Annotated in this window: 50 protein-coding genes, 4 tRNA genes and 3 rRNA genes (2 of these 57 only partly in view); 23 read left to right on the forward strand and 34 right to left on the reverse strand. The window is 33.9% G+C overall.

All coding sequences use genetic code 11. The annotated features are described in order from the left end of the window. Positions 1-56, forward strand: partial view of an EamA family transporter gene (locus HYN56_RS18475; protein WP_109193523.1) — the end only. It extends 790 nt beyond the left edge of the window; the window shows 56 of its 846 coding nt (coding positions 791-846); its start codon lies off the left edge, out of view; its stop codon occupies positions 54-56. A 54-nt stretch (positions 57-110) separates the two neighbouring features. On the opposite strand, the gene HYN56_RS18480 is transcribed toward HYN56_RS18475, so the two are convergent. Further along, positions 111-665, reverse strand: a complete 555-nt coding sequence (locus HYN56_RS18480) for a fasciclin domain-containing protein (protein WP_109193524.1) — start codon at positions 663-665, stop codon at positions 111-113. Positions 666-877: 212 nt separating this feature from the next. Here HYN56_RS18480 and HYN56_RS18485 point away from each other — a divergent pair, with 212 nt between their 5' ends. Further along, complete coding sequence (locus HYN56_RS18485) at positions 878-1,417, forward strand: ExbD/TolR family protein (RefSeq protein ID WP_109193525.1); 540 nt, start codon at positions 878-880, stop codon at positions 1,415-1,417. Between the two features lie 13 nt (positions 1,418-1,430). Continuing rightward, positions 1,431-1,961 (forward strand): ExbD/TolR family protein, encoded by a 531-nt coding sequence (locus HYN56_RS18490; RefSeq protein WP_109193526.1) that lies wholly within the window; start codon positions 1,431-1,433, stop codon positions 1,959-1,961. Between the two features lie 131 nt (positions 1,962-2,092). On the opposite strand, the gene rpsA is transcribed toward HYN56_RS18490, so the two are convergent. The 8 genes from rpsA to HYN56_RS18530 all read right to left on the reverse strand — a co-directional run bounded on the left by rpsA (position 2,093) and on the right by HYN56_RS18530 (position 11,920). Beyond that, positions 2,093-3,868 carry a 30S ribosomal protein S1 gene (gene rpsA / locus HYN56_RS18495; protein WP_109193527.1) on the reverse strand — a complete coding sequence of 592 codons (1,776 nt, stop codon included), beginning with the start codon at positions 3,866-3,868 and terminating at the stop codon, positions 2,093-2,095. A gap of 407 nt (positions 3,869-4,275) precedes the next feature. Continuing rightward, positions 4,276-4,602 (reverse strand): helix-turn-helix domain-containing protein, encoded by a 327-nt coding sequence (locus HYN56_RS18500; protein ID WP_109193528.1) that lies wholly within the window; start codon positions 4,600-4,602, stop codon positions 4,276-4,278. A 2-nt stretch (positions 4,603-4,604) separates the two neighbouring features. Continuing rightward, the gene (locus tag HYN56_RS18505) at positions 4,605-4,943 is read right to left on the reverse strand and encodes a type II toxin-antitoxin system RelE/ParE family toxin (RefSeq protein WP_109193529.1); all 339 of its coding nucleotides are present in this window, start codon (positions 4,941-4,943) and stop codon (positions 4,605-4,607) included. Between the two features lie 121 nt (positions 4,944-5,064). Continuing rightward, positions 5,065-6,441, reverse strand: coding sequence for a nucleoside permease (locus HYN56_RS18510; protein WP_109193530.1), 1,377 nt, complete (start codon positions 6,439-6,441; stop codon positions 5,065-5,067). A gap of 67 nt (positions 6,442-6,508) precedes the next feature. Further along, positions 6,509-7,201 (reverse strand): (d)CMP kinase, encoded by a 693-nt coding sequence (gene cmk, locus HYN56_RS18515; RefSeq protein WP_109193531.1) that lies wholly within the window; start codon positions 7,199-7,201, stop codon positions 6,509-6,511. A 277-nt stretch (positions 7,202-7,478) separates the two neighbouring features. Further along, positions 7,479-8,498, reverse strand: coding sequence for a type IX secretion system protein PorQ (gene porQ, locus HYN56_RS18520; RefSeq protein ID WP_109193532.1), 1,020 nt, complete (start codon positions 8,496-8,498; stop codon positions 7,479-7,481). Positions 8,499-8,669: 171 nt separating this feature from the next. Then, entirely contained in the window at positions 8,670-11,123 is a 2,454-nt protein-coding gene (gene lon / locus HYN56_RS18525) for an endopeptidase La (protein WP_109193533.1), read from the reverse strand. A gap of 200 nt (positions 11,124-11,323) precedes the next feature. Next, positions 11,324-11,920 carry a hypothetical protein gene (locus tag HYN56_RS18530; protein WP_109193534.1) on the reverse strand — a complete coding sequence of 199 codons (597 nt, stop codon included), beginning with the start codon at positions 11,918-11,920 and terminating at the stop codon, positions 11,324-11,326. A gap of 242 nt (positions 11,921-12,162) precedes the next feature. Between HYN56_RS18530 and HYN56_RS18535 the strand changes: the two genes are divergently transcribed. The 4 genes from HYN56_RS18535 to HYN56_RS18550 are packed head-to-tail and all read left to right on the forward strand — an operon-like array spanning position 12,163 to position 15,070. After that, a complete protein-coding gene (locus HYN56_RS18535) occupies positions 12,163-12,717 on the forward strand; it encodes an RNA polymerase sigma factor (protein WP_109193535.1) in 555 nt (184 codons plus the stop codon). A gap of 14 nt (positions 12,718-12,731) precedes the next feature. Further along, positions 12,732-13,271 (forward strand): anti-sigma factor, encoded by a 540-nt coding sequence (locus HYN56_RS18540; protein ID WP_109193536.1) that lies wholly within the window; start codon positions 12,732-12,734, stop codon positions 13,269-13,271. Then, positions 13,255-14,313 (forward strand): DUF4097 family beta strand repeat-containing protein, encoded by a 1,059-nt coding sequence (locus tag HYN56_RS18545; protein ID WP_109193537.1) that lies wholly within the window; start codon positions 13,255-13,257, stop codon positions 14,311-14,313. The genes HYN56_RS18540 and HYN56_RS18545 overlap by 17 nt, the downstream gene beginning before the upstream one ends. A gap of 19 nt (positions 14,314-14,332) precedes the next feature. Then, on the forward strand, positions 14,333-15,070 hold the full coding sequence (locus tag HYN56_RS18550; RefSeq protein WP_109193538.1) for a head GIN domain-containing protein: 738 nt from the start codon (positions 14,333-14,335) through the stop codon (positions 15,068-15,070). Between the two features lie 89 nt (positions 15,071-15,159). On the opposite strand, the gene HYN56_RS18555 is transcribed toward HYN56_RS18550, so the two are convergent. From HYN56_RS18555 to HYN56_RS18580, 6 genes are all read right to left on the reverse strand, one after another. Beyond that, positions 15,160-16,464 (reverse strand): MFS transporter, encoded by a 1,305-nt coding sequence (locus HYN56_RS18555; RefSeq protein ID WP_109193539.1) that lies wholly within the window; start codon positions 16,462-16,464, stop codon positions 15,160-15,162. 160 nt (positions 16,465-16,624) lie between these two features. After that, entirely contained in the window at positions 16,625-17,434 is an 810-nt protein-coding gene (locus HYN56_RS18560; protein ID WP_109193540.1) for a M48 family metallopeptidase, read from the reverse strand. 83 nt (positions 17,435-17,517) lie between these two features. Then, complete coding sequence (locus tag HYN56_RS18565) at positions 17,518-19,917, reverse strand: glycoside hydrolase family 31 protein (protein ID WP_109193541.1); 2,400 nt, start codon at positions 19,915-19,917, stop codon at positions 17,518-17,520. 203 nt (positions 19,918-20,120) lie between these two features. Then, positions 20,121-22,025 carry a 1,4-alpha-glucan branching protein GlgB gene (gene glgB, locus HYN56_RS18570; protein ID WP_109193542.1) on the reverse strand — a complete coding sequence of 635 codons (1,905 nt, stop codon included), beginning with the start codon at positions 22,023-22,025 and terminating at the stop codon, positions 20,121-20,123. Positions 22,026-22,086: 61 nt separating this feature from the next. After that, positions 22,087-23,367, reverse strand: a complete 1,281-nt coding sequence (locus HYN56_RS18575) for a glucose-1-phosphate adenylyltransferase (RefSeq protein WP_109193543.1) — start codon at positions 23,365-23,367, stop codon at positions 22,087-22,089. Next, on the reverse strand, positions 23,357-24,784 hold the full coding sequence (locus HYN56_RS18580) for a glycogen synthase (RefSeq protein ID WP_109193544.1): 1,428 nt from the start codon (positions 24,782-24,784) through the stop codon (positions 23,357-23,359). Before HYN56_RS18580 ends, HYN56_RS18575 begins: the two co-directional genes overlap by 11 nt. A 117-nt stretch (positions 24,785-24,901) precedes the next feature. Here HYN56_RS18580 and HYN56_RS18585 point away from each other — a divergent pair, with 117 nt between their 5' ends. Further along, the gene (locus HYN56_RS18585; RefSeq protein ID WP_109193545.1) at positions 24,902-25,768 is read left to right on the forward strand and encodes an alpha/beta fold hydrolase; all 867 of its coding nucleotides are present in this window, start codon (positions 24,902-24,904) and stop codon (positions 25,766-25,768) included. Between the two features lie 47 nt (positions 25,769-25,815). Then, complete coding sequence (locus tag HYN56_RS18590; protein WP_109193546.1) at positions 25,816-26,454, forward strand: endonuclease III domain-containing protein; 639 nt, start codon at positions 25,816-25,818, stop codon at positions 26,452-26,454. Positions 26,455-26,469: 15 nt separating this feature from the next. Here the strand turns inward: HYN56_RS18590 and HYN56_RS18595 are convergent, their stop codons facing one another. The 10 genes from HYN56_RS18595 to HYN56_RS18645 form a co-directional block, all read right to left on the reverse strand. Beyond that, positions 26,470-26,904 carry a nuclear transport factor 2 family protein gene (locus HYN56_RS18595; protein ID WP_109193547.1) on the reverse strand — a complete coding sequence of 145 codons (435 nt, stop codon included), beginning with the start codon at positions 26,902-26,904 and terminating at the stop codon, positions 26,470-26,472. Between the two features lie 16 nt (positions 26,905-26,920). Next, the gene (locus HYN56_RS18600; protein ID WP_109193548.1) at positions 26,921-27,373 is read right to left on the reverse strand and encodes a DUF1569 domain-containing protein; all 453 of its coding nucleotides are present in this window, start codon (positions 27,371-27,373) and stop codon (positions 26,921-26,923) included. Positions 27,374-27,480: 107 nt separating this feature from the next. Further along, a tRNA-Leu gene (locus HYN56_RS18605) sits at positions 27,481-27,566 on the reverse strand. A 6-nt stretch (positions 27,567-27,572) separates the two neighbouring features. Next, positions 27,573-27,645, reverse strand: a tRNA-Phe gene (locus tag HYN56_RS18610). Between the two features lie 69 nt (positions 27,646-27,714). Next, a 5S ribosomal RNA gene (gene rrf, locus HYN56_RS18615) occupies positions 27,715-27,824 on the reverse strand. Between the two features lie 187 nt (positions 27,825-28,011). Then, positions 28,012-30,892, reverse strand: a 23S ribosomal RNA gene (locus HYN56_RS18620). Between the two features lie 135 nt (positions 30,893-31,027). Further along, positions 31,028-31,101: transfer RNA gene (locus tag HYN56_RS18625), tRNA-Ala, on the reverse strand. 92 nt (positions 31,102-31,193) lie between these two features. Next, a tRNA-Ile gene (locus HYN56_RS18630) sits at positions 31,194-31,267 on the reverse strand. Positions 31,268-31,393: 126 nt separating this feature from the next. After that, positions 31,394-32,907: ribosomal RNA gene (locus tag HYN56_RS18635) — 16S ribosomal RNA — on the reverse strand. The 16S, 23S and 5S rRNA genes sit together here with 4 tRNA genes alongside, the layout of an rRNA operon. 965 nt (positions 32,908-33,872) lie before the next feature. Further along, complete coding sequence (locus HYN56_RS18645; protein ID WP_109193550.1) at positions 33,873-34,556, reverse strand: DUF4294 domain-containing protein; 684 nt, start codon at positions 34,554-34,556, stop codon at positions 33,873-33,875. 81 nt (positions 34,557-34,637) lie between these two features. On the opposite strand from HYN56_RS18645, the gene HYN56_RS18650 reads away from it, so the two are divergent. From HYN56_RS18650 to HYN56_RS18675, 6 genes are all read left to right on the forward strand, one after another. Beyond that, positions 34,638-35,726: a M42 family metallopeptidase gene (locus HYN56_RS18650; protein ID WP_109193551.1), complete on the forward strand. Its 1,089-nt coding sequence runs from the start codon at positions 34,638-34,640 to the stop codon at positions 35,724-35,726. A 64-nt stretch (positions 35,727-35,790) separates the two neighbouring features. Then, positions 35,791-36,471, forward strand: coding sequence for a response regulator transcription factor (locus HYN56_RS18655; RefSeq protein WP_109193552.1), 681 nt, complete (start codon positions 35,791-35,793; stop codon positions 36,469-36,471). Then, positions 36,468-37,829: a HAMP domain-containing sensor histidine kinase gene (locus tag HYN56_RS18660; protein ID WP_109193553.1), complete on the forward strand. Its 1,362-nt coding sequence runs from the start codon at positions 36,468-36,470 to the stop codon at positions 37,827-37,829. Before HYN56_RS18655 ends, HYN56_RS18660 begins: the two co-directional genes overlap by 4 nt. Before the next feature lie 83 nt (positions 37,830-37,912). Further along, positions 37,913-39,160 (forward strand): TolC family protein, encoded by a 1,248-nt coding sequence (locus HYN56_RS18665; RefSeq protein WP_109193554.1) that lies wholly within the window; start codon positions 37,913-37,915, stop codon positions 39,158-39,160. A gap of 12 nt (positions 39,161-39,172) precedes the next feature. Further along, complete coding sequence (locus tag HYN56_RS18670) at positions 39,173-40,258, forward strand: efflux RND transporter periplasmic adaptor subunit (RefSeq protein ID WP_109193555.1); 1,086 nt, start codon at positions 39,173-39,175, stop codon at positions 40,256-40,258. 3 nt (positions 40,259-40,261) lie between these two features. Then, a complete protein-coding gene (locus HYN56_RS18675; RefSeq protein ID WP_109193556.1) occupies positions 40,262-43,360 on the forward strand; it encodes an efflux RND transporter permease subunit in 3,099 nt (1,032 codons plus the stop codon). Positions 43,361-43,522: 162 nt separating this feature from the next. Here the strand turns inward: HYN56_RS18675 and HYN56_RS18680 are convergent, their stop codons facing one another. After that, entirely contained in the window at positions 43,523-43,903 is a 381-nt protein-coding gene (locus HYN56_RS18680) for an ankyrin repeat domain-containing protein (protein ID WP_109193557.1), read from the reverse strand. Positions 43,904-44,256: 353 nt separating this feature from the next. Here HYN56_RS18680 and HYN56_RS18685 point away from each other — a divergent pair, with 353 nt between their 5' ends. Continuing rightward, entirely contained in the window at positions 44,257-44,796 is a 540-nt protein-coding gene (locus HYN56_RS18685; protein WP_109193558.1) for an SRPBCC family protein, read from the forward strand. An 81-nt stretch (positions 44,797-44,877) separates the two neighbouring features. On the opposite strand, the gene HYN56_RS18690 is transcribed toward HYN56_RS18685, so the two are convergent. The 7 genes from HYN56_RS18690 to HYN56_RS18720 form a co-directional block, all read right to left on the reverse strand. Continuing rightward, positions 44,878-45,258, reverse strand: coding sequence for an ankyrin repeat domain-containing protein (locus tag HYN56_RS18690; RefSeq protein WP_109193559.1), 381 nt, complete (start codon positions 45,256-45,258; stop codon positions 44,878-44,880). 184 nt (positions 45,259-45,442) lie between these two features. Then, a complete protein-coding gene (locus HYN56_RS18695; RefSeq protein ID WP_109193560.1) occupies positions 45,443-46,573 on the reverse strand; it encodes a glycoside hydrolase family 26 protein in 1,131 nt (376 codons plus the stop codon). 33 nt (positions 46,574-46,606) lie between these two features. After that, positions 46,607-47,560 carry a phosphoribosylaminoimidazolesuccinocarboxamide synthase gene (locus HYN56_RS18700; protein WP_109193561.1) on the reverse strand — a complete coding sequence of 318 codons (954 nt, stop codon included), beginning with the start codon at positions 47,558-47,560 and terminating at the stop codon, positions 46,607-46,609. A 136-nt stretch (positions 47,561-47,696) separates the two neighbouring features. Then, positions 47,697-48,527 carry a Cof-type HAD-IIB family hydrolase gene (locus tag HYN56_RS18705; RefSeq protein WP_109193562.1) on the reverse strand — a complete coding sequence of 277 codons (831 nt, stop codon included), beginning with the start codon at positions 48,525-48,527 and terminating at the stop codon, positions 47,697-47,699. A 139-nt stretch (positions 48,528-48,666) separates the two neighbouring features. Beyond that, on the reverse strand, positions 48,667-49,029 hold the full coding sequence (locus HYN56_RS18710; RefSeq protein ID WP_109193563.1) for a DUF1801 domain-containing protein: 363 nt from the start codon (positions 49,027-49,029) through the stop codon (positions 48,667-48,669). Then, positions 49,026-49,511: a hypothetical protein gene (locus tag HYN56_RS18715; RefSeq protein ID WP_109193564.1), complete on the reverse strand. Its 486-nt coding sequence runs from the start codon at positions 49,509-49,511 to the stop codon at positions 49,026-49,028. The genes HYN56_RS18710 and HYN56_RS18715 overlap by 4 nt, the downstream gene beginning before the upstream one ends. Positions 49,512-49,645: 134 nt before the next feature. Continuing rightward, positions 49,646-50,596 carry a PhoH family protein gene (locus HYN56_RS18720; protein WP_109193565.1) on the reverse strand — a complete coding sequence of 317 codons (951 nt, stop codon included), beginning with the start codon at positions 50,594-50,596 and terminating at the stop codon, positions 49,646-49,648. A 267-nt stretch (positions 50,597-50,863) separates the two neighbouring features. Between HYN56_RS18720 and HYN56_RS18725 the strand changes: the two genes are divergently transcribed. The 6 genes from HYN56_RS18725 to HYN56_RS18750 all read left to right on the forward strand — a co-directional run bounded on the left by HYN56_RS18725 (position 50,864) and on the right by HYN56_RS18750 (position 57,099). After that, positions 50,864-51,691, forward strand: coding sequence for an SAM hydrolase/SAM-dependent halogenase family protein (locus HYN56_RS18725; RefSeq protein WP_109193566.1), 828 nt, complete (start codon positions 50,864-50,866; stop codon positions 51,689-51,691). A gap of 310 nt (positions 51,692-52,001) precedes the next feature. Beyond that, positions 52,002-52,298 (forward strand): putative quinol monooxygenase, encoded by a 297-nt coding sequence (locus HYN56_RS18730; protein ID WP_109193567.1) that lies wholly within the window; start codon positions 52,002-52,004, stop codon positions 52,296-52,298. Between the two features lie 142 nt (positions 52,299-52,440). Further along, the gene (gldF, locus tag HYN56_RS18735; RefSeq protein ID WP_109193568.1) at positions 52,441-53,166 is read left to right on the forward strand and encodes a gliding motility-associated ABC transporter permease subunit GldF; all 726 of its coding nucleotides are present in this window, start codon (positions 52,441-52,443) and stop codon (positions 53,164-53,166) included. Beyond that, positions 53,166-54,851 carry a gliding motility-associated ABC transporter substrate-binding protein GldG gene (gldG, locus tag HYN56_RS18740; RefSeq protein ID WP_109193569.1) on the forward strand — a complete coding sequence of 562 codons (1,686 nt, stop codon included), beginning with the start codon at positions 53,166-53,168 and terminating at the stop codon, positions 54,849-54,851. The genes gldF and gldG overlap by 1 nt, the downstream gene beginning before the upstream one ends. A 107-nt stretch (positions 54,852-54,958) precedes the next feature. Further along, complete coding sequence (gene dnaN, locus HYN56_RS18745) at positions 54,959-56,077, forward strand: DNA polymerase III subunit beta (RefSeq protein ID WP_091498742.1); 1,119 nt, start codon at positions 54,959-54,961, stop codon at positions 56,075-56,077. 392 nt (positions 56,078-56,469) lie between these two features. Continuing rightward, positions 56,470-57,099, forward strand: coding sequence for a DsbA family oxidoreductase (locus tag HYN56_RS18750; RefSeq protein ID WP_109193570.1), 630 nt, complete (start codon positions 56,470-56,472; stop codon positions 57,097-57,099). Between the two features lie 85 nt (positions 57,100-57,184). Here HYN56_RS18750 and HYN56_RS25255 read toward each other — a convergent pair whose 3' ends face one another. Then, on the reverse strand, positions 57,185-57,316 hold the full coding sequence (locus tag HYN56_RS25255; protein ID WP_262510125.1) for a hypothetical protein: 132 nt from the start codon (positions 57,314-57,316) through the stop codon (positions 57,185-57,187). A 207-nt stretch (positions 57,317-57,523) separates the two neighbouring features. Here HYN56_RS25255 and HYN56_RS18755 point away from each other — a divergent pair, with 207 nt between their 5' ends. Then, positions 57,524-57,671, forward strand: the start of a protein-coding gene (locus tag HYN56_RS18755; protein ID WP_109193571.1) for a hypothetical protein. 149 nt of this gene lie beyond the right edge of the window; the window shows 148 of its 297 coding nt (coding positions 1-148); its start codon is at positions 57,524-57,526; the stop codon falls past the right edge of the window.

Genomic DNA, 57,671 nt, shown 5'->3' on the forward strand with positions numbered 1-57,671 from the left:
CTGTCGTTTGCGTAATAATTGCATCTACAGGAAGTACTTTGACCGCTAAAAGATAAAAGCTCAGAAAGAATCCTGAGCTTTTAAAAGTGTTAGCTTTGTTTTTGATATAATTATTTCTTTGGCATTAGCACAGCGTCAACTACATGAATAACTCCATTGGACTGATTAACGTCTGCAATTGTTACTTTCGATTTATTTCCTTTTTCGTCTGTGATGTACAAGTCCTTACCTTCCATCCAGGCTGTTAACGTACCTCCATTTACTGCTTTTATAGTGGCTTTACCTTTTCCTGCTTTTATCGCTTTTGCAATATCTGCACTACTCCATTTTCCTGCAACAACATGATAAGTCAAAATGTTTTGAAGCATTTTTTTATTTTCGGGTTTTAGTAATGTTTCAACTGTTCCTTTTGGCAATTTATCAAAAGCTTCATTTGTTGGTGCAAAAACTGTAAATGGACCTTTCCCTTTTAAAGTTTCAGCTAAATCTGCCGCTTTTACCGCTGCAACCAATGTGGTATGATCTTTTGAATTAACAGCATTTTCAATAATATTTTTATTCGGATACATGGCTGCTCCACCCACCATTACCGTTTTTTGAGCGAATGATGTAAATCCGAATGCCAAAGCTAAAATTACTGTAGCTAAAATTTTTGTAGTTTTCATAATTAATTTTTTTAAGTTATAAAGTCATTTACGGCGATATAATTGTTTTGGTTTTGCGAAAAATTAAAAGATTGAAAAATAACATTGAAAAAATTGCAATATCTATTGAAAAACAAAGGTTTAATCTTTAAAATTATTTTTGATTATTTTAAAGAAGCAACTGAATTTTGCATTCTTTTTATTATTAAATTTAGATTCAAAACCTATTCACCATGAAAAACCTACCTCAAAAAGTACGAAGTAAAAAACTTAGTTCGCGAGTTGATTTAACAGCAATGGTCAGCGTTTCTTTTTTGCTGATAATATTTTTTATGGTTGCAACCGAATTACGAAAACCAAATGTTGTTGATTTGAGTTTGCCAGAAAAATATAATGATGAAGCATACCGTCACGTTATCACATGTGGCAACGTAGATGTAAATCGCATCATAACCGTTTTATTAGACGATAATAATAAAATAATTACGTATTCAGGTCTCTTCTTTAGTCCTATAAAAGAGCCAACAAAAGTAGGTTATGACAATGATGGTATCCGTAAAATATTGTTAGAAAGAAGTAATTTAATTCGAGAATACTCCGCTGCAATAGGAAGGCCAAAATACGGTCCCATCGTAATTATAAAACCAAGCAAAAAAAGTAATTTCAAAAATTTAGTTGATATTTTAGATGAAATGGCTATTGGAAAAATTGATACTTATGCGATCGTAAATGATTTTACTGAAGAAGAATCTAAATTATTAGCTTCAAATTAAATAATTAATCTTTATGAAAAACCTACCTCAAAAAGTACGAAGTAAAAAACTTAGTTCACGTGTTGATTTAACTGCAATGGTCAGTGTTTCTTTTCTGCTAATTATATTTTTTATGTTGGTTGGAGAATTATCGAAGTCAAAGATTATGGAGTTTGGAAGGCCGGATTGTATCGATGAAGATCAACGTCGAGGATGCTATATGACAGACGAGAATCGAAACATGACAATACTTTTAGATGACAATGACAGAATTATTACTTATACAGGATTATTATTTGTTCCCATTGATTCACCAAAAGAAGTAGGATATGGGAAAAACGGAATTAGAAAAAAAATATTTGAAAGAAATAAAAAAGTATTAGAATATTCTGCTCAGTTAGGCAAGCCAAATAACGGACTTATAGTTGTTATTAAACCAAGTAAAAAATCTAACTACGGGAATTTAGTTGAAATTTTAGACGAAATGAAAATTGCTGGAATTAACACTTATTCTGTTGTTGATGATTTTACTCCGGAAGAAGCTAAATTACTTGCTTCTAATTAAATTCAGCATGAAAATTTCCCGACTTCTCTCGAATGGACAGACTTGACTTGAACCAAATAAAACCTAAAATTATTTAATATAAAAAAGTCCCACATCACTGTGGGACTTTCTATTTATAAAAAAGCTAAGAATTATTTTTTCTCAGTTTTTTCCATTTTAGCTTTTAAAGCAGCTAATACATCATTGTTGTCACCTAAAGTCGCAGCTGGTGCGTTTGTAGATGCAGATGTAGTAGTTTCAGCAGCAGCTTTCACGTTTTTCTCTTCTTCTTCACGGAAGATAGCAGTGTGAGAAGCAACTACTCTTTTGAATTCTTTGTTGAACTCGATTACTTTGAAATCAGCAGTATCGCCTTTTTTCAATTTCTTTCCGTCTTCTTTTTCAAGGTGACGAGTAGGAATGAAAGCAACGATATCATCTCCGAATTCTACAGTAGCCCCTTTGTCAACGATTTCAGAAATCTCTCCATTGTGGATAGTTCCTACAGCGAAAGAATCTTCGTATTGATCCCAAGGATTAGCAGTAGTTTGTTTGTGACCTAAAGATAATTTACGTCCTTCAACATCTAATTCTAATACAACAACATCAAGTTTTTCACCAACATTTACAAACTCAGATGGGTGTTTAATTTTCTTAGTCCAAGAAAGGTCAGAAATGTAGATTAATCCATCAATTCCTTCTTCTAATTCTACGAAAATACCAAAGTTTGTGAAGTTTCTAACGATACCTGTATGTTTAGAACCTACTGGGTATTTAGAAGTAATGTCAGTCCATGGATCTTGAGTCAATTGTTTGATACCTAATGACATCTTACGATCATCTCTGTCAAGAGTTAAGATAACTGCTTCAACAACATCTCCAACTTTCACGAAGTCCTGAGCAGAACGTAAGTGAGTTGACCATGACATTTCAGAAACGTGGATTAAACCTTCAACACCTTCAGCAACTTCGATAAATGCACCGTAATCAGCGATTACAACTACTTTACCTTTTACTTTATCACCAACAGTTAAGTTAGCATCTAAAGCATCCCATGGGTGAGCGTTTAATTGTTTCAATCCTAATTGAATTCTTGTTTTCTCATCATCGAAATCAAGGATTACAACGTTTAATTTTTGGTCTAATTCAAGAACTTCACTTGGGTGGTTGATTCTGCTCCAAGAAAGGTCAGTAATGTGAATTAATCCGTCAACACCACCTAAGTCAATGAACACACCATAAGAAGTAATGTTTTTAACAACACCTTCTAATACTTGTCCTTTTTGTAATTGACCGATGATCTCTTTTTTCTGTACTTCAATATCAGCCTCGATAAGCGCTTTATGAGATACAACAACGTTTTTGAATTCGTGGTTGATTTTTACCACTTTGAATTCCATCATTTTGTTTACATATACATCGTAGTCTCTAATTGGCTTAACGTCAATTTGAGATCCTGGTAAGAACGCCTCGATACCGAATACGTCAACGATCATACCTCCTTTAGTTCTACATTTAACAAAACCGTTAACGATTTCTCCAGTTTCATTAGCTGCAATAACTCTATCCCAAGATTTGATAGTACGTGCTTTTCTGTGAGATAATACTAATTGACCTGTTTTATCCTCACGGATGTCGATTAATACTTCTACTTTGTCACCTACTTTTAAATTTGGGTTGTAACGAAATTCGTTTAAAGAAATAACACCTTCAGATTTAGCATTGATATCAACGATAACGTCTCTATCTGTAATTCTAACTACAACTCCTTCAACTACTTCTTCTTGATCTGTAGCGATGAAAGTTTTTGATACTAGTTCCTCAAACTCTTGCAAGTTTTTCTCATCTACTGCATCGATTCCTTCTTGGAAATTGTGCCAGTTAAAATTTGCTAAAAACTCTTCTTGTGATTTTGTTTGTTCAGACATGCTGATAAAAAAATTTGTATTCTGTTTTTCTCGAGTTTCTCTATGCGATAGAAAATACAGAAGTTGTTTTACATAAATGGTTGATTCCTAATGGAAACTCTTCTCTACCAAAAGGTCTGCAAAATTACTACAAATATTTGGAATTACAAAATATTTTCAGACTGATTATCAGTGATTTTGTTAAGGAGCAGAAGATTTTAGGTTTTTTAAGACGTTCAGTCCCGCTATCCGTTACAATCTTTTGTACCGAACGCCGGCACAAAAGGATTTCCACTTCTATCGGGGCTAGATTAGAACGTTTTGTTTTCATAAGAACCTAGAAAAGCGAAACCCAACAGGTTTTAGAAACCTACTGGGTTTACTATATCCAACTATCTTTGCAAAAGTTTAAAACTTTGACAAAGATTTTATGACACTTGCAAACTTTGATTTTCAATTTTTACATTAAAACTTATTTCTGCCTTTAATGCTTTAAAAACTTTTATAACCGTATCTATTGTTGCGCTATTGGCACTACTTTCCAGTTTTGAAATTTGTGATTTTTTCACACCAACCAATTCACCTAATTGGTTTTGGGTCAGATTTCTTTCTTTTCTAGCAGTTTTAATCATCCTTCCTAATAACTCCATACTAAGTTCGTATTCATATTGATCTCTTTCAGGAGTTCCAATTTTCCCAATAACTTCATCTTTCATTTCAGAAAGCGAATACATCTTTATTTCTTTCTTTGCCATAACTAATATATTTTATTTTCAAAATATTTCATTCTAATTTTATTAGCTTTTTCAATTTCACTTCCAGCCACTTTATCAATCTTTTTTATCAAACCATGAGTTGCAATAACCAAAGTTTTCTTGTTATTAGTTTTGTCCCAAAATTCTAAAAGTCGAATTTGAACTATCGTATACCTAATTCTAAATTCCCAAATGTCATCACTAAGCTTCTTAAATAATCTAGGATCTTGTTTCTTTTCTGCTAAATCAATATGATATAAAATTTTCTCACTAATCTTTGCATCCAATTTTAATATAAATTCCCGCGCTTCTTCTAAAAATTTAGTTTCAAAATATTTCATTCAATTTATACATAACAAAAATACCACAAAGTTTCTATAAATAGAAACTTTGTGGTATTTTTTAATTTTAATTTGTCTTACTTCTTCAACCTCCTAACGTCGAAAAAGATCAAATATTATTTTAATGACTTAAATTCTCAATCTCCTTCGGGTCATGTTTGTGTTTAAATAAAACAGCAAAAGCAATTGCAATCACTAATGCATAAGCCGCAAACGACAACCAGATCGTATGCCAGTCTTTCATTAAAACCGGATTTGAAAAGATTCCATCTGCAGAAATGGAATTTCCTTGTCCTTTTACAAATTCTATCATTTTCTCATTTCCAGCATCAGTTTGTAAAAATCCAGCTAATTCACTGCTATTTACAAACGATTTTGTAAAGAAACGATCAATTGCCCAGCCAGAAGTCAAACTTCCTAAGACTGCTCCTACTCCATTTGTCATCATCATAAACAATCCTTGCGCCGAAGAACGAATTTTAGAATCTGTATTGCTTTCTACAAATAACGAACCCGAAATATTAAAGAAATCAAATGCCATTCCGTATACAATACATGACAAAATAATCATCCATAAACCACCAACAGGATCTCCAAAAGCAAACAATCCAAAACGAAGAACCCAAGCCAGCATACTAATCAGCATAACTTGTTTGATTCCGAAACGTCTTAAGAAAAACGGAATTGCTAATATAAATAACGTCTCAGAAACCTGAGAAATTGACATAATAATAGTCGAATATTTAATCACAAAAGAATCTGCATATTTTGGAAAATGTTTGAACTCATCTAAGAAAACATCTCCATAAGCATTTGTTAACTGAAGCGCTCCTCCTAAAAACATAGAAAAAACAAAAAACAAAGCCATTTTGTAATTTCCAAACAACTTAAACGACTCTAATCCTAAAGTCTCAATCCAGGTTGCATTTTCTTTAATCAAGCGCTGTGGCTCACATTTTGGCAACGTAAAAGCATATAGTCCTAAAATTAAAGCTCCGGCTCCGGCAATATAAAACTGATATTCTGTTGCTTTACTCCCACTTAAATTAGTAATCCACATGGCAACAATAAAACCAATAGTTCCCCAAACACGGATTGGCGGAAAATCTTTTACAATATTTTTATTGTTTAATTTTAACGAAGTATAAGAAATAGAATTACTTAAAGCGATTGTTGGCATATAGCAGCACATTGCTAAAAGCATTACTATAATAAAAGTATCAGGAGTTGAAACTTGAGCTATTCCAAATAAAACAGCTGCATAAAGAATATGAAGAACACCGTACAGTTTTTCAGCATTTACCCATCTGTCGGCAATAATACCTGTAAGTGTAGGCATAAAAAGAGAAGCGATTCCCATGGTTCCAAAAACTAGTCCAAATTGAGTTCCTTCCCAGTTTTTTGTACCAAACCAATAATTTCCAATTGTTATAAGCCAGGCTCCCCAAACAAAAAATTGTAGAAAGCTCATTAAAATCAATCTGTTTTTAATACCCATATAATAAATTTGTCTTTAGTAAAAATGAAGCGGTAAAACTACCATTAAAAATAATATTTGCAAAAAATTATGCTGTTTTAACAACATCATTCACCAATTCCAAAACGGCAGCAAACTGTTCTTCTCTATTTAAGTAAGAATTATCTATTTCAATAGCATCTTCTGCAATAACTAACGGAGAGTCTTCTCTAGTTGAATCTAAATTATCTCTTTCCACTACATTTTTAAGGACTTCTTCATAAGACACATTATCACCTTTTGCTTGTAATTCATCAAAACGTCTTTGTGCGCGGGTTTCAGCGCTGGCAGTCATAAATATTTTAAGTTCGGCATTTGGAAAAACTACAGTACCAATATCTCTTCCGTCCATAACAATGCCTTTGTTTTTTCCCATTTCTTGTTGTTGTTCTACTAATTTTGAACGAACTTCGGAAACAGCCGCTACTTTGCTCACAAAATTAGAAACTTCAATTGTTCTAATTTGTTTCTCTACATTTTCACCATTCAAATACATTTCGGCAAAACCTAATTCAGAATTAAATTTAAATTCCAGCTGAATTTTTGGCAATGCATTAATCAAAGCGTCTTTATCAAAAAAGTCAGATCCAATTAAATTATTCTGCATAGCAAAAAAAGCTACAGCTCTATACATAGCTCCTGTATCTACATATACATATTCCAATTCTTTTGCCAATTGTTTTGCTAAGGTACTTTTACCTGTTGATGAAAATCCATCGATAGCAATAGTAATTTTTTTCAATTTTTTATTTTTAAATGTTTACTCTTATTCAGATTTTCAATACAAACAATAAAGGATTTTATCGTTGTATTACTACTGCAAATGTAGCCATCTTTCTTTTATATCTTACATTATATTATTAAGGAAGATATTTTCTGTATCTAAAAAATAAAACCTTAATACTAAATATTCAACCTATTGAAATTTCAAATTAACTTTAAAGAAAAAAAACTTTTTACTATCTAAAAAACACTTAAGTACTAGATAATAAAAAGTTTATGTCTGTATTTATTTTTTACTACTGAAAATTTATAATTAGACCAAAAAGACTTGTGTTAGCTGCTAATGTATATCTGGAATATGAATAGTTAAATTTCAGCTTATTTAATTTTAGTCCAAAACCTAATGAAACTCCCGAAAAATTGCGTTGTTCATCAACCCGTAATTCTTCTCCTCTTCTAAAATTATAACCTACACGTAAATTAAATGCTCTTTTAGGGAAAAGTTCTACACCAAAAGCAACGTGTCTAAGCGCGTTATTAAAAAATGAAACTTTTTCCGGATTCGTAGAACCATCTATATTGGTTTCTCCCCGATTAGGATTAGAAAAAGAAATATTCCATTGTTGCAGATTTTCTAAGGTAAGATGCCAACGAATTGGCACATGTTCTAATTCCTGTGAAATTCCGGCAACGATTTCAAATGGTAAGTTTTCTTTTATTCCGGAGTACGTGGTAAATTGTGTCCCAATGTTTCGAAATACCAAAGCAAAATTGATATCATTTCTTTCGTCTACATATAAAGCCCCTAAATCAACCGCTCCTCCAATAGAATTGTAACTTTCTAATGAAGATGTAATTAGCTTAGCATTTGCACCAATAAAAAGATTTGTATAAGGAACGTTGTACGCATATCCTACGGTAAGAGCTCCTTCACTTCCTGTAAAGTTAGAGGTTGCCTGTCCGTTTTCATCATAACCTTCAAAAGAACCATAATTGACATAGCTTACACCCGCGTAAAAAGTCTGCAAATGTCTGTCATAAGTGTAAGCGTATGAAGCTGTTCCATAAGATGCTTCCCCGTAATAACTCCCGTAATTTATTGCAAGATGATTATCCATATCCGCATTTATAAGAGCCGGATTAGACATAGCCTGATTAACGTCTTCGTCGTATATCGTTATAATATCTCCTCCCAACGCCGCTTGTCTTGGTGAAGTTGTCAAATTTAAAAATTGATAAGTGTAACGTCCTCCGACCTGTCCGAACGAAGCCGTACAAATCAGTAACAAAAAAAATAAAACGATCTGTTTAAACATGTCTGTGGAACGCTCCTATATGGGTATAACGTAAAGCAAAGATAAAATTATATAGCACCAAAAATGAAATTAGAGGCAATAAAAATTCCAATAAAAAAAATCCAAATTCCATTCTATTTACTTAGAGTTGGAATTTGGAATTTAAAAAAAATTGGAATTTAAAACCAAAGTTTATTTCAGTGTTTTTGCGTTTTTAACACTTTGATCTGTCAAAGCTATTGCTAAAACCTCACTCATTTCCTTTACATAATGAAAAGAAAGTCCTTCTAAATACTCCGCTTTAATTTCATCGATATCGCTTTTGTTTTCGTGACAAAGGATAATTTCTTTGATTCCTGCTCTTTTAGCAGCTAAGATTTTTTCTTTGATTCCGCCAACAGGCAAAACTTTTCCACGTAAAGTGATTTCCCCTGTCATAGCAAGGCTTTTCTTCACCTTTTTCTGAGTCAAAAGAGAAACTAAAGAGGTCAGCATTGCAATACCGGCACTTGGTCCGTCTTTTGGAGTAGCTCCTTCAGGAACATGCAGATGGATATTATATTTTTGAAAAATCTCAGTACTTAAACCTAATTTCTTAGCGTTAGCTTTAATATATTCTAAAGCAATAGTTGCGGATTCTTTCATTACAGTTCCAAGGTTTCCTGTAATGGTCAAAGCTCCTTTTCCTTCTGAAATCAGGGATTCGATAAACAAAATATCACCACCAACACTGGTCCAGGCTAAACCTGTCACCACACCTGCTACATCATTATTTTCATATTTATCACGCTCTAATCTTGGAACACCCAAAATAGCTACAATATCTTCATCTGTAACTTTTTTATTGTATTCTTCTTCCATAGCAACAGATTTTGCAGCATTTCTGATTACCTGTGCAATTTTAGTTTCCAGATTACGAACACCGGATTCTCTTGTATAACCTTCAACGATTTTTTCTAATTGTTTTTTACCAATTGTCAAATCTTTTGCTGTTAATCCGTGGGCTTCTAATTGTTTTGGAAAAAGATGTCTTTTTGCAATCTCCACTTTTTCTTCAATAGTATAACCTGACATCTTGATCACTTCCATTCTGTCACGTAAAGCAGGCTGAATAGCTGCCATATTATTGGAAGTCGCAATAAACATTACTTTTGATAAATCGTATCCCATTTCAAGGAAATTATCATAAAAAGCACTGTTTTGTTCCGGATCTAAAACCTCTAATAAAGCTGAAGATGGATCACCACTATTTCCGCTTGATAATTTATCAATTTCGTCTAAAATAAATACCGGATTTGAAGTTCCAGCTTTTTTCAAACTCTGGATAATTCTTCCTGGCATTGCTCCAATGTAGGTTTTTCTATGTCCGCGAATTTCTGCTTCATCGCGTAATCCACCCAATGAAATACGAACATATTCACGTCCTAAAGCTTCAGCTACTGAACGTCCGATAGAAGTTTTACCAACTCCAGGAGGCCCTGTTAAACAAATAATCGGAGATTTCATATCATTTCGCAATTTTAAAACTGCCAAATGTTCAATCATTCTTTTTTTCACTTCTTCTAATCCAAAGTGATCTTTATCTAAAACTTTCTGTGCAAATTTCAGGTCGAATTTATCTTTAGAGTATTCGCCCCAAGGCAATTCTAAAAACAACTCTAGATAATTTCTTTGAATTCCAAAATCAGGAGACTGAGGATTCATACGACGCATTTTTGACAATTCTTTTTCGAAATGTTTTTGCGTTTTTTCATCCCATTTTTTTGTTTTGGCTTTTAAGCCCATTTCGTCCATCTCCTCTTCCTGAGAAACACCACCCAATTCTTCCTGAATGGTTTTCATTTGCTGATGAAGGAAATATTCACGTTGTTGCTGATCTAAATCGAAACGAACTTTTGACTGAATGTCATTCTTCAGTTCTAATTTCTGAAGTTCAACATTCATATAACGCAACGTTTCTAAAGCACGTTCTTTTAAGCCATTTATCGACAAAAGACCTTGTTTTTCTTTTACAGATAAATTCATATTAGAAGAAACAAAATTGATCAAAAACGACTGGCTTTCAATATTTTTAATGGCAAAAGTCGCTTCAGAAGGAATATTTGGACTTTCTTTAATAATCTGAATCGCTAGTTCTTTTACAGAATCTAAAATAGCTGTAAATTCAGAATCATTCTCATCTGGACGTTCTTCTGCAACTTCTTTGATAGTTGCTGTCATGTATGGTTCTTCGGTAACAACTTCGTCAATTTCAAAACGTTTTTTCCCCTGAAGAATTACAGTGACATTTCCATCAGGCATCTTTAAAACACGTAAAATACGAGCTACGGTTCCTATTTTATGAATATCATCTTTTGATGGATCTTCGTCTTCTTCATTGATTTGAGATACAACACCGATGATTTTACCTCCGGCATTAGCATCATTAATCAGTTTAATAGATTTATCTCTTCCAGCAGAAATTGGTATAACCACTCCAGGAAATAAAACAGTATTACGTAAAGGTAAAATTGGCAGAGAAACAGGAAGCTCTTCATTATTCATTTCTTCTTCGTCTTCCGGAGTTAACAAAGGGATTAATTCTGCTTCTGAATCAAATTCCTGAAGTGACAGATTGTCAATAGTAAGTATTTTATGATTTGACATGATAATATATAAGTCGTTTTGTCATTAAATTTTTAAGTCTGGGTGTAAATAAAGATCTAAAAGCTCAAATTTGCTACAAACTCTTTATTTACAAGACAGGCCATAAAAATAGACAATCATTATGCCAAAACCAAAAAAGACAGCTTGTAAATACTTATAAACTCTTCAAAAGAAGGGAAACATTCAAAATATGTAATTTACTAATCGTACGGAGTATATTTGATATCAAATCTTCCATCTCTAATTTCTGCCGTTTTATTATTGAAACTATCAATGCTATCAAAGAAAAAAGTACCGGAAATTATTAAATTCACTTCATCAATTTTGTTTATTTTCAGCTCGCCGCTGTAGTCTTCAGTTGTTTTAAATGTATAAATGTCAAAGGGGCTGGCACTAGATTTAGGACAGGAATATTCGGCATGAAACAAGCTATTTTTTTCAATTGTAATTGGATAAATTTTACCCTCTTCTATTGGTTTGTCATTATTTAATGATGTTATATAGATATTTTTATGAGTCAATTCGTTTATGGCAAGTATCACCAAATTATAGTCTGACTTAATTTCGCTGCCGATTATTTTCTTTGATTCGTAATATTTTGCTGATAATATGGGCGTTTTGTAGCCAGCACTAAAACCTCCTGAACTTTTAGGCAAAAAAGTCTCTCCATCTGTTTTACATCCGAAAGTATTTTTTCCTTCAGTAGTTATTGAGGGTAGTTTTTGTGTTGTTCCATCATTATCATTTACACAAGACGCCAGAAATAGCAACAGAAATAAAGTAAAAATATTTTTCATAAAAAATTATCTAAAAATTCATTCAAATATATAATTTAAATTCAGGAGTAATTCATTCTTAAATTAAATTTATTAGCTATTTTTTCGAAACAAGATTAAACAAAAAACATTGTCTATCAATTATTTAAAAAGTCATAAATTAGAAAAACGGTAAAAAAACACAGAAAAATTGAAATTATTTTCTGTAAAGTGTAACAAACCCAAATTAGCAAAGTCCTTTATAAAAAACCAAAAGCCATTACTTGAGTCAAAACAACCAAAATATCGAAGAATTAATTGCGCTTTGCAAAAACAACAATCAAAAAGCGCAGTTTGAAATTTACAATCGCTATTGCAAGGCGATGTATAACGTTGCTTATCGTATTGTAAAAGATGAACATTTTGCACAAGACGTCATGCAGGAAGGATTCTTAAAGGCTTTTACAAAAATCAATGACTATAAACAAGAAGTGGCTTTTGGAGCGTGGTTAAAAAAAATAATCATCAATTATAGTATCGATTTTTACAAGAAAAACAATTCTTTTCAAGTTGAAGACATAAGTAAACAACTTTACAAAATCGAAGAAAATGATGGAATTGTTTCTGACAATATCGACTTAAACAATCTGAAAGTAAAACAGGTTCTGGATACTATACTGCAATTAAAAGACAGTTACAGAATGGTTTTGACACTGCTTTACATTGAAGGTTATGATCAGGAAGAAATCTGCGAAATTTTAAGTATTTCTTATGCCAATTGCAGGACAACTCTGAGCAGAGCAAAAGATAGTTTAAGAAAAAGATTGGAAGAAATATAAAATGAATTGGAATTATGAAAAATGAAAAAGACAATTTAGACAAATTATTCAGCAAATTCGAAAATCAATGGGATATTCAGGAGTTAAATCCGGATCATCAAATGGATTTTCTTCAAAAATTAAATCAAAGGGGAAAAACTCCTAAGAAAAAGTATTGGTTTGCAACAGCAATTGCTGCTTCCATTGTCTTAATGATTAGTGTATCACTTTTTTACAAAAACGAAAAGCCAAAAGAATTCAAATTTGCTTCAAAAGAAACTAAACGTACTGATTCTATTTTCAATATCCTGATTGACAATGAACTGGTTAAATTAAAAGAAAAAAGTTCTCCGGAAAACGAACAGATTATTAATGATGCGTTAAATCAAATGAAAACCTTTGACGCAGATTATCAAAAAATCATTAACGAACTACAGAAAAATGGTGAAAACAAGCAGATTATTTATGCTATGATCAGCAATCTGCAAACTAGGATTTCTTTTTTACAAACGGTTCTGCAAAGAATTGAAGACAACGAAAAATTAAAAAACACATCAAATGAGAAAACATTATAACTTACTAATTTTATTCCTTTTAATTCCTTTTCTGGGATTTTCAAATGATGATACTTTTGTTACCAAACAAAAAAACATCAAAAAAACATATATCGTAAACTCAAACGCAGGAATTGACATTGATAACAAATATGGAAATATTTCTGTATCTACGTGGGATGAAGATAAAATTGATTTAGATATTACGATTAAAGTTAACGGTCCAAATGAAAACTGGGTTAACGAACGTTTAAATAGTATTGACGTAGATATTACAGCTCTTAAAAGCCTGGTTTCGGCAGTAACTAATCTTGGTAGTTCTACTTTAAAAAGCAAAGGAAGTAATAACAGCTTTGAAATCAATTATGTTATTAAAATTCCTAAAAACGGCTCTGCAAAACTATTCAATAAATATGGTAATATCTCTACTTTAAACTTAGAAGGAAATTCTAATATAAGTTGTAAATACGGAAAAGTAACGTTAGGCAAACTAAACGGATCCGGTAATCAGATAGAAATTGCTTATTGTCAAAACTCAAGTATTGATTACATCAAAGCAGGAAACATTAATGCGCGATATTCTGGCCTAAAAATTAACAATTCCGGAAATCTAAATTTAAATGCAAGCTACACAGATGTAAATCTTGGAGATGGAGATAATATCAAATATGATTGTAATTACGGAACTTTTAAATTCCAAAAAATAAATTCCTTAAATGGTTCCGGAAACTACTTAACAATTTTTATTGATGAAATTTCGAGCAACTTCACCATGGATACTAATTACAGTAAAATTAGCATTGGAACTCTGAATGAGAAAGCAGGAAATGTAAGTATAAATTCAGGATATACAGATATTTCACTTGGTTACGCTGCTAATTATGCTTTTGATTTTGATATTTCAGCAAGATATTCAAACATTAAGCATGATAATACCTTAGAGATTTCTACTTCTGAAACCAAGAGCAATAGTAAAAGAATTGCTGGTTTTTACAGAAAAAAAGGGCAAAATAAAATTAATATCAATTCAAACTATGGAAACATTTCTTTAGTAAAAAAATAATCATCTAAAAATCAAAGCAATGAAAAAATCAATTTTACTTGTGGCTGTAGCTTCACTTTTTGTAAGCACAATAGTTAACGCACAATGGTCTACTGACAAAAAAACAGTAAAAGGAAATGGTAAAGTGACTACCGAAACGAGAACAACAACTGATTATGATGGCATTAAAATAGCAGGCTTCTTCGATGTAGATTTAATTGCAGGAAAAGAGGGAAAAATTACTGTTAAGGGCGAAGAAAATCTATTGGCTGCAGTAAAAATTGAAGTTGAGGGAAGTGACCTAAAAATTTATGTCGAAAAAGGAACGCAAATTCGTCCAAGTTCAGGTCAGAAAATTCAAATCACGGTTCCGTTTGAGAAAATTTCTGAATTAAGTTTAGCGGGCTCTGGAAATATAAAATCAAAAGATGTTATTAAGAGTGAAAACTTTGCAATTAAATTAGCAGGCTCAGGCAATTTTACTCTACCTGTTGATGCAAATAACTTAGACTTAAGTGTGAGCGGATCAGGAAACATCAATTTAAAAGGAACTGCCGATAAATTTACAACTAAACTTTCGGGCTCAGGAGATATTGATGCTTCTGATTTAAAATCTAAAGTTGTAGATGCAAATGTTTCGGGTTCAGGAAACAGTAAAGTAACTTGTAACGAAAGTATAACAGCAAGAGTTGCGGGTTCCGGCAATATTAAATATATAGGAAATCCTGAAAAGAAAGATGTAAAAGTATCAGGATCGGGAACTATTACAAAAGGTTAATTATAAAAAAAGTATCACGAATTACAAAAACTATCATCAATCAAATAATTACTGCAATTCGTGATACCGGTATTATGAAAGACGTTTCGTTAATTTGAAACGTCTTTTTTATGAACTCTTCTTAAAAGGAAAATTGACGTTATAAAGAAAATTGCTAAAATTACAATTGCCGCTCTCGGACTACCTGTAATCTGGTCAATAATGCCGTAAACACACATTCCGATCACGATTCCGATTTTTTCTGCCACATCATAAAAACTGAAAAACGAAGCAGTATCTTCTGTTTCAGGCAATAACTTTGAATATGTGGAACGTGACAATGCCTGAATTCCTCCCATTACAAATCCGACAATAGTCGCCATGATATAAAAATGAAGTGGCAATGTCATAAAATAAGCCATAGCACAAAATACAGCCCAAATACCGTTAATAAAAATTAAAGTAGGAACATTTCCCCATTTAGCCGAAGCTCTTGAAGTAAGAAGAGCGCCAAAAACAGCTACTATTTGAATTAATAAAATACAAAAAATTAAACCAATTGTACTTTCCTCTTTTGAGGACCATTGAATTTCCTGTGCTCCAAAATAAGTAGCAACCAACATTACAGTTTGTACTGCCATACTTGAAACAAAAAAACCTCCTAAATATCTTCTTAATGGCACATTATCATTCAATAAACCCCAAACCTTTTTTAACTCTTTAAAACCATTAAATACAACATCTTTTGTTAATTTCTGATTCTTTTCTGAACTTCCTTTTGGCAAATAATAATAAGTATACTGACTAAATAAAATCCACCATACGCCTACCATCACAAAAGAATAACGCATAGCTTCCATTCTTGCAGCATCATTTTCAGCTCCCATTATCATCCATAAATTGATTCCCAGTAAAAGAACGCTTCCTATGTATCCCAAAGAATATCCTTTAGCACTAATTCTGTCTTGTTGTTCTTCAAAAGCAATATCCGGAAGATATGAATTATAAAAAACCAAACTTCCCCAATAACCTAATAATCCGAGAAAATAGAATAATAATCCAACATAAATATTATCCAGGTCAAACCAATATAATCCCATACAGGATAAAGCTCCTAAATAACAGAAAAATTTCATGAAAGATTTTTTATTTCCAACGTAATCTGCAATTCCTGATAGTAAAGGCGAAATAAATGATACTACCATAAAAGCAAAAGCTGTAATAAAACTGATTAACGCTGAATTTTTAAGATGCATTCCAAAAACATCAATATAATGATCGCGATCACTAAATAAGGCTTCGTAAAAAATTGGAAATACTGCTGAAGCAATTGTTAAAGTATAAACTGAATTGGCCCAATCATAAAATGCCCAGGCATTTAAAAGTTTCTTATCTCCCTTTTGTAGGTTTTTCATAGAAATGGTTTTGTTAATAGGCTACGAATTTATCTATTTTTTATCATAATCAAATAGAAAATATTTAATTCATACATTATTAAATTATGAACTATGATAAAAATAAAAAAAGCTACTCAACAATGAGTAGCTTTTAGAATTTATATTTTCAAACTTGGTTTTATTTAATCGTACCAACTTTAAGCGCAATAGCTTTTGCCTCCGGAATTAAGGCTTTTATATTCGCAATTCTGGTAGCGTCAGAAGGGTGAGTACTCATGAATTCAGGTGTACCGGATGCACCTGATTTTGCAGCCATTCTACCCCAAAAAGAAACAGCGTCTTCCGGATTGTATCCCGCAATTGCCATTAAAGTCAAACCAATTTTATCAGCCTCACTTTCATTACTTCTGCTAAAGGGAAGCATCACTCCTACTTCTGTTCCCATACCATAAGCCTGTGAAAAAATTTCTCTTGTCTGAGCAGACTTATTGGTCGTTGCAGCATCTAATACTGCTCCACCTATTTGTTGCAATTGAGCAGCACTCATTCTCTGAGCACCGTGATTAGCTAAAGCGTGTGAAACTTCGTGCCCCATTACAGTTGCCAAACCCGATTCATTTTGAGTTATAGGCAGAATTCCGGAATAAACCACAATTTTCCCTCCTGGTAAACACCAGGCATTAACTTCTTTATTATCTACTAATTTGTATTCCCAACGATAATCTTTTAAATATTGTGATTGTCCTAAATATGCTAAATATTTTTCGGCAGCCGCTTTTATTTTATAGCCAACATTTTCGACAAGTTTTGCATCTGCTGTTCCGGTAATCACTTTGTTTTCAGACAAAAAAGTACTGTACTGTTGAAATGAAGTTGGAAACAATTCGCTATTTGAAACAAAATTAAGGTTTTGTTTTCCTGTTATCGGATTTGTTGCACAAGATAAAACAAGACTGCTGAAAACCCCTAAAAACAAATATTTTTTCATAATTCGAGCTATTTTCGAACAAAAATACAATTATTACAAATTATTATTTTATACAATAAGTCAAAAAATTATCAGAATTTTAACTACTCACCAATAATATGAAGCTCATTAAACTCTTTATCAACAATTAAGAATTTATTTGATTCAAAACTTATTTTATCGAATTCGATCTTTTCATTGTCGATTTCGATTTCACTTACCTTAAATGGCAAACCGATTAAGTTAATTTTATACTTGCTATATGGCGTATCATATTTACCTTCTTTGTGCAATTGTATAATTAATTCTTTTTCTTTTCCAATAGTTCTTAATGATAAAAAGCTGTAACGACCTTTTTTATAATCATAACCATCTTGCGCATCTTCATAAACTTGTGATTTTTCTTTACCATGTTTATAATATACGTCCAGCGTTAATTCATCAAACTCTAATTCGCCAACATATTGTTGAACCGGATATTTTGGAATAATAGCGCCTGCTTTTATAAAAACTGGAATTTCATCAAATTTAGTGTCGATCCAGATTTCTCTTCCACCAACAAAAAATTCATTTGTCCAGTAGTTATACCATTCACCTCTGGGAATATACATACGTCTACCTACAGCATTAGGTTCAAGAATTGGACAAACCAAAATCTGGTTTCCAAAGATAAATTCATCATTGCGGTAATGTGTTTGTGTATCATCCTGATCGTAATAAACCAAAGGTTTTAACATTGGAATACCTTCCTCAATATACTGCCAGAACATGGTATACAAATAAGGTAACAACTGATAACGAAGACTAACAAATTTTCTTGTAATATTAATTACTTCCTGATCAAATGACCAAGGCTCCTGATTTCCATGATCTCCGGATGAGTGTGTTCTGCAAAATGGATGAAAAACACCTAACTGAATCCAACGCGCATATAATTCGCCTGTTGGTTGTTCTGCAAAACCTCCAATATCTGAACCTGTGAATCCCATTCCTGAGATTGACATTCTCTGTACCTGAATATTAGCAATCCATAAATGCTCCCATGTAGCCACGTTGTCACCTGTCCAGGATGATGTATAACGTTGAGCTCCAGAATAAGCAGATCTGGTAATTACAAAAGGACGTTTTGGATAAGCAAATCGTTTTACGCCATGATAAGTTGCCCTTGCCATTTGTGTTCCATAAATGTTATGAGCTTTTCTATGACTACAAGGATTTCCGTCATACAGGTGACGAACGTCCATTGGAAAAGTTTTATTTGGAACCTCCATAACAGCAGGTTCATTCATATCATTCCAAACTCCTTTTACACCAATATCTGCAATTAATTCTTTAAATAAACCTGCCCACCATTCTCTTACTGCAGGATTTGTATAATCCGGAAAATTACATTCACCTGGCCAAACTTTACCTTTCATATAAGGGCCGTCTGCTCTTTTACAGAAATAGTCTTTTTCTAAAGCTTCTTTGTAAACCCAATAATCTTTGTCGATTTTGATTCCCGGATCAATGATTACAACTGTTTTAAATCCGTCTTCGGCTAATTCAGTCACCATTTTTTTAGGATCTGGGAAATAATTTTTATTCCATGTAAAACATCTAAAACCATCCATGTAATCAATATCCAGATAAATGGCATCACATGGAATTTGAAGTTCCCTAAATTTCGAAGTAATCTCTTTTACTTTACTTTCCGGATAATAACTCCATTTACACTGATGATATCCTAAAACCCAAAGAGGAGGTAATTCAGGTTTCCCTGTTAAATCCGTATAAGTTGTTACCACATCCTGCATTTGAGGGCCATAAATGAAATAATAATTCATTTCGCCACCCTCTGCCCAGAAACTAGTAATATTTCTTCTTTCCTGACAGAAGTCAAAGAAAGTTCTAAAAGTATTGTCGAAGAATATCCCATAGGATTGTTTGTTGTGCAAGCCAATATAAAACGGAACTACCTTATATAAAGGCTCCTGATCTTTTTGATAAGCATATTGGTCTGTCGCGAAATTTTCAACTCTTTTACCTTTTAGATTCATTTGAGTTGCTTTGTCTCCTAGTCCATAGTAACATTCACCGTCTTTAGAGAATTTACTCATTTTTACGATGTTTCCACCGTATTCGTAGCTTTCTTCCCAATGAAAACCAAGTTCGTCTTCAAGAATTAAAAAATCGTTTAGATCATAAACAGCCAGACGAAGGTCTGCTTTCTGTATTTTGCATTTTACTTTACTGGTTCTGATCTGGAAATAAGTTTCCTCTTCGGTAACTTCGAGAAAATTGTAGCCATGAAGCTGCGTTTTATCAATTGCGTATGAAAAGTCATTGCTAAAATAACCTTTTGTAGTAAAGCGAAATCGAATTAAACTGTCTCTAAGAATGGTAACTTTCAAAATTACTTTATTGTCTGTATGAAAGGAAACAGAATCTCCTTCGTGTTCGTAAGAGACAATTTTTGATGGATATAAATCTCCTTTGTATTCTAATGATGTGTTTGTAATCATATCGCCAATGAATTAATTTTAACAATAATCTCTATTTCAAACATACAAAAAAAGTTACTAAAGCCCTATGAATAAAAGGTTTATTAACGAAAACGTTTTTTCTGACTTAGTCTTAAATTATAGCTTAAAAAATAAAGAAATTGTCAATTTTAGAAGCCTAAAATGACAAAATGGTACTTCTGAAAATAACTGTAAGATTTTTTCTAAACGAAAGAATATACCGTTACGCCCAAAGGCGGCAAAATTAGTTCTACTGAAAAATCTCTCCCATCGTAAGGTATGGAATCTATTTTTGATAGTTTTTTATTGCCTGTACCACTTCCGCCATAAACTGAAGCATCGCTGTTAAAAATCTCTTGTAATTTTCCTGTTCTTGAAACTCCAATTCTGTAATTCTCTCTAACTAATTGAGTAAAATTGCAAACAATAACTAAATCTTCATTTGCATTGTTCCCTTTACGGATATAAGACATTACTGCATTTTGATGATCAGAATAGTTAATCCATTCAAAACCTTCTCCTGAAAATTGCTTTTCATACAAAGCCGGATTCGATTTATACAAATGATTTAGGTCTGTAATCAATTTCTTAATTCCGGAATGAAAATCATATTGTAGTAAATGCCAGTCTAGACTTTGTTCGAAATTCCATTCATTGGTTTGCCCAAATTCGGCTCCCATAAACAATAGTTTTGCTCCTGGATGTGTAAACATGTAGCCGTAAAGCAATCTTAAGTTGGCAAATCGTTGCCATTCATCGCCAGGCATTTTATAGATAAGAGATTTTTTTCCATAAACCACTTCATCATGAGAAAACGGAAGCATGAAATTTTCTGTAAATGCATAAGTCATCGAAAAAGTCAATTCATTCTGATGGTACTTTCTATATACTGTTTCCTTTTCAAAATATTTTAAAGTATCATGCATCCAGCCCATCATCCATTTCATACCAAAACCTAAACCTCCCGCAAAAGTTGGTCTTGAAACCATCGGAAACGAAGTGCTTTCTTCTGCAATAGTCTGAACTCCATTAAAATTAGCGTAAATTACTTCATTAAATTCTTTAAGAAAGCTGATACTGTCTAAATTTTCTCTTCCTCCAAAAATATTGGCTTCCCATTCCCCATCTTTTCTGGAATAATCCAGATACAACATCGAAGCAACGGCATCAACCCGCAAGCCATCAATATGATAATTCTGAAGCCAGAATACAGCATTACTAATTAAAAAAGCTCTAACTTCATTTCTTCCATAATTAAAAACTAAACTCTTCCAATCCGGATGATAACCTTTTCTACGATCCGGATGTTCATATAAATGCGATCCATCAAAATAACCTAAACCATGTGCATCATCCGGAAAATGTGAAGGAACCCAGTCCAGAATCACTCCAATTCCTTCCTGATGTAATCGATCTACCAAAACCATAAAGTCCTGAGGTTTTCCAAAACGGGAAGTTGGAGCAAAATATCCTGTCAGTTGATATCCCCATGATGGATCATAAGGATATTCCATTACTGGCATAAACTCAACATGCGTAAAACCTGTTTCTTTTACATATTTAACTAAATCATCAGCTAATTCCAGATAAGTCAGGAAACGATTGTGATCTGCTCTTCTCCAGGAACCTAAATGTACTTCGTAAACAGAATAAGGTTTATCTAAAGCGTTATAATTCTGACGATTATGCATCCAATTTTCATCTTTCCATTTATAGTCTAAATCCCAAACTACAGAAGCTGTATGCGGCGGTTTTTCACAATAACGCGCAAATGGATCGGCTTTCTCAGTTACAATTCCGTCAATATTCGATTGAATTTTATATTTGTAAAGCGCTCCTTTAGAAATCTCAGGAATAAAGCCTTCCCAGATACCCGAGGAATCCCAGCGAACATTTAAATTATGTTCTCCTTGTGTCCAATAATTAAAATCACCAACAACGGAAACTGACTGTGCTGTTGGAGCCCAAACAGCGAAATAAACGCCTTTTACTCCATTAACTTCAAGTAAATGTGCTCCTAATTTTTCATGTAATTTGAAGTGTTTTCCGGCTTTGAATAAATCTATATCAAAATCGGTAAAAAGCGAATGTGTTATTACTTTAGTCATGTTTGTTATTTAAGGCAATTGGAATTTGGAATTTGGAATTTCTATATTAGATATTCAGTTTCTATTCTATTCTAAAATTATCTGAAAGTGTAACACCTTTTTTAATCACAACAATTCCATCTTTTATACTGTATAGTTCATTGGTAAAATTGTCCAGATGTTTTCCTCCGCTAATATGAACATTATTTCCAATGCGCACATTTTTATCAACCAAAGCATTTTTGATATAACAATTTTCTCCAATTCCAACATGGATTTTATTGATGTTACTTTCATGGTTCAGTTCATCAAGATCCTGATAAAAATCGTTCCCCATTACATAGCAGTTTTCAAGAACTGTCCCTTCACCAATTCTGGAACGGATTCCAATTACAGAACTCTTAATTTCTTTGGCATTTATGATACATCCTTCTGAAATTAAAGATTGATTTATAATCGAATTTCTAAATTTTGAAGGCGGTAACAACCTTGGTCTTGTAAAAATTTTATTCTCATTATCGAATAAATTAAATTCCGGAATATCAGCAGTAAGACCAATATTAGCTTCAAAAAAGGATTCTATATTTCCAATATCCGTCCAATATCCTTCATATTGATAGCTTAAAATTTTATGTTTTCCAACGGCTTGAGGGATAATTTCTTTTCCAAAATCTTTCGTTTCCTGATTTGCCATTAATTCCTCTAACAATGGTTTGTTGAAAATATAAATCCCCATTGAAGCAAGATACTTTTTACCTTTTTCCTGCATTTGTTCACTCACTTCAGATTCCCATTCCGGCAACAATGAAGCATGTGGTTTTTCTATAAAAGCATGAATATTATTTTCATGATCTGTTTTTAAAATTCCAAATTCCGGAGCATCTTTAGCGTTTACGGGTAAAGTTGCAATAGAAATTTCGGCATCCGCCGCAATATGAGCTTCCAGCATTTCATTAAAATCCATTTGATACAGTTGATCTCCGGAAAGAATCAATGCATGGTCAAAATCATGTTTTAAAAAATGCGACATGCACTGCCTTACAGCATCAGCAGTTCCCTGAAACCAGGTTGGATTGTCTGGAGTCTGTTCCGCAGCCAAAATATCAACAAATGACTGACTGAAAATACTAAAATTAAAAGTATTTTTGATATGAGCATTTAAAGATGCAGAGTTAAACTGTGTCAGAACAAATATTTTGAAAATATCTGAATTGATACAATTAGAAATTGGAATATCAACCAAACGATATTTTCCTCCAATCGGGACAGCTGGTTTTGATCTCGTTTCTGTTAAAGGGAATAAACGTGATCCCTGTCCTCCTCCTAAAATAATAGCAACTACATTTTTCTTTTTAAATTTCATTTTTCTCAATTATTAGGTTGTATAATTCGATATATTCTTGGCACACTCTTTCCCAGGAATGATCTGTTGACATTCCTCTTTGAACTACTTTATTGAAATTTGTTTTATCATTATATAAATTAACAGCTCGATTTATAGAATAACAAATGTCTCCAACCGAAGCCTGATCATGGCAAACTCCATTTCCATCATCTCCAAAATCGATAACTGTATCTCGTAAACCTCCAGTTCTTCTCACAATCGGAATTGTACCATATCGCATAGCATACATCTGATTTAAACCACACGGCTCCACTCTTGACGGCATTAAAACATAATCTGAACCTGCATAAATTAAATGTGCTAATTCTTCATTATAACCTATAAAAACATTATAATTTCCTTTATAATCATTTCGCAATTGCGTAAGTTGTAATTCTATTTCAGCATTTCCCGAACCTAATATGAGAATATTAATATCTTCAAAATGTTCCGATAATGCTAAAGCAGAAGCCTGCGGCAACAAATCACCACCTTTTTCTTCAAACAAACGTCCAATAAAACTGAACAATGGTTTTGAAGAATCGAGTTCAAACTGTTCACATAGCTTTTCTTTATTTTTTAACTTTCCTGTTTCAAAATTCTCGATTGAATAATTTTCAGCAATCATCTGATCTTTCAACGGATTCCAGACTTCGAAATCTATTCCGTTCAAAATCCCTTTAGATTTATTACGAACAGATCTAAACAGCTCTTCCAGTCCATTTGCAGAGTAATTAATCTCATTTAAATAACTAGGAGAAACAGTTGTAACGGCATTAGCACATTTTACGCCAACAGCCAATGAATTAATAGAATTATTCCACTCTAACAATCCAACATGTTTCAAATCAAATTCTGGTAAATAATACAATTTATCAAATCCAAACCAGCCCTGATACAATCCGTTATGAATTGTAATAGCCGTTTTTACATCTTTAAGAGTTTCATATTTATAGGCTACCTGAAGTAAAAATGGAACCAAACCGGTATGATGATCATGACAGTTAATAATATCCGGAATTTTATTTCTCGCTATAATCCAGTCTAATGTTGCTATTTGAAAAGATAAAAAACGTTCAATATCATCTTCATAACCGTAAACATTTGGACGATTAAACAAATCATTAATTTCAATAAGATAGAGTTCGTACCCTAACTTATTTGTCTTTTCTTTAAGAACACTAAAAGGAAAATCAAAATTTCCCAATTTTACTGTTGCCCAATGAACACATTCAAAATCATTTTCATTTTTAAATTTTGTATCATAACAAGGAACAACAACTCTCACCAAATGCCCTGCATTGGTTTGATATTTAGGTAATGCTCCTACAACATCAGCCAGCCCGCCAACTTTTGCCATAGGATAACATTCTGCACTAATATGAAAAATCTCCATTTCAGAAATTATTTTGAGATCATTTTTTTAGAAACGATCATTTATATATTACATTTATCTTTTTTAAATTTAGCAAAAAAACAACCAAAGTATTGCTCATAATTAAGTTTTATTGAAATGGCAAAAAAGGCAATTAATCCTATTAAATCATTAAAAATTCCACAGATAATTATAATATCTACCAATATTTGTTCACTTGTATCTAAAAATCTCGCTACTAAATTTGCTGCCAGAATATTTACAACTCCAATAAAACATAAGGTTCCTAAACGTGAACTTGAGATGGATTCTAAAAGCCTTCAAAAGACTATTCACGTTGAAAGTATCAATAAAGATATTATTACCTATCATTATGGTAATAATACTCGAAAGATATTATTAGTTCATGGTTGGTCTGGACGTGGAACCCAATTATTTAAAGTAGCCGATGAATTACTGCATAATGGCTATTCAACTATAAGTTTCGATGCTCCTGCGCATGGAAAATCAAAAGGAACAACAACAATAATGTCTGAATTTATAGCTTCTATTCTGGAAATAGAAACACAATTTGGACCATTTGAAATTGCAATTGGGCATTCTTTAGGAGGCATGTCTGTTTTAAATGCGATTAAAGATGGTTTAAAAGTTAATAAGGCTATTGTTATTGGCAGTGGGGATATTGTACAAGATATTTTAGATGAATTTATTTGTAAGCTGAAGCTAAAAAATGAATTTAGTGACCGATTAAGACTCTTTTTTGAAGATAAATATCAAGTTAAAATGGACGATTTTTCTGCTTATAAAGCTGCGCAAAAAATTGAAATTCCAGTTTTAGTAATACATGATAACGACGATCCGGAAGTACTGGTAAAAGCAGGAATTCATATTCACAAAAACCTAAAAAACGGCTCATTATTTTTAACCGATGGATTAGGTCACAGAAAAATACTTGGAAATCAAAATGTTATCAAAAAGATACTAGAGTTTGTTAAAATTAATTAATTTTACAGATAACTAACTCAATACCAACAACAAATAAAATTATTGTAATGGATTTATTTGGAGAAATTTCGAACTGGGAAATAAAATTAAATCCCATTTTAAAAAAGTATAAAGGAAAAAGTCATCCATTAGAGTATAAAAATACGTACCAGCTTTTAGTAATGGTTGTACTATCAGCTCAGGATTCAGATGCTAATATAAATAAAATTGCTCCTATTTTATTTGAGAAATTTCCAACATTAAAAAGTTTGTCCAAAACTAATTTGGAAACTTTTATTCCATACATTAACAAAGTGCGCAATTATCCAACTAAAGCGCTATGGCTTTTGGATATTGCTAAAACTATTAAAGAAGATAAAGATATTCCTTTGTCGATGTCTGGATTAACGGCACTTAAAGGTGTAGGCAGAAAATCTGCTAATGTTATCATGAGAGAAACCCAACAACCAGCAGAAGGTATCATAGCAGATTTGCATGTGATAAGAGTTGCTCCAAGAATTGGAATTATCAAAGAATCAAAAGACGGAAATAAAGTAGAAAAAGATTTAATGCAGACTTTACCTAAAAAAATCTGGTCGGAAATTGGAATGGCAATTTCTTTTTTAGGTAGGGAAATATGTCGGCCAAAACCAAAATGTGAAGAGTGCCTTCTAAATGATATTTGCTTATATTATTCTATTGAATAGGAGAAAAACTAATTACTATTTCCTTCTTGTATCAATTAAGTAAATTATTTTCCAGTTGTCTTTCTCTTTAAATAGTGTAAAAGTATTTACACCTCTATGACTTAATTTCTCATTTAGATAAAATTCATAAGGAGCCCAAACATGCGCCATTGTTCCATCAATTTGAATATTAAAGTTCAAAATTTTCTCCTGAAATTTCATATTTAAAGGTATCGTCACAATAGACTTATAAAATTCGTTAGTACTTTCATTCGATAGTTTATTTCCTTTTACGGCATTCTCACTAATAGATTGCAAAATCATCTTATCAGCGCAAACTGATTTTAATTTTATTGAATCTCTTTGATGAAATCCTTCAAAAAAAGTTTCAATACTTTTTTGAACATCTTGTTTTTGCGCATTAGAATTAAATCCAAAGAAGAAAAAAAATAGAATTATACATATTCTCATAACAATCTATTTGTAATTAAACTCCAAACTGGGAAAAATGATGATCTAAGTGTTTAGCAAACATATTATTCCATTCTTGTGATGTTAATCTTCCGAAAGAAAGTGATTCTTTCCCTTCAAATTCATTTCCACCTAATTCTTGTGTTTTTAAAATGTATGCAATAAGTCTATTTTTTTCCAAATTAAAATCTTTATCACCTTTTATGATAAATTGCGGAGCTGTACTCAGATTTTTAGAGTAGGGTCTTTCGCTAACAACTTTGTTTTTAGCTAATACTTTTAACAGAAGTCTTATGAATGTATTTGGTTTAGGATGAATATTATCATAAACCATTTCATATGTTACATTACAGTGAGCCAGCATCTGATCGACACTCATTTTCCCCCACAACGGTTGTGAATCTTGTTTAAGCTGATTAATGCGCTTAATAAATTGATCACAATCCTTTTTTAGAAATACATTTTGCATAATTCAGAATTTAATTCAAAAATATTGCGGTAAAAATAGAGAAATTCTGTATAAAATAAGTTTAGATCAAAAAAAACTTCAACTAGCAAAGCTAATTGAAGTTTTAGTACTCAGAGCGGGACTTGAACCCGCACGAACATTGCTGTTCACTGGATTTTAAGTCCAGCGTGTCTACCAATTTCACCATCCGAGCATTATGTGGTACCTCCAGGGATCGAACCAGGGACACATGGATTTTCAGTCCATTGCTCTACCATCTGAGCTAAGGTACCTTTTTTTACTTATAAATAAGTAAAAGTTTGAATAAAAAACCCTGTTCAGTTTGGACAGGGTTTTCAAAAGAAAGGCGACGACATACTCTCCCACAAAACTGCAGTACCATCTGCGCAGGCGGGCTTAACTTCTCTGTTCGGGATGGGAAGAGGTGAGCCCCGCCGCAATAACCACCTTAAGGTTGTTGGTTATTGGTTTGTTGTTTATAGTTTCTCGTTTTAAACGCTTGACTCATAACATATAACCTTTAACCTTCCGCGGTGCGGACAATATTTTAACATACTGAGATAAAGAAACAAATAAGTTTTATTAAGTTTAAGAAAGTTTCCTCCCTCCCTGGTCTGGGACCAGAGAGGGAAAAGTTCGTACATAAGCTTACGGATTATTAGTACTACTCGACTATGACATTACTGCCTTTACATCTATAGCCTATCAACGTGGTCATCTTCCACGATCCTTAAAAGAAATCTCATCTTGTGGTGGGTTTCGCGCTTATATGCTTTCAGCGCTTATCCCTTCCAAACGTAGCTACTCTGCGGTGCCCCTGGCGGGACAACAGATACACTAGAGGTTTGTCCAATTCGGTCCTCTCGTACTAGAATCAGATCCACTCAAATTTCTAACGCCCGCAGTAGATAGAGACCGAACTGTCTCACGACGTTCTGAACCCAGCTCGCGTGCCACTTTAATGGGCGAACAGCCCAACCCTTGGGACCTTCTCCAGCCCCAGGATGTGACGAGCCGACATCGAGGTGCCAAACCCCCCCGTCGATATGAGCTCTTGGGGGAGATCAGCCTGTTATCCCCGGCGTACCTTTTATCCTTTGAGCGATGGCCCTTCCATGCGGAACCACCGGATCACTATGCTCTACTTTCGTACCTGATCGACCTGTATGTCTCTCAGTCAAGCTCCCTTATGCCATTGCACTCTACGCACGGTTACCAAGCGTACTGAGGGAACCTTTAGAAGCCTCCGTTACTCTTTTGGAGGCGACCACCCCAGTCAAACTACCCACCAAGCAATGTCCCCCGCAACGCGGGGTTAGGCCTCAGATAAACAAAGGGTTGTATTTCAACAATGACTCCACAACGCCTGGCGACGCCGCTTCACAGTCTCCAACCTATCCTACACATCATTTATCCAAGGTCAATACTAAGCTATAGTAAAGGTGCACAGGGTCTTTTCGTCCCACTGCGGGTAAACGGCATCTTCACCGTTACTACAATTTCACCGAGCTCATGGCTGAGACAGTGTCCAGATCGTTACACCATTCGTGCAGGTCGGAACTTACCCGACAAGGAATTTCGCTACCTTAGGACCGTTATAGTTACGGCCGCCGTTTACTGGGGCTTCAATTCAATGCTTCTCCGAAGATAACATCTCCTCTTAACCTTCCAGCACCGGGCAGGTGTCAGGCCCTATACTTCATCTTACGATTTTGCAGAGCCCTGTGTTTTTGATAAACAGTCGCCTGGACCTCTTCACTGCGGCCCTGATTGCTCAGGGCGACCTTTCTCCCGAAGTTACAGGTCTATTTTGCCTAATTCCTTAGCCATGAATCTCTCGAGCACCTTAGGATTCTCTCCTCAACTACCTGTGTCGGTTTACGGTACTGGTACTTATTGCCTGAAGTTTAGAGGTTTTTCTTGGAAGCCCTTAGGCGCACTATCTCTTTGTCCGAAGACTCCGAGTACTATCGTATTTCACCAGTTCCTGCGCATTTCACTACAGGACCTATAGCTAGGTACTTCAACGAACTATTCCGTCAGTTCGCGGCGCTTTCATCACTCCGTCACCCCATCACAGCAATAAGTAGTACGGGAATATTAACCCGTTGGCCATCGACTGTCCCTTTCGGGTTCGCCTTAGGACCAGACTAACCCACAGCTGATTAGCATAGCTGTGGAAACCTTAGTTTTTCGGTGTGCGGGTTTCTCGCCCGCATTATCGTTACTTATGCCTACATTTTCTTTTCCAGCCGGTCCAGAATACCTTACGATACACCTTCAACCCTGCTGGAATGCTCCCCTACCACTTACAATTGCTTGCAAATCCATAGCTTCGGTAATATGTTTATGCCCGATTATTATCCATGCTCGTCCGCTCGACTAGTGAGCTGTTACGCACTCTTTAAATGAATGGCTGCTTCCAAGCCAACATCCTAGCTGTCTGGGCAGACAAACCTCGTTCTTTCAACTTAACATATATTTGGGGACCTTAGCTGATGGTCTGGGTTCTTTCCCTCTCGGACTTGGACCTTAGCACCCAAGCCCTCACTGTTATCAATCATTATATAGCATTCGGAGTTTGTCAGGAATTGGTAGGCGGTGAAGCCCCCGCATCCAATCAGTAGCTCTACCTCTATATAACTAAAATAACGCTGCACCTAAATGCATTTCGGGGAGTACGAGCTATTTCCGAGTTTGATTGGCCTTTCACCCCTACCCACAGGTCATCCGAAGACTTTTCAACGTCAACCGGTTCGGTCCTCCACTGTGTGTTACCACAGCTTCAACCTGCCCATGGGTAGATCACACGGTTTCGCGTCTAACACTACTGACTAAAGCGCCCTATTCAGACTCGCTTTCGCTACGGATCCATGTCTTAAACACTTATCCTTGCCAGCAACGTTAACTCGTAGGCTCATTATGCAAAAGGCACGCCGTCACCCCACTTAAGGGCTCCGACCGCTTGTAGGCGTATGGTTTCAGGATCTATTTCACTCCGTTATTCACGGTTCTTTTCACCTTTCCCTCACGGTACTGGTTCACTATCGGTCTCTCAGGAGTATTTAGCCTTAGCGGATGGTCCCGCCAAATTCAGACAGGGTTTCACGTGCCCCGCCCTACTCAGGATACCACTATTCATTACATTTATTACCCATACGGGGCTATCACCCTCTGTGGCCCGACTTTCCAGCCGGTTCCGGTTCTGCATGCATAAAATGTCGTGGTCCTACAACCCCAACTATGCCGTAACATAATTGGTTTGGGCTAATCCGCGTTCGCTCGCCACTACTTACGGAATCACTTTTGTTTTCTTCTCCTCCGCCTACTTAGATGTTTCAGTTCAGCGGGTTTGCCCACCTATCGGTGTACTATGTCTTCAACATAGTGGGTTGCCCCATTCGGATATCTGCGGATCGATCGATGTGTGCTCGTCCCCGCAGCTTTTCGCAGCTTATCACGTCCTTCTTCGCCTCTGAGAGCCTAGGCATTCCCCATACGCCCTTATTTTGCTTATTGTACCAATCTTGTTACTTAAAACAAGACCGTTTTTTTTTGTTTTTGTTACTTATAACAAAAACGCTTTCTACTTTCTTATTATTTTCTTATCTCAATATGTCAATGAACTTTTATCTACTCCTTGGAGCAAATCAGTGGAGAATAACGGAGTCGAACCGTTGACCTCCTGCGTGCAAGGCAGGCGCTCTAGCCAGCTGAGCTAATCCCCCATTTCTTTAGTGATGAGTTATTAGTTATGAGTTATGAATTATTGCTCATAAGGTCTCAACCCCTAAAATTTCCTTTTAATTAAGTCAAATAGTAGTCCCGGGCAGACTCGAACTGCCGACCCCTACATTATCAGTGTAGTACTCTAACCAGCTGAGCTACGAGACTCTGTTTTACTTAATTGTTTATCATTTTTTAAATCAACAGCAAGAGTAATACAATCTAAAATTCCAAACCTGTAGAGTGGCATCTTGTTTCCCATTCGTGCCCTGAGGCTAACAAAATGGGCTCTAGAAAGGAGGTGTTCCAGCCGCACCTTCCGGTACGGCTACCTTGTTACGACTTAGCCCTAGTTACCAGTTTTACCCTAGGCAGCTCCTTGCGGTCACCGACTTCAGGCACCCCCAGCTTCCATGGCTTGACGGGCGGTGTGTACAAGGCCCGGGAACGTATTCACCGGATCATGGCTGATATCCGATTACTAGCGATTCCAGCTTCACGGAGTCGAGTTGCAGACTCCGATCCGAACTGTGACCGGCTTTATAGATTCGCTCCCCCTCGCGAGGTGGCTGCTCTCTGTACCGGCCATTGTAGCACGTGTGTAGCCCAAGGCGTAAGGGCCGTGATGATTTGACGTCATCCCCACCTTCCTCACAGTTTGCACTGGCAGTCTTGTTAGAGTTCCCGACACTACTCGCTGGCAACTAACAACAGGGGTTGCGCTCGTTATAGGACTTAACCTGACACCTCACGGCACGAGCTGACGACAACCATGCAGCACCTTGTAAACTGTCTTGCGAAAGATCTGTTTCCAAATCGGTCAGTCTGCATTTAAGCCTTGGTAAGGTTCCTCGCGTATCATCGAATTAAACCACATGCTCCACCGCTTGTGCGGGCCCCCGTCAATTCCTTTGAGTTTCAAACTTGCGTTCGTACTCCCCAGGTGGGATACTTATCACTTTCGCTTAGCCACTGAAGTTGCCCCCAACAGCTAGTATCCATCGTTTACGGCGTGGACTACCAGGGTATCTAATCCTGTTCGCTACCCACGCTTTCGTCCATCAGCGTCAATCAACCAGTAGTAACCTGCCTTCGCAATTGGTATTCCATGTAATCTCTAAGCATTTCACCGCTACACTACATATTCTAGTTACTTCCTGGTAATTCAAGTCCTGCAGTATCAATGGCCGTTCCATCGTTGAGCGATGGGCTTTCACCACTGACTTACAGGACCGCCTACGGACCCTTTAAACCCAATGATTCCGGATAACGCTTGGATCCTCCGTATTACCGCGGCTGCTGGCACGGAGTTAGCCGATCCTTATTCTTACGATACCGTCAAGCTCCTTCACGAAGGAGTGTTTCTTCTCGTACAAAAGCAGTTTACAATCCATAGGACCGTCATCCTGCACGCGGCATGGCTGGTTCAGGCTTGCGCCCATTGACCAATATTCCTCACTGCTGCCTCCCGTAGGAGTCTGGTCCGTGTCTCAGTACCAGTGTGGGGGATCTCCCTCTCAGGACCCCTACCCATCGTTGCCTTGGTAAGCCGTTACCTTACCAACTAGCTAATGGGACGCATGCTCATCTTTCACCGTTGTGACTTTAATTATAAAGTGATGCCACCCTATAATACCATGAGGTATTAATCCAAATTTCTCTGGGCTATCCCTCTGTGAAAGGTAGATTGCATACGCGTTACGCACCCGTGCGCCGGTCTCTATCTCCGAAGAAATATACCCCTCGACTTGCATGTGTTAAGCCTGCCGCTAGCGTTCATCCTGAGCCAGGATCAAACTCTTCATCGTATATTTTAATATTATATAGTCGATGCCTTATTCCAGTCGGTTTGTCTCGAATCTCTCGATTCTATTACTCTTATTCTATTTTGTCTCGTCTTGTGACGAGACGGCTGTCAATTCAATATGTCTACGAACGTAATTTTGTTTCCTTCGCTTGTTTCTCAAAGCGGGTGCAAAACTAGAAATTCTTTTTGTTTCCTGCAAGAAAAATTTAAAAAAAATTGAAACTTTTTTTTTCGTTTCACTTTTTCAACCTTTCCTTCCAATCCCTCAATGAACTTCCCGTATTTGCGGGGTGCAAATGTAAAAGCATTTTTCAAATCTCACAAGCTTTTCCGAATCTTTTTTTTGAAAATTTCTTTTCTCTCGATCCCTCTTTCCTGTCAGTATTTCTGTGAACGTTTTTCGTTGTTGCGGGTGCAAAAGTAGCACCTTTTTCCGCTTTCGCAAGCTTTTTACCGAACTATTTTTAATCTTTTTTAGACTTATTTCTTAACTTACTCATAACCCCTACTTTACAAAACAAAATTTCCCAACAACAAGTAGGATTTTTCCTCTTTAAGCCATTGATTTGATACTTATTGCCCTTTTCGGATTTCTGTTTTTATGGAATTTTCAAACTTTGATACCGCTTTTTGAAGATAAACCTTCTTATGAAAACGGCTCCACTAGCCCCGATAGAAGCGGAAATCCTTTTTGTGGTGGGGTTCACCACAAAAAGATTGAAGCGGATAGCGGGAAATTGCTACTCAAAATTTAAATCCCAAATCCTGAAACTCCAAATTCCAAATTCCAAATTCCAATCTACAAGGTCTCAAATCCCATCTGTCTTTCATGTCCTTTATACGCATTAGACGCACTGCGGTGCGTCTCTACCGAAAATTGGAATTACACTATTATATATACGTATAAAAAACAAACCCGACAGGTTTTGAAAATCTGGCGGGCTGATATTATTATATTAGTAGAAACTACTTTTTATTTAACTCTTTTGCTCTTTCCTGCCATTTACTAGATAAATCATCATAATCCAGAGGATTTGCCGGTTTTTGATTTGACAATCTTCCTGATTCAAATGCGCGAACTAATATTGTTTCTATTAAATAATCTTCATTTACATCGTACGGTTTGTATTCTGTTTTTAAACTTATATCAAATAAATTAGCGGTTGTATTAGAGACAAAAGCCTTAAATCCGCTTTTTAAAGTTTTGATGAGTTCATAAGTTGTAATACCTGTTTGGCGATGAATCAATTTTACGAGAATCTGACCTTGCTTTCTGGAAAGCTTTTTAAGTCTTTCTTCAAATTCGTTATTTAGATAGTCTTCCACAATTTTAAAATATTTTTTCTTTTCACGACTTGTTTTTAAACGAGCCATTCCGTTGTTCAATGCAGTTAATCTATCTGACGCTAATCTGGCATACGGATAAACTTTATAGACTCTGTTTTGAAGAATCTGAAATTGTTTCATTTCTTCGGCACTCATCTTCTCGCCTTTCGAAATAATTATTTCCGGTAATTGAATAGTATCATTTAAAATAGAGTCCTTTTCAGTTAATATATACCCCATTTGTTCATTCTCTTTTGAAGTAACTTGAGCTTGGCTTGTAAAAGTGAACAGTAAAAGAAATAATATAAGGTTGGTTAGTTTCATTGAATCATAATTTAAATGTAAAATTATATATTTATACACAACTCTAATACCAAATTTATATTTTAGCAAAAAAATATTTTTATGAGCACGAAATCTATCTTAAAAGATACTTCAATAGCATTCCTGGAAAGCTACCTAAATAACGCCTCTCCTACCGGCTACGAAAGTGAAGGGCAAAAACTTTGGATGAACTATTTAAAACCGTATGTCGACACTTTTGTAACAGATACTTACGGAACAGCTGTAGGTGTAATTAATCCTGACGCTCCTTATAAAGTAGTCATTGAAGGCCATGCCGATGAAATTTCGTGGTATGTAAACTATATTACAGAAGATGGTCTTATATATGTGATTAGAAACGGAGGTTCTGATCATCAGATTGCTCCTTCTAAAAGAGTTAATATTCACACAAAAAACGGAATTGTCAAAGGTGTTTTCGGATGGCCGGCAATTCATACTCGTCTGCGCGATAAAGAAGAAGTTCCCAAACTAAGCAATATCTTTATTGATTTAGGATGTGAAAATAAAGAGCAGGTTGAAGCTTTAGGTGTTCATGTGGGATGTGTAATTACTTATCCTGATGAGTTCATGATCTTAAACGAAAATAAATTTGTTTGCCGTGCTATCGATAATAGAATGGGAGGATTTATGATTGCTGAAGTTGCTCGTTTATTACACGAAAATAAAAAGAAGCTTCCTTTTGGTTTATATATCGTCAATTCAGTTCAGGAAGAAATTGGTCTTCGTGGTGCAGAAATGATTGCACAAAGGATAAAACCAAATGTTGCTATTGTAACAGATGTGTGTCACGACACTACTACTCCAATGATAGACAAAAAAGTGGAAGGGGATTTAAAAATGGGCAAAGGACCTGTTATTGGCTATTCTCCTGCAATTCAGAATAAATTACGTGATTTAATTGTAGATACCGCTGCTGAAAAGAATATTCCGTTTCAAAGACACGCCACTTCTCGTGCAACAGGAACAGATACAGATGCCTTTGCTTATAGTAATGGCGGTGTACCTTCTGCATTAATCTCACTGCCTCTTCGTTATATGCATACAACAGTTGAAATGGTTCATAGAGATGATGTGGAAAATGTTATTAAATTGATTTACGAATCTTTACTAAAAATTGAAAACAACGAGACATTCTCTTATTTCAAATAAATACATTCTATAAATGTAAATCTGACTGATCCTAATCAGTCAGATTTACTAAAAATCAGCAGAAATGAAAATATTACTACTCGAAGACGATTTTACTTTATCTAAAGAAATCTCTACATTCTTTACTTCAAAGAGTTTCGAGTGTATTCCATATTATGATGGCTCTTTACTACTTAAAAAATACTTTCCTTACGAATATGATTTGATTGTTCTTGATATTAATGTTCCCGGAGCAAATGGAATTGAGGTTTGCAAAGGTATTCGGGAAACGGATAAAAAAACACCTATAATTATGCTGACTGCTTTCAGTGAAATCGAAGATAAACTATCTTCTTTTGACAGTGGCGCAGATGATTATTTAGTAAAACCATTTCATTTTGACGAACTTTATGCCAGAGTACAATCTTTATTGAGAAGAAAAGATGTTCCTCAAGTAGTTGAAAATAAAATTCTCATTAATGATCTTGAAATTCTTGAAGATGAAATGCAGGTTTTCAGATCTGGAGAAGAAATTAAACTTACTCCAAAAGAATTTAAACTGATTTTAATTTTGGCTCACGCAAAAGGAAAAGTCTTATCAAAACAATTTATTGCCGAAAAACTTTGGGATTATCATATAGAAACCAATCAAAACACTATTGAAGTTTATATTAATTTTCTAAGAAAAAAAATAGACAAAGACCATGAAACCAAACTAATCCGTACAAAAGTTGGTTATGGCTATTACCTAAGCGATCAGGAATGACATTAAAAAATCGGATATCACTATTAGTCAGTTTACTGTTTACCATCCTTTTTGGATTGGCTTCTACGGTGATATTCATTTTGTATTCTAATTATCGAAAAGAAGAATTTCGCGATCGATTAGAAATTAAAGCCTTATCTAATATCAAACTATTGGTTAATGTTAAGCAGGTCGATAATCAGCTTTTAAAAATAATTGATCAAAACTCGATTAATAAATTGTACGATGAAAAAACACTGGTTTTTGATTCTAATTTTAAATTGATTTACAGCAGTATTGATGACGCAAAAATTAATTGGTCTATTGATGATTTAAAGTATCTTAAAAAGAATAAGACCTTTTTTAAACAACAGGGAGATTATGAAGTTTACGGCGTTTTTTATGACACAAACGATAAAGATTTCTATGCATTAATTTCTGCAACAGATGATTACGGAAAAAAGAAATTACTCTTTTTACGGTACACTTTGATTATATCTTACATTTTCTTTACTTGTCTGTGCTGGGTTATTACTTCTTTTACTATAAAAAAAGCGATGAGCCCTTTAAATGCTTTTCATCAGAAAATAAAAAAAATCAATGAAAACAATCTTGACACAAGAATTGAATCTAAAAGCAGTAAAGACGAAATTGACTTAATTGCTCATGAGTTTAATTTTATGATGGATCGTATTGAACTTTCTTATCAAAGACAAAAAGAATTCACCGCACATGCTTCTCACGAATTAAGAACACCTCTTTCGAGAATGACTTCTCAGATTGAAAATGCTATTGCTGATCCTGATGCTAAACCTAAAAATAAATCTTTCTTAAATGCTATATTAACTGATGTTAATCATTTAGGGGAATTAATCAATTCTTTGCTGATACTTTCTAAAATTGATAATCGGGAAGTTGACCATCATGAAGTACAAAGAATAGATGAAATTTTATTTTCTTCAATAGAAAAAATAAATAAGTCTTTTCCAGATTTTGTCATTCTCTTTGAAATGGAAGAAAGCGATGATCTTGATACCGCACTAGAAATTAAAGGAAATAGAAATCTTTTAGAAATAGCTTTAGGCAATATTCTAAAAAATGCCTGTGTTTACTCAGATAACAAGCAAGCTAAAGTAAAAATAAGCACAGATCATTATCATTTAATTGTATCTGTTTCCAATAGTGGAGACACATTAAGCGAAGAAGAACAAAAAAATCTTTTCCAACCCTTTATGCGTGGTAAAAATGCTAAAGGAACATCAGGTTTTGGACTGGGTTTACGAATCGTGCAAAGAATTTTAACATTACACAAAGCAAACATAACTTACTCAATACCAGAAATTAATACGAATTTATTTCAATTATTTTTTAATTTATAAATAATTTTAAGCTATTTTTAAGGTAGATTTTAAGGTCTCTTAAAGCCTGTTGATAGCATATTTGTATAATTAAAAATGGTACAATGAAAAAGTTATTCGCATTGCTGTTATTTGCACTTCTTAATCAAGCTGCAATAGCTCAAAAAACAGTCACTCTTCAAGACTGTGAAAGTCAATTCTTAAAAAAGAATCTTTTTTTACTGGCATCTCAATATAATATAGATGCATCGAAGGCATTAACTATTCAGGCTCGTATTTGGGATAATCCAACGCTTTCGGCCGAATTGAACGCGTACAACCCTGAACGGGACAAATTTTTCGATATTGGAAAAGAAGGTCAGAAAGTTTTTGCCATTGAACAGCTTATTTATCTAGGTGGTAAAAAACGTAACGAAGTAAAACTGGCTCAAACTAATGAAAAACTGGCTGAACTGCAATTCAATGATTTACTTCGTACTCTAAAACTTCAATTACGCAAGAGCTTTTTCACTGTATATTATAATAGTAAAAATCTTGAAAACACAGATAAGCAGCTAGCCCATATCGAGAATCTGATCAATTCTTATTCTATTCAGGCTCAAAAAGGAAATATTCCCTTAAAAGATGTTGTTCGTTTACAATCATTATATCTTAATTTCAAAAACGAAAGATTAGAAGTTATCAATAACAACATCGAAGAACAGGCAAATCTAAAATTACTTTTGAATGAAACTGAAAATGTTGTTCCAATTGTAAACAAAGAGGATTCTGATAAATATTTAAAAATAATAGATTTTGATCTTAAGAGTTTTGAAGAGCAGGCTATTGCAAACAGACCAGATTATTTAGCCAAACAAAAAGAAATTGATGCTAATGAGCTGAATGTAAAATTGCAAAAATCACTTTCAATTCCAGATATTACTCTTGGTGCAAATTACGATCAGCGAAGTGGTGCTTTTAACAATGAGGCTAATTTAACTGTTGGTATTCCTTTACCACTTTGGAATCAGAACAAAGGGAACATTAAGTATGCGAAAACAGTTTTGGAACAATCTAAAATTGAAAAACAAAACTTTGAATTACAGCTAAAAACAGAAATTACTTCAGCCTGGACGAAATGGGATGAATCCAGGCAAAATTACGCTGTAATTAAACCAACTGTAAATTCCGATTTTGAAGCAGTTTATAATGGAATGCTTACCAATTTCCAGAAACGAAATGTGAGCCTTTTAGAATTCACAGATTTCATGGAAAGCTATAACCAAGCAATAATTCAGTTAAACGAATTGAAGAAAAAAGTCGTAATAGCAGGTGAAGAATTAAACAGTACCATCAACAAAGATTTATTTTAAAAAGACATAAAAATGAAACATACATTATTCATAGGAATCGCAATTGTGACTTTATCTCTGACAAGCTGCAAAAAGGAAATAGAAAATCCACAAACCAATACTTCTTTTGTTTTAAGTGATGCAATGCTGAAAACAACTACTACAGCTGCTGCTCAAACCCAACCTTTAAAAAATGAGTTAAGTTTTTACGGAAAAATTACTGCTGATAATAATAAAATGATTGACGTTTACCCTTTAGTTGGAGGAAATGTTATGAAAGTAAACGTTGAGCTTGGTGATTACGTTAAAAAAGGACAAGTTTTAGCTACAATAAAAAGTACTGATGTTGCTGATTTTGAAAAACAATCTATTGATGCTAAAAGTGATTTGTTGGTTGCCAAAAACAATTTAAAAGTAGCTCAGGAATTATTTGATGGTAAATTAAACTCAGAAAGTGATGTTTTACAGGCAAAATCTGAAGTAAACAAAGCACAGTCTCAATTAAGTAAAATTCAGGAAACGTATAAAATTTACAATATCAAAGCCGGATCTATCTACGAAGTAACTGCTCCAATAAGCGGTTTTATCATTCAAAAAAGTATCAATCAGGATATGCTTTTACGTAATGACCGTTCTGAAAACATATTTGATATTGCAGAAATCAGCGAGGTTTGGGCAATGGCAAATATTAATGAAATTGACATCAACAAAGTAAAATTAGGCACAGATGCTTCTGTCACTACTTTAAGTTATCCGGATAAAATATTTCATGGAAAAGTAGACAAAATCTACAACGTAATTGATCCTGAGACTAAAGCAATGCAGGCAAGAATCAAATTAAACAATCCTGACTATATGCTTAAGCCGGATATGAACGCTAATATTAAATTGTCTTTCAATGAAAATCAATCTATGATAGCCGTACCAAGTAAAGCAATTGTGTTTGATAAAAGTAAAAACTTTGTTGTGGTATTTAAAGACCGTAATAATATCGAAACAAGACAAGTTGAAGTCTATAGAGTTGTAGGTGATACTACTTATATTTCAAGTGGTTTGAAAGAAAACGAAAAAGTGATCACAAACAATCAGCTATTTATTTATGGTGCTTTAAATAATTAAGACATGAACAAATTCATAAAAAACATTATTGCTTTTTCTTTAAAGAATAAAGCATTTACCTTCTTTTGGGTCGGATTATTAGCTGTTGCCGGATTTATTTCATTCAAAAACATGCCTATTGACGCTTTTCCCGATGTAACCAATACGCAAATTATTATCATTACGCAATGGAACGGAAAAAGTGCTGAGGAAGTAGAGCGTTTTGTAACGTCGCCTATTGAAATCTCTATGAACTCTGTTCAGAAAAAAACAAGCGTTCGAAGCATTACTATGTTTGGATTATCAGTTATTAAAATCATTTTTGATGATGGTGTAGACGATACCTTTGCCCGTTTTCAGGTAAACAATTTATTAAAAAACGTTTCGCTTCCTGATGATGTTGAACCGGACGTACAGCCACCTTACGGACCAACCGGAGAAATCTTCAGATATATTGTAAAAAGTAACAGTAGAGACAGTCGGGAGTTATTGACTTACCAAAACTGGGTAATTGACAAACAACTTCGTTCCCTTCCTGGAGTTGCAGATTTAAATGTTTTTGGAGGTCAGACCAAAACCTATGAGGTTGGTGTCGATCCAATCAAGCTGGCTAAATATAATATTACACCTTTACAAGTTTACAATGCTGTTAATGCAGGAAACTTAAACGTCGGTGGTGATGTAATAGAGAAAAACGGACAGGCTTTTGTCGTTCGTGGAGTTGGATTATTAAAATCTAAAGAAGATATTGGAAATATTATCGTTGATGACGCCGGAGGAAACCCGATTTTGGTTAAAAATCTTGCTGATGTCTACGAAAGTTCTATGCCGCGAGTGGGACAAACCGGTATAGGAAATAATGACGATGCTGTAGAAGGAATTGTCGTAATGCGAAAAGGCGAGAATCCGCAGGAAACTCTTGCCCTTATAAAAGCAAAAATTAAAGATTTAAATGATAATGTTCTTCCGAAAGACATTAAAATAGAGACTTTTTACGATCGTGATAATTTAATGAATTTCACGACAGAAACCGTAATGCATAATTTATTTGAAGGTATTATTCTGGTTACTGTTGTTGTATTTCTTTTTATGGCCGACTGGCGAACTACTTTTACCGTTTCTATAGTAATTCCGCTTTCACTTTTATTTGCATTCTTATGTTTGAAAATGATGGGAATGAGCGCTAACTTACTGAGTTTAGGTGCTGTCGATTTCGGGATTATTATTGATGGTGCCGTGGTAATGGTTGAAGGATTGTTTGTAGTTCTCGATCATCGGGCACATCAGTTGGGAATGGAGAAATTTAATAAAATTGCCAAGGGAAGTTTGATCAAGAAAACCGGAACGGAAATGGGTAAAGCTATTTTCTTTTCAAAACTGATTATCATTACAGCTTTACTTCCAATTTTCTCGTTTCAGAAAGTAGAAGGAAAAATGTTCTCTCCCCTGGCCTTTACATTAGGTTTTGCATTATTAGGAGCGCTTATTTTTACTTTGACTTTGGTTCCTGTTCTTTCACATATATTATTAAACAAAAATGTAAAAGAAAAACACAATCCGTTTGTGAACTTTTGGGACCGAATTGTTTCTAAAGGTTTTGCCTGGACATTTAAACATAAAGTACAAACCTTAATTGCATCAATCGGATTATTGGCAGCCGTTTTCTTTTCTGCAGGTTTCTTAGGAACTGAATTTTTACCGCAATTAAATGAAGGTGCCTTATGGGTTACAGCAGAATTACCAATGAGTACTTCATTGCCTGAAAGTGTTAAAACTGCTGCAATGATCAGAAAAGATCTCGAAAGTTTTCCGGAAGTAAAAAATGTTTTATCACAAACAGGACGAAGCAATGATGGAACGGATCCAAATGGATTTGGGTTTATCCAGCTTCAGGTTGATTTAAAACCAAAAGCCGACTGGAAACGTAAAATTTCTATGGATGATCTGATTAATGAAATGGATAATAAACTAAAAGTTCATCAGGGAATTACCTATAATTATTCACAACCTGTAATTGATAACGTTGCAGAATCTGTTGCCGGATTTAAGGCTTCTAATGCAGTAAAAATTTATGGAGATGATTTAAATAAATTAGATCAGCTTGCTAATGAAGTTTTAGCGCAAATCAAGGATATTCCGGGTATTAAAGATGCGGGAATTCTTAGAAATGTTGGACAGCCGGAAATTAGTGTAATTCTGGATCGTGAAAAAATGGCTGCTTACGGCGTAACATTAAGTGATGCGCAGGCTGTTTTAGAATTAGCATTTGGAGGAAAAACAGCGACTGAAAAATATGAAGATGAAAAGAAATTTGACGTTCGTGTTCGTTTCTCAAAAGAATACAGAAAAGATGAAAAAGATTTGGAGGAAATTAAAGTTCCAACAATAAGTGGGATCAAAATTCCTTTAAAAGAAATCTGTGACATTAAAACCATTACCGGACCGGCATTTATTTACAGAGATAATACAAAACGTTTTATAGGAGTTAAATTTTCTGTTCGTGATCGTGATTTGGGAAGTACAATTGCAGAAGCGCAGTCAAAAGTGAATAAATTAAAACTTCCTGCAGGTTATACAACAGGATGGACTGGAGAATTTGAAAATCAGGTTCGCGCAAGTGCACGTCTGGCTCAGGTTGTACCTATCAGTTTAATTGGAATTTTTGTACTGTTATTTATTTTGTTTGGAAACTTCAAAGACTCGTTACTTGTTTTAGCAAATGTTCCTTTTGCTATTATTGGAGGTATTATCGCTTTACATCTTACAGGAATGAATTTTGGAATCTCTGCGGGAGTTGGTTTTATTGCTCTTCTAGGAATATGTATTCAGAATGGAGTAATCTTAATATCAGAGTTTCATCACAATCTGAAAGCCAAATTTACGCTCGAAGAATCTATTTTTATGGGAGTTAAAGCCAGAACAAGAGCTGTTGTGATGACAGCGTTAATGGCATCAATTGGATTGTTGCCTGCCGCAATTTCTACTGGAATTGGCTCTGAATCTCAAAAACCTCTTGCGATTGTAATTATAGGTGGACTTATGACAGCAACCGTTTTAACTTTATTGGTATTCCCTATTTTATTCTGGGTATTTAACAGAAAAAAACATGAACCAATAGAATAAAGATTTATTTTTTTAGTTTTTTAAATCAAATTGTTGGATTTAAAAATGAAAAGCATCATTCATTGTAATGGTGCTTTTCTGTTTTACATAAACAAAAAAAAATGACCTTTTGCTCAGAAAGGTCATTTTAACTAACTCAAAACTTTTTAAACTGTATTCTTTTTATCTCAATTCTTTCAAAATTGCTATAGCTTCTGAAGCATTTGATAATTCTGCATATTTTAAAGCAGTGTATCCTTTTTCATTTTTTACATTTGGTCTTGCGCCATTTGCTAATAAAACTTTAAGGATTTCACATTTATTGTAACGTGCTGCAATCATTAAAGGAGTTAAATCTTCAGACATCTGATTCACATCTGCTCCATATTCAATAAACTTTTTAACAGTTTCTAAATCTCCTTTGCTGATAGCAACATTTAAAGGGTTTGCTGCATAACCTGTGTATTCAACAGGGTTTTTAACAGTTGAAACTCCGTTTGAAGCCATTGCTGCATTTCCGAATACAACTAAGGCCAGACCTAAATAAATAATTGATTTTTTCATAATAATTGATTGTTGTTAAATGATTGATGATGATTTTAATTTCCATGTAAAAGTAAAATATTATTTTGTATTATGCATAACAAAGTACTATGTTTTAACTAACCCTTAACAATTACTTAATAAATACATAATTTACTCTCCACAACATTATAAATTTCATGGTTTTGATATAATAGACGCCAGAAAACATAAAATGTTACAATATCAGCAGAAAAAAAATAAAATATCTTTTCTGTTGCTTACAAAGTCTTATGTAAAAGCAGACTAGATTTTTTTAACTTTACTGTAAGAATAAAACTATCTATAATTTTATTCCTGACAAAAATCAAGAAACAAACCTAAAACCAGTAATCATGCTAATTATTAAAAGAATTCTTATCATCTTAATTTTGATTATTTCGATTGTATTAATAGCAGCTTATTTTATGCCTAAAGAATATGCTGTTGAAAGAGAAATCACAATCAACCAGCCTGTTGATAGTATTTTTAAATATGTAAAATCACTAAAAAATCAAAACGAGTTTAGCGTTTGGGCTAATATGGATCCCAAAATGAAATTAAATTACAAAGGCGTTGATGGTACGGTCGGCTCGGTTTCTTCCTGGGAAAGTAATGTGAAAGAGGTTGGTGTTGGCGAACAGGAAATTACTAAAATAACAGAAAACAGACGTATCGATTTTGCTCTACGATTTAAAAAGCCAATGGAAGATACTGCTGTAGGATTTATGTCAACAGAACCTGTTTCTAATAATCAGACAAAAGTGAAGTGGGGAATCAGCGGTATAATTCCGTATCCCACAAACATAATGCTTCCGATGTTAAAAATGGATCAAATGATTGGGAACGATTTACAAAAAGGTCTCGAAAACCTCAAAGCAAAAATGGAAGAATAATTATCTGTCTGATTTAAAAGAGAAAAAAGCATCATTTTATTACGAATGATGCTTTTCTTTTTACATTTTTTTTAAATGCTTTTACTTGAGATTTTTTAAAATCGCAATCGATTCAGCTGACTTTGCATATGTAGCATAATCTAAAGCATTTAGCCCATGGTCATTTTCAATTGAAGGTCTGGCACCATTTGCTAATAAAATTTTTACGATTTCGACATGATTATAACGGGCTGCAAGCATTAACGGTGTCATATTTCTCATAATTTTATTTACATCTGCACCGTATTCAATAATTTTTTTTACACTTTCAAAATCTCCTTTGCATACAGCTACGTGTAACGGAGATGATAAGTAAGTTGAAATTTCAATTTGATTTTTAATTGCTAACTCCTGATTAGAAGCACTTGCAAAATTTGAAAATAAGGCCAGAGCCGTTCCTAAGATAATAACTGTTTTTTTCATGATTGATTGTTTGTTAAATTGATTGATGATTGTGATGATTTATTATTAGACGCATTTACGTGGTAAAACGTTGCATTAAAAGTGAAAAAAAAATGATAAAAACCCTAAGATATCAGGAATCAACAAAAAAACGCGACTCAAATAATTGAATCGCGCTTTTTAAATCGTAAAATTTGTATTATTCTTAGTTTAACTTCTTATTATAAATTTCTTTTAAATCCTTTTCAAAGAAAGTGAAAGGATCGTCATAAAACCTTATAAAGTCTTTCTCACTCACCTGGCCCGGAAATGGCGCGTAAAAGTGAGTTGGACTTGTACTGTCATTACGCCAAACCAATACATAAGCTAATTTTAAATCGTTAGATTTCAATGTTTTTAATAAAACATCTGTCCACCATTTTTCATTCGGAATAGATTCTAAGCCCGTTTCTGTAAATGCTGCTAGTTTTTTCTTCTTTTGACCTAAATTGGATATTATTTCAAGCTTTTTTAATCCTGCTTCTAAATCATATTTCCCGTCACGGCCAAAATCACCGTAATCATCCATTCCGAAAAGATCAACAAATTTATCGCCAGGATAACGTTCTAAATATTCTTGTTCCGAATTAAACTGATTATCAGGAGAAAATGCATAAATAAAATTATGTACACCCAAAGTATCTTTTAAATATGAAACTGTAAACTGCCATACGGCAATAAAATCTTCACGAGCTGTATGCGACTTTCCCCACCAGAACCAATCCCCGTCAAATTCGTGAAACGGTCTGAAAATCATTGGGGAAAGTGTTCCGTCTTTTGCTTTGACTGACTTTGCGAAATCAGCAATTGTTTTTAGAATTTCTTTATATTTTTCATGATAAGAGCCTCCGGGTTTTATTAAAGCTATCGATGCTTTAGAAATTCCATCTTTCCAATAAAAACCACCCTCTGAAGCAGGATTATTAAAATGCCAGGAAACTGTAGTCACTCCTCCTCTTTCGTAAGTATCAATTACATTTTTTCTTAAAGCTTCTTTTTCTTGTTTGATTTGTTCATCGGAACGACCAGAAAAATCACTGAAGTCTATTCCCACAACAGCAGGATGAGAACCTGTAACCGATTTTACATCAGAACGACCGGATTCATTACTCCAGCCATGTCCATACTCTAATGCATGCTGATGTCCAAAAAGAATATTTCTTTTTGAAATAACATTCAAGTTGTAGTATAGATTGTTGGTTTCTTTTGTTGCCTTTTTATCTATTTGTGCAAAAAGAAAATGCCCTGCTGTAATACATACAAATAACAGGGCATTTTTAATCATTATCATTTTCATGGTTTAAACAGTTAGTTTTAAACCCGAAAATTACTATTTAGAAGATAGGTAATCTAATACGTTTTTTTCAATACGTTGATCAATATTGTCAATATCTGCTTTTACAAACTTTTCTCCCAATATATTCTCGTATAATTCGATATATCTTTCAGAAACAGACTCAATATATTCGTCTGTCATATTTGGAATCTGCTGTCCTTCTTGTCCCTGAAAACCATTTTCAATCAACCAACGGCGAACAAATTCTTTAGAAAGTTGTTTTTGCTCCTCTCCTTTTTCTTGTCTTTCCGCATAACCTTCAGCATAAAAATAACGAGAAGAATCCGGCGTATGAATTTCGTCAATCAAAACAATAACTCCGTCTTTAGTTTTTCCGAATTCATATTTCGTATCTACCAAAATTAAACCTCTTTGAGCTGCAATTTCAGTTCCTCTTTGAAATAGAGCGCGAGTATATTTTTCTAAAACTAAATAATCTTCTTCAGAAACAATTCCTTTAGCTAAAATGTCTTCACGGGAAATATCTTCATCATGTGATCCATTATCCGCTTTTGTAGTTGGTGTAATAATTGGTTGCGGAAATTTATCATTTTCTTTTAAACCTTCAGCCATAGCAACACCGCAAATTTGTTTTCTTCCTGCAGCATATTCACGAGCAGCATGTCCTGACAAATAACCACGAATTACCATTTCTACTTTAAAAGGTTCGCATAAATGTCCAACAGCAACGTTTGGATCTGGAGTAGCAATCAGCCAGTTTGGAACAATATCCTGAGTTAATTCCATAAATTTAGTAGCAATCTGATTTAAGATTTGTCCTTTGTATGGAATTCCTTTTGGCAAAACTACATCAAAAGCAGAAAGTCTGTCTGTTGCTACCATTACCAAAAGTTCGTCGTTGATGTTATAAACTTCTCTAACTTTTCCGCGGTAAACTGATTTCTGATTCGGGAAATTAAAATTTGTAGTTGTGATTGTATTACTCATTATCTAGTTGTGTTGTTTTTTATGAATGCAAATTTAAAATTATTTCAGAGAGTTACACCATGAAATTTTAAGATTCAGAAATAAAAAAATCCCTAAACAGAATATTTAGGGATTTTCATTTAAATACAATTCTAAATTAACTTGAAGCTAATTCTTTATCTAAAATTTTTGATGCAATATATTTGGCCACACCATCTTCCGCATTTGTTTTAATAACTTCTAATTCCGGTAGCGTTTCTTTCAAAATTGATGGTGCATTCCCCATAATTAAACCTTTTCCGGCTGCAGCCAACATTTGAACATCATTAAATCCGTCTCCAAAAGAAACAGCTTGTTCAAGCGTATAACCTTCTTTTTCTAATACTTGTTCAATCGCAACGGCTTTATCAATAGATTTATCCATAAATTCTAAACAAGTCGGCAGACTAAAAGCATGATGCAAATGTTCTGAAGAATTAGCCAAAATCGCATCTTTTAGTTTTACTAATTTTTCGTGATCATCGCATGAAAAGAAAATCTTAATAGCTCCAAAATCTTCTAAGTTTTTGTAGTCAACTAATTCCGGACGGTATTTTAATTCTGCCTGGAAAGAATTCAGTCTTTCGTTCCATTTATTGGTTTGCCAAACATTTTCTTTAAATAAAACGACTGTAATAGCAGGGTCAATTTCAACATTTAAAGCGGCTTTTACCACATCGCTATCCAAATTAAAAGCAAAAAGTTCTTCTTTATTTGGCGAGTGAATTCTGGCTCCATTGGAACTAACTAAGTAAACCGGAACTTCAAGTGTTTCAATAATAGCCATTGCATCCAAATGATGACGGCCTGTTGCAACTACAATTAAATAACCCTGATTGTGAAGTTCCTGAAAAATTGATTTAGTATAATCTGAAATTCTGTGTTGTGGGTTGAGTAAAGTTCCATCAAGGTCACTTACTACAACTTTTATATTTTTAAGTTTTGTCATAATTAATTTATCAAATTCGATGATAGGCAAATTTAAGGTTTTAAGCCCGGTTAGACAAAGATTATGAGCTTTGAGCGCTAAAATTGAGGTAAGTTTATTATTTATTTAACTATTAGGTTAAATATTGCTTTATTACTAATTAAATCTTAACAATTCCTGTTTTGTACAAATTTACAGCTTTCTGAATAATCGATTCTATTTGTTCCAAAGGTAAATCAGCATGAGTGTCAAACATCATAATTTTCATTCTGGAACGATTTTCCTGAATGAGAAAAGCTTCATCAAAATGTTTTCCTTCCACAATTCCAATATATGGTTGTTTGAGTTTTTTATGAATCCATAAATAGCAGAACATTTTTCCTTTATAGCAAAAAAACGGCATTCCGTATTTTAGCATGTTTGTAATATCCTGATCTTGTTTTAGAATGATTTCTTTTAATGCCAGAAAGATCCCTTTTACAGGTTCTTCCTGGTTTAAGTAGAAATCGTCTAGCTGTTTCATTTTCTTATCTTTCGAGTTTTGGCAAAAACAATTTTTAAGGTATCAGGACAACCGGAACCTGGTTTTAATTTGTAAACTAAAGTATCATTTTTAATATAAAATCTTTCTTTGTCAAAAATTAAAAAATCGGTATCGTCTTTCGGATTACAATTTGGTATTGTTAAAATTTCTTTTCTTTTTCTAGTTTCAAATGGATTGCAATCTACAAATGGAATCATTCTGTAACAAGTATCGATTTTTGTACTGTTTAATTCAATAAAATCTCCAACTATTTTCCATTTCCCTTTAGATACTAAAGTCCACTGACACCCTGCTCCATTATAATTAAAAGTACTGTCCTTATTAATTTTAATTGTTGCATGACCTGGTACGATATATTCCGTATCGTACCAAGTTCCAACAAATTTATTTACTGGAAATTCCGCTTTTTTACATGAAGCAAAATGAATTAAAACTAAAAAACACAAAACTCTTATCTTCATCGGTTTTTATTTTAAATAGCACTAAAAAAAATATTCGTTTTGCATTTTTCGAAAGAAAAGACACAAAACGAATATTAATAAATGTTAAAACACAATTCACGATTTACATTTAACATTTCACTAAAATTTTATAATTAATCGTGATTCTCAATTTGCTTGTAAGCATCGATTACCTTTTTAACCAATCTGTGGCGAACGATATCTTTATCATCCAGATAAATAATTCCGATACCTTCAATGTCTTTCAAAACCAAAATAGCTTCTTTAAGACCGGAAATAGTTCTTCTTGGTAAATCGACCTGTCCAGGATCACCCGTAATCATAAATTTGGCGTTTTTCCCCATACGGGTCAAAAACATTTTCATTTGTGAGTGGGTTGTATTTTGCGCCTCATCAAGAATTACAAAGGCATTATCAAGCGTTCGTCCACGCATAAACGCTAACGGCGCAATTTGAATAATTCCTTTTAAAATGTAATCTTCGAGTTTTTCATTCGGAAGCATGTCACGCAACGCATCATATAATGGCTGCATATAAGGATCAAGTTTTTCTTTCATATCCCCGGGAAGAAATCCAAGATTTTCTCCGGCTTCGACTGCGGGACGTGTCAGAATGATCCTTTTTACTTCTTTATCTTTTAACATTTTAACCGCCATAGCGACACCGGTATATGTTTTTCCGGTTCCAGCAGGACCAATTGCAAAGACCATATCATTTTTCTTAATGGTATCAACCAGCAATTGCTGATTTGGCGTCATCGCTTTAATAATTTTGCCGCCAACGCCATGAACTAAGATTTTATCATGATCGTAACCTCTTTTTTCTTCCTGGCCATCACTCATAATTACACGTTCAATTACATTATCGTCAATATTATTATAACGCGTAAAATGAAGCATTAATCTTTGAAATCTTTTTTCGAATTCGTCTAAAACTTCTTTTTCGCCAAATGCTTTTAAAGTTGTCCCTCGCGCTACGATTTTAAGCTTTGGGTAATACTTTTTAATGATTTCTAAATGGCTGTCCTGTGCACCCCAAAATTCTTTTGGAGCAATATCTACTAGCTCGATTATTCTTTCGTTCAAATGAAGTTCTTTTTAAATTAAATAATTCAGTTATTATTTTAGGAGTTGTCGGGTTCTTTTTATTAGTCCTGTTAGCAGTGAAAGTTTTCAATTTTTAACGAAACTGAGACCGAGACTGAAAACTGAGACTTGTATAACAGCAACTTAATTTTTAAAACACAATTTGTCTTTTCTTTCTTTCAATTTGCGTTTACTATTATTAGCTTTGCATTTCTCAAATTTAATGAAAATTAGATTTAAATACTATCAATAGTTATAAACAAAAATATGTCAATAATTACCCTTACTACAGACTACGGCTTAAAAGATCACTTTGTGGGCTCGCTGAAGGGTAAAATACTTTCTGAAAATCCAGAGGTTCAGATCATTGACATTTCTCATGACATTGATCCCTTTAATACTGCCGAAGCAAGTTACATCATTGGTGCTTCTTATTTGAGTTTTCCCAAAGGAACAGTTCACCTTATTGGTGTTGATATCGAACGCAATAAAGAGAACCAGCACATCGCGATGCAATGGAACGATCACTACTTTATTTGTGCCGATAACGGAATCCTGAGCATGCTTACACAGAAAATTGTTCCACAGAAAATCGTTGCTATAAATATTCACGATCGTTTCCCGATTGAAGCTACAGATCTGGATATTTTTATTCAGGTTGCTTCTCATTTATCCAAAGGCGGATTATTGAATGTAATTGGAAAGGAAATTACTTCGATAAAAGAAGCTACAGAACTACAACCTGTTGTAGCAGATGACGGAAATTCTGTAAAAGGCAACATTATTTATATCGACCATTTTGGGAATGTTGTCACCAATATTTCCAAAAAACAATTCTTAGAAATTTCACGCGGTCGTCCGTATGAAATTATCATGAAGCCTAAAAGCATCAAAACAATTCTGCCCAATTATTCGGCTATTGCAACTTCTGATAAATATCCGATTAAAACCTATGAGGGAGAAAAACTGGCTATTTTTAATGAAGCAGGATTTCTTGAAATCGCTATTTTTAGGAGCAATCCTTCTAAAGTAGGTTCTGCCAATAGTTTGTTGGGGCTGAATTATCGTGATGTGATTACCATTAAGTTTTCTTGATTTTAGATTGTAGAATTTAAATTATAGATTAATCCTCTCGTAGATTTTGCTGATTGTGCAGATATTATTCAATGCATCATAAACATAGCCCGTGGTTTCAACCACGGGAAACGTGATATTGCATGCGTCCCCGTGGTTGAAACCACGGGCTATATTTGAAAATATTGTGAAAACAGAATTTAAAAATCGACATTTATAATATTTCATTTTTTATTTAAAACAACAATCAAATTTGGTATTTTTGCGCACCTGTAAGACTTTAGGCAATCAAAAAATCTAAAATCAACAGTCTAAAATCTAAAATAATAAGATGTTTGTCCGAATAGTAAAAATGAGTTTTCACGAAGAAAAAATTCCTGATTTTCTGGAGAATTTTGAATCTGTGAAAGATAAAATACGAAATGCAGCAGGAAATCGTTTTTTAGAATTGTATCAGGATAAAAATGACAAATGCATCTTTTTCACTTACAGTTATTGGGAAACCGAAGAAGATTTGGAAAATTACAGAAATTCTGAACTATTTAATACTGTTTGGGATTTTACAAAGAAATTATTCAATGCTAAACCTGAAGCTTGGAGTGTGGATAAACTGGTGAGCTTAAATTAAACCGATTTAACCGCAAAGAACGCAAGTTTTTTCGGAGAAGCTTTATAAAAACGCTAAGTTCGCAAAGCTTTGAGAAAAACTTTGCGAACATTGCGCAAAACTTTGCGTTCTTTGCGGTTAGAAAAAACTTGAAACAAAATATATGAAGTCTATAATTCTAAGAGAAATAAAATCCTTTTTTGGTTCTCCAATCGGCTATTTGGTCATTGCGATTTTCTTAATCAGCAACGGACTGTTTTTATGGGTATTCGAAGGAGATTACAACATACTAAACTCAGGTTATGCCGATTTGACTCCATTTTTCACTTTAGCACCCTGGATTTTAATATTCCTGATTCCAGCCGTAACGATGAGAAGTTTCTCTGACGAAAAAAAACAAGGAACTTTAGAATTGTTATTGACTAAACCTTTATCCATTTGGGAAATTGTAAATGGGAAATTCTTCGGTTCATTTTTACTGATTATTTTAGCGATTATCCCAACGTTGATTTATGTAAAAGTAATTTCAGATTTAGGTTCACCGGAAGGCAATATTGATATGGGAAGCACAATTGGATCTTATTTCGGATTATTGTTTTTAATTGCTTCTTATTCTGCAATTGGAATCTTTACCTCTACCCTTTCAGAAAATCAGATTGTAGCTTTTATTCTTGCTGTTTTCTTATGTTTCTTTCTTTATTTTGGTTTTGAAGGTTTGGCTTCTCTTTTTTCTGATTCTAATAGTTTGATCTCTGTTTTAGGAATGCAAAATCATTTTAAAAGTATGAGTCGTGGTGTTATTGACACACGAGATGTAATTTATTTTTTAAGCATTACCATTGCTTTTTTATCTTTTACTGTTTATCAATTAAAATCTTTTAAAGCGTAATGAAAGCATCTATTAAGCAAAATTTAAAAATATTAGGCATCACTATCTTTATTTTAGTGGTTTTAAATGTACTTGGAACTTTATTTTTTCAGCGTTTTGATTTAACGAAAGACAAACGTTATACCTTATCTCCAACGTCATTAGGAATTGTAAAACAAGTTCAGAATCCGTTATCAATCAAGATTTATATGGCTGGAGAACTTCCGGCTGATTTTAGACGTTTACAACAGGAAACCAAACAATTATTAGAGGAATTTCAAGCTTATAACAAAAATATAGTTTTCGAATTTGTTGATCCTTTAGAAAACGAAGAAGAAAGCGACGAGCTGACAAAATCTCTTTTTCAAAAAGGCTTAACTCCTGTAAACATTACGGTTGACGACAAAGGAAAACAATCGCAAGCAATGGTTTTTCCTTGGGCAATTGCAGTTTATAATGGCAAAGAAGTGAATATTCCGTTATTAAAAAATATAATGGGAGCTTCGACTACACAAAAAGTAATTGGTTCTATTCAGCATTTAGAATATTCTATTGCAGATGCCATCAATAAAGTGACTAAAACCAAACAGAAAAAGGTTGCGATCATAAAAGGAAATGGCGAACTAAGAGAAAGACACATTGCTCAAATGCTGAAGCAGATTCATGAAAGCTATCTAATTGGCCCTTTCACATTAGACTCCGTTGCTAAAAATCCGAATGCTACTTTAAATGAATTGAAGAAATACGATTTAGCCATTATCTCAAAACCAACCGAACGATTCTCTGACGAAGAAAAAGAAGTTCTGGATCAGTTTATTATGAATGGCGGAAAAACGCTTTGGCTTATTGATCAGGTTGCTGCCGATATGGATAGTTTATACAATGATGCGGGAGCGACATTAGCTTATCCAAGAGATTTAAACCTAAATGATATGTTCTTCAAGTATGGATTTAGAATTAATCCTGATTTGATAAAAGACGAACAAGGTACACCGATAAAACTGGCAACCGGCGAACAAGGAAGCGCAACACAATATCAGGATTTTGTATGGAAATTTGCTCCACAGGTTTTCCCAACGAGCCAGCATCCGATTGTAAAAAATCTGGGCGGAATCAAATTTGATTTTGCCAATCCAATTGATACGCTGAAAAACGGAATCAAAAAAACGGTTTTATTACAGTCTTCTCCATATTCTAAAACTATTGGTTCTCCGGCTGAAATCAGCCTGAATATGGTAACGGAGAAAACAACGCCACAGGATTATCTGAATAAAGGAAATCAGAATTTGGCTGTTTTATTAGAAGGAAACTTCCACTCTGCTTTTGAGAATAGAGTTTTACCTTTTAAAGACAATTCATTTACCGTAAAAGGAAAACCAAATAAAATGATTGTTGTTGCCGATGGGGATATTGCGAGAAACCAATTGGACAAAAACAGAATGCCCGTAGAATTAGGTTACGATCAACGAACAGGAAATCTTTATGACAATAAGGACTTTATTATGAATTGTATCAATTACCTGTTGGATGACACTGGACTTATTAACATTAGAAGTAAAGATGTCGAACTGCCTTTATTAGACAAAGAAAAAGTTTATGAAAGTTACAGCATAACCCAATTCATAACTATCGGAGTTCCAATTCTAATTTTATTGGTTTTCGGACTTGTTTTTACCTTTTTGAGAAAAAGAAGATACAGCAAGTAGATGTTAATAAAAAAATGTAATACTTTGGATAGTTTAAGATATATTTGTAATCCGTATATTTAGCCCTTTATTTGCTAAAGCATCCATCAAAAAATAAAATAAAACAGATGAAATTTATAGTATCGAGTTCGTACTTATTAAAACAATTACAAGTTTTAGGTAGTGTAATTAACAGTAACAATACGTTACCAATTTTAGACAACTTTTTATTTGAACTAAACAATAATGAGTTAACAGTTTCGGCTTCAGATCTTGAAACGACTATGTCGGCTACATTATCAATCGATTCTACAAGTAAAGGAAGCGTAGCTGTACCAGCGAAACTTTTACTTGAAATTTTAAAAACTTTCCCTGAGCAACCTTTAACTTTTACTGTTGAAGATAACAACACAGTAGAAATTAGTTCTAACTCTGGTAAATACGCATTAGCTTACGCAGCTGGAGAAGAATTTCCAAAAGCAGTAAGTCTTGAAGATCCATCTGTGACTTTAGTTCCTGCTGAAGTTTTAGCAACAGCGGTAAGCAAAACTATTTTTGCAGCCGGAAATGATGATTTACGTCCGGTAATGTCTGGGGTTTTCTTCCAGTTTTCACCAGAAGGATTAATTTTCGTGGCTACTGATGCTCATAAATTGGTAAAATATTCACGTACAGACGTAAAAGCATCTCAGGTTGCTGATTTTATCATGCCTAAAAAACCTTTAAACATTTTAAAAAGTATTTTAGGTTCTTCTGATGCTGAAGTAAAAATTGAATACAACGATTCAAATGCGACTTTCTCATTTGATAATTATATCTTAATGTGTCGTTTAATCGACGGAAAATACCCAAATTACGAAGCAGTAATTCCAAAAGAAAATCCAAACAAATTAATGATTGACCGTTCTTTATTTTTAAGTTCTGTTAAACGTGTTGCGATTTTCTCTAACAAAACTACACACCAAATTCGTTTGAAAATTGCCGGAGCTGAATTAAACGTTTCTGCAGAAGACATCGATTACTCAAACAAAGCAGAAGAAAGATTGACTTGTGATTATCAGGGAGACGATCTTCAAATTGGTTTCAACTCTCGTTTCCTAACTGAGATGTTAACAAACCTACAATCTGACATGATTATGCTTGAAATGTCATTGCCAAACAGAGCTGGTATTTTAACGCCAGTTGATGGTTTAGAAGAAGGAGAAACAGTTACTATGTTAGTAATGCCTGTAATGTTAAATAGTTAACATTAAAGTTTGTTTCTGTTACAGGGATATTTTTTAGTTTTAAATAAAAGATATATCATTGTAAAAAAAAAGATATCGCTATTAACCAACCATTTTTTATACCTAGAAACCGCAATTCCCATAAAGAGTTGCGGTTTTTTATTTGGGGTTAATTTTGTTTCAGGTTTCAAGTTTTAAGTTGATATGCTTTGTATTTTTAACCGCAAAGCACGCAAGTTTTTTTGATATACGAAATCTATGGAAAACGCGAAGTTCGCAAAGCTTTGTGTAAAAACTTTGCGAACCTTGCGTAAATCTTTGCGACCTTTGCGGTTAAATTAAACATCTAGTATATCAACTTGAAACCTGAAACTTGAAAACCTGAAACAATTTTTTTTCCTTACTTTTGTAATATGAAAATAGAAATTTGGTCGGACATCATGTGTCCGTTTTGTTATATCGGAAAAAGACAGTTGGAAACAGCGCTTGCAGTGTTTCCTAATGACGAATTTGAAATTGAATGGAAAAGCTTTCAGCTGGACCCAACCATTACTTCACAGCCTGATACAGACGTTTACACGTTTTTAGCAGAAAGAAAAGGCATGTCGCTTGAACAATCTAAAGAAATGCATAAAGGAGTCGCAGAACGCGCTAAAAGTGTTGGTTTAGATTATAATTTTGACAAAGCGGTTATTTCTAATTCTTTAAATGCTCACAGAATTATTCAATTGGCTAAAACCAAAAATATGGGCGATCAAATGGAAGAAATTTTCTTCAAAGCTTATTTTACTGATGGCGAAGATTTAAACAACGGTCAAACTTTAATTAAATTAGGAATTCAGGCAGGTTTAGATGAAAATGAAATTAGAGAAGTACTCGAAAGTGAAACTCTATTTATCAAAGAAGTAGAATCAGATATTAAAGAAGCTGGAGAAATTGGTGTTCAAGGTGTCCCATTCTTTGTATTTGATCGTAAATATGCCGTTTCTGGCGCTCAGCCTGTAGAAACATTTGTTAAAACCATTCAGGAAGTTTTAAAATAAACTTCAACACAATAAAAGTTAAAAGCGTGCTGTCTATATCTAAACAGCACGCTTTTATTATTTAGCTTTATGCTAAACTACAAAATTAATGACCTGCTCTACCTTTTGAATCTGTTGATTTTGTTGTAGTGCTTTTTCCTCTAGATCCATTTGTTGATTTTTGAGTTTTTCCAGAATCTTTCATTCCGGATTTCGAATCTTTTCTTGAAGTTTCCATAACATTTAATTTTTTGAAATTAATACATTACAAATTTCGAAAAATGCAGTTTCAGGTGACTTACAGAATTGTAATGGAATATTACAAAATGAAAACTTTCAAATCATGTAACTTTCAAATTAAATCCTATAAAATTTTTAAAGATCTAATTTTCAAATTTGTAGATATATAAAATTGAAATTCTTATTAATTTTAAAACTCAGGATTATGAAAACGAATTCAAAAAATATATTTAACAAAGAAACAATTCAAGCACAATACAAAAAACCGGATCATATTGATACTGCTCATGAAAATGAGGCTATAGATCAGGAATTTACTTCAGGACAAAATTCGGACACCACTTATAAAAACC

It is taken from the genome of Flavobacterium crocinum, from assembly GCF_003122385.1.
Classification (GTDB): Bacteria; Bacteroidota; Bacteroidia; order Flavobacteriales; family Flavobacteriaceae; genus Flavobacterium; species Flavobacterium crocinum.

Excerpts from the sequence above, each read along its gene's own strand:
- HYN56_RS18480 (WP_109193524.1), bottom strand. The coding sequence starts at position 665 with ATGAAAACTACAAAAATTTTAGCTACAGTAATTTTAGCTTTGGCATTC.
- HYN56_RS18485 (WP_109193525.1), top strand. The coding sequence starts at position 878 with ATGAAAAACCTACCTCAAAAAGTACGAAGTAAAAAACTTAGTTCGCGA.
- HYN56_RS18490 (WP_109193526.1), top strand. The coding sequence starts at position 1,431 with ATGAAAAACCTACCTCAAAAAGTACGAAGTAAAAAACTTAGTTCACGT.
- rpsA (WP_109193527.1), bottom strand. The coding sequence starts at position 3,868 with ATGTCTGAACAAACAAAATCACAAGAAGAGTTTTTAGCAAATTTTAAC.
- HYN56_RS18500 (WP_109193528.1), bottom strand. The coding sequence starts at position 4,602 with ATGGCAAAGAAAGAAATAAAGATGTATTCGCTTTCTGAAATGAAAGAT.
- HYN56_RS18505 (WP_109193529.1), bottom strand. The coding sequence starts at position 4,943 with ATGAAATATTTTGAAACTAAATTTTTAGAAGAAGCGCGGGAATTTATA.
- HYN56_RS18510 (WP_109193530.1), bottom strand. The coding sequence starts at position 6,441 with ATGGGTATTAAAAACAGATTGATTTTAATGAGCTTTCTACAATTTTTT.
- porQ (WP_109193532.1), bottom strand. The coding sequence starts at position 8,498 with ATGTTTAAACAGATCGTTTTATTTTTTTTGTTACTGATTTGTACGGCT.
- lon (WP_109193533.1), bottom strand. The coding sequence starts at position 11,123 with ATGTCAAATCATAAAATACTTACTATTGACAATCTGTCACTTCAGGAA.
- HYN56_RS18530 (WP_109193534.1), bottom strand. The coding sequence starts at position 11,920 with ATGAAAAATATTTTTACTTTATTTCTGTTGCTATTTCTGGCGTCTTGT.
- HYN56_RS18540 (WP_109193536.1), top strand. The coding sequence starts at position 12,732 with ATGAAAAATGAAAAAGACAATTTAGACAAATTATTCAGCAAATTCGAA.
- HYN56_RS18545 (WP_109193537.1), top strand. The coding sequence starts at position 13,255 with ATGAGAAAACATTATAACTTACTAATTTTATTCCTTTTAATTCCTTTT.
- HYN56_RS18550 (WP_109193538.1), top strand. The coding sequence starts at position 14,333 with ATGAAAAAATCAATTTTACTTGTGGCTGTAGCTTCACTTTTTGTAAGC.
- HYN56_RS18555 (WP_109193539.1), bottom strand. The coding sequence starts at position 16,464 with ATGAAAAACCTACAAAAGGGAGATAAGAAACTTTTAAATGCCTGGGCA.
- HYN56_RS18560 (WP_109193540.1), bottom strand. The coding sequence starts at position 17,434 with ATGAAAAAATATTTGTTTTTAGGGGTTTTCAGCAGTCTTGTTTTATCT.
- HYN56_RS18565 (WP_109193541.1), bottom strand. The coding sequence starts at position 19,917 with ATGATTACAAACACATCATTAGAATACAAAGGAGATTTATATCCATCA.
- glgB (WP_109193542.1), bottom strand. The coding sequence starts at position 22,025 with ATGACTAAAGTAATAACACATTCGCTTTTTACCGATTTTGATATAGAT.
- HYN56_RS18575 (WP_109193543.1), bottom strand. The coding sequence starts at position 23,367 with ATGAAATTTAAAAAGAAAAATGTAGTTGCTATTATTTTAGGAGGAGGA.
- HYN56_RS18580 (WP_109193544.1), bottom strand. The coding sequence starts at position 24,784 with ATGGAGATTTTTCATATTAGTGCAGAATGTTATCCTATGGCAAAAGTT.
- HYN56_RS18585 (WP_109193545.1), top strand. The coding sequence starts at position 24,902 with ATGGCAAAAAAGGCAATTAATCCTATTAAATCATTAAAAATTCCACAG.
- HYN56_RS18590 (WP_109193546.1), top strand. The coding sequence starts at position 25,816 with ATGGATTTATTTGGAGAAATTTCGAACTGGGAAATAAAATTAAATCCC.
- HYN56_RS18595 (WP_109193547.1), bottom strand. The coding sequence starts at position 26,904 with ATGAGAATATGTATAATTCTATTTTTTTTCTTCTTTGGATTTAATTCT.
- HYN56_RS18600 (WP_109193548.1), bottom strand. The coding sequence starts at position 27,373 with ATGCAAAATGTATTTCTAAAAAAGGATTGTGATCAATTTATTAAGCGC.
- HYN56_RS18645 (WP_109193550.1), bottom strand. The coding sequence starts at position 34,556 with ATGAAACTAACCAACCTTATATTATTTCTTTTACTGTTCACTTTTACA.
- HYN56_RS18650 (WP_109193551.1), top strand. The coding sequence starts at position 34,638 with ATGAGCACGAAATCTATCTTAAAAGATACTTCAATAGCATTCCTGGAA.
- HYN56_RS18655 (WP_109193552.1), top strand. The coding sequence starts at position 35,791 with ATGAAAATATTACTACTCGAAGACGATTTTACTTTATCTAAAGAAATC.
- HYN56_RS18660 (WP_109193553.1), top strand. The coding sequence starts at position 36,468 with ATGACATTAAAAAATCGGATATCACTATTAGTCAGTTTACTGTTTACC.
- HYN56_RS18665 (WP_109193554.1), top strand. The coding sequence starts at position 37,913 with ATGAAAAAGTTATTCGCATTGCTGTTATTTGCACTTCTTAATCAAGCT.
- HYN56_RS18670 (WP_109193555.1), top strand. The coding sequence starts at position 39,173 with ATGAAACATACATTATTCATAGGAATCGCAATTGTGACTTTATCTCTG.
- HYN56_RS18675 (WP_109193556.1), top strand. The coding sequence starts at position 40,262 with ATGAACAAATTCATAAAAAACATTATTGCTTTTTCTTTAAAGAATAAA.
- HYN56_RS18680 (WP_109193557.1), bottom strand. The coding sequence starts at position 43,903 with ATGAAAAAATCAATTATTTATTTAGGTCTGGCCTTAGTTGTATTCGGA.
- HYN56_RS18685 (WP_109193558.1), top strand. The coding sequence starts at position 44,257 with ATGCTAATTATTAAAAGAATTCTTATCATCTTAATTTTGATTATTTCG.
- HYN56_RS18690 (WP_109193559.1), bottom strand. The coding sequence starts at position 45,258 with ATGAAAAAAACAGTTATTATCTTAGGAACGGCTCTGGCCTTATTTTCA.
- HYN56_RS18695 (WP_109193560.1), bottom strand. The coding sequence starts at position 46,573 with ATGAAAATGATAATGATTAAAAATGCCCTGTTATTTGTATGTATTACA.
- HYN56_RS18700 (WP_109193561.1), bottom strand. The coding sequence starts at position 47,560 with ATGAGTAATACAATCACAACTACAAATTTTAATTTCCCGAATCAGAAA.
- HYN56_RS18705 (WP_109193562.1), bottom strand. The coding sequence starts at position 48,527 with ATGACAAAACTTAAAAATATAAAAGTTGTAGTAAGTGACCTTGATGGA.
- HYN56_RS18710 (WP_109193563.1), bottom strand. The coding sequence starts at position 49,029 with ATGAAACAGCTAGACGATTTCTACTTAAACCAGGAAGAACCTGTAAAA.
- HYN56_RS18715 (WP_109193564.1), bottom strand. The coding sequence starts at position 49,511 with ATGAAGATAAGAGTTTTGTGTTTTTTAGTTTTAATTCATTTTGCTTCA.
- HYN56_RS18725 (WP_109193566.1), top strand. The coding sequence starts at position 50,864 with ATGTCAATAATTACCCTTACTACAGACTACGGCTTAAAAGATCACTTT.
- HYN56_RS18730 (WP_109193567.1), top strand. The coding sequence starts at position 52,002 with ATGTTTGTCCGAATAGTAAAAATGAGTTTTCACGAAGAAAAAATTCCT.
- gldF (WP_109193568.1), top strand. The coding sequence starts at position 52,441 with ATGAAGTCTATAATTCTAAGAGAAATAAAATCCTTTTTTGGTTCTCCA.
- gldG (WP_109193569.1), top strand. The coding sequence starts at position 53,166 with ATGAAAGCATCTATTAAGCAAAATTTAAAAATATTAGGCATCACTATC.
- dnaN (WP_091498742.1), top strand. The coding sequence starts at position 54,959 with ATGAAATTTATAGTATCGAGTTCGTACTTATTAAAACAATTACAAGTT.
- HYN56_RS18750 (WP_109193570.1), top strand. The coding sequence starts at position 56,470 with ATGAAAATAGAAATTTGGTCGGACATCATGTGTCCGTTTTGTTATATC.
- HYN56_RS25255 (WP_262510125.1), bottom strand. The coding sequence starts at position 57,316 with ATGGAAACTTCAAGAAAAGATTCGAAATCCGGAATGAAAGATTCTGGA.